Below are 54828 nucleotides of genomic sequence, written 5' to 3'. Positions count from 1 at the left end.
CTTGGCCAGCCGCACGACCTCCTTGGCGGTCCCGGACGGCACGGTCAGCGAGATGAAGTACCCGCCGGTCGGCTTGGTCCAGGACGCGAGGCCCGATTCGCCCAGTTCCTTGGTCAGGATCTCGTCGACGGCCGCGAACTTCGGCCCGATGAGCTCGGCGTGCTTGCGCATGTGCGCGCGGACGCCGTCCTCGTCGCGCAGGAACTGCGCGTGGCGGAGCTGGTTGACCTTGTCCGGTCCGATGGTCCGCTTGCCGATGAGGCCGGTCCACCAGGCCAGGTTGGCCTCGGAAGCGCCGAAGAAGCCGACGCCGCCACCGGCGTAGGTCACCTTCGAGGTGGAGCCGAAGACGAACGCGCGGTCGGCGTTGCCGTGCTCGGCGCAGAGCGCCAGCAGGTCGGCCAGCGGCGCCTCGGCGTCGGTGAGGTGGTGCACGGCGTAGGCGTTGTCCCAGAAGATCCGGAAGTCCGGGGCGGCCGTGGTCATCGTGGCCAGGCGGCGCACGGTGTCGTCGCTGTAGGTGACGCCGGTCGGGTTGCTGTACTTCGGCACGCACCAGATGCCCTTGATCGCGGCGTCCTCGGCGACGAGACGCTCGACGACGGCCATGTCCGGGCCGGTCTCGGTGAGCGGCACCTGGATCAGCTCGATACCGAAACGCTCGGCCAGCGCGAAGTGGCGGTCGTAGCCGGGCACCGGGCACAGGAACTTGACGCTCGGCTCGTCGGCCCAGCGGCGCTCGGCTCCGGGCAGCTTGCCGAGGAAGGCCTGCACGATCGAGTCGTGCATGAGCTCCAGGCTGGAGTTGCCCGCGGCCAGCAGCTGCCCGGCCGGGACCTGTAGAGGCCCGGCGAAGATGCGACGGAGCTCGGGCAGGCCCTTGAGGCCGCCGTAGTTGCGGACGTCCGTGCCGTCCTCGGCCTTGCGCACGTCTCCGGGGAGCCCGAGCAGTCCGTCGGCGAGGTCCAGCTGGCGGGGGGACGGCTTGCCGCGGGTGATGTCCAGGGAGAGGCCACGGTCGACGAGGGCCGCGTAGTCGCGGCGGGCGCTCTCGACATCGACAGGTGCAGTGGTCATGCCTAACGCTAAACCCGGCGGCCGATCGGCGTGAGACGAGGGTGGCCCTAGGCCCGCGCACGCAAGATCGGATAACGATTCCGGCGCGTTTTTCACCATTCGTAACGAGGCCAAATCCCCTATTGGGAAGGCCGCCGTTCCCGCATTCTCGATAGCACGAGGAAAAGGGGAGAAAATGGGAGCGAAGAACTGGGCGGCGATCACGCTGATGGCGGCGGGCACCTTGGCGGCGTGCGCGGTACCCAATCAGGGAACGGCGACTCCGGCCGTCGCGGTGGCCGCTCCGCCGAACACGATCGTGATCCAGCCACCGGCCGCCGCGGCCCCGCCGCAGACGGTTTATGTCGCACCACCGGCGACGCGGACGGTCTATCCCGCCCCCGCGGTCCCGGTGGCGCAAACGGTGATCGCCTACTACGACGCGCTCAACCGGCGTGATTTCCTCACCGCGTGGAATCTCGGCGGTCAGCGGCTGGCGAAAGGCGGCACTTATGCCTCCTACGTCAAGGGATTCGCGACGACGTCGTGGGACACGCTCATCGTGACGGATGTCCGGGGCAACACGGTGTACGTCGATCTTTCGGCCCGTCAGACCGATGGTTCGGCGCGGAATTTCTCCGGTTCCTACACCGTTTCCGGTGGCGCGATCACCGGGGCGAACATGAAGCGTCTCTCGTGATCAAAGGGCGGTCAGCTGGGAGATCTTCCACCGGCCGTCGACGCGTTGGGCGGTGACCGAAAGCTGGGAGACCGCCGACTGCGGGGCGCCTCCCCCGGCGGCGATCGTCTGCTGGTCGAGGAACAAGAGCACTTCGGCCTGGTCTCCGCGCAAGGATCGGACGCCGAGTGAACGGACCGTCGTCGTGCGCACCAGCTTCTGCTCTTCGGCCCGTTTCCGTGCCGACGCGAACTGGTCGCGGTACTGCCCTGTCGCCTCACCGGTCAGCACGTCGGCCGCGGCCCGCTCGGTCCGCGCGAGGTTGCTGTAGTCGTAGGAGAAGACGGCCTTCACCCCGGCGCCGACCTGGTCCGCGACCTCGGCCGTGGCGGCCTGGTCCACCAGCGCCGCGTTGCCGTCCGAGCCCAGCGAGGACGCCTGGAGGCCGAACCACACCGCGCAGCCGGTGGCCAGCGCGATGATCGCGATCAGGAGCCGCGGACCGCGCCCGGTCACGAGCCCGCCGCCTGCACCGCGCTGACCTTCCAGCCGTCCTCGACGCGCTGGTAGTCGACGATCAACCTGCTGACCTTGGGCGCGGCCGATCCGCCGCCGGTGCTGACCCGCACGTCGAGCACGGCCAGCAGCCTCGCCGTCCCGGCGGCCGCGTCGAGTTCGGTGACGGCGGTCTGCTTGAGCTTGGCGGTGGCGACGGTCTTGCCCGTGTTCGCGCGATCGATCTGGATCTGCCGGTCCCCGGTGAGGTCCTTGCCGAGCCGTCCCGTGGTGACACCGAGCCAGCGGTCGACGTCCTGGGCCCCGCTGCGGTAGTCGATCGTGTTGAGCACTTCGAGCTGGCCGGACGCGGCGGTGAGGACGGCTACGCGTTCGCGGCCGCGGGCCAGGCCGTCGTCCCGGGCGGCGCTCCACCAGGACCAGCCGAACCAGGCGGCCGCGAGGACCGCCAGCGCGGCGACGACGGTCAAGGCACGGGTGAGCACTACTTGCCGCCCAGCAACGCGCCCAGGCCACCCGGCGCGGATCCGGTGAGCAGGTTCAGCACGCCCGGCAGCTGAGCGGATTCCGCCGCCTGAGGAGTCTGCTTCGGCCGCTCCGGGACCGCGGGCGGCTTCCCGGCGTACGGGGCGTTCTGCGAGCCTCGGACGCCGGTGGGGCTTCCCGGCGGCTCGGCGCAGTAGGCCTGCGTGTTCACCGGCGCTTCGGTGGTGTCGTTGGCGGGACGCTGCTTCGTGCCCTCGTAGCCCTTCGTGCACGAGACCGGGTCGAAGAAGTTGAACACGACGCCGAGGTGACCCGTGCCGTCCGGCGACGTCGACCGCGAGAACGCCGAGATGATCGGATACGCGACCAGGAGTTCCTCGATCGCGTCGGTGCGGGCGGAGGTGATCTGGGCGGTGGTGAGCGCGTTCGCGAACAGGACCCCGAGGTCGGTCCCCGAAACCGCGAGCACGTCGCTGATCTGGCGGCTCAGCTTGGGCGCCTCGTCGATGACGCGCCGCAGATCCGGGTCGGACGTCTTCAGCTGCGCGGCGATCGTCTTCAGCCCGCTGGAGAACTGGGTGATGTTGTCCGCCTGCCGCCGCTGCGTGTCCAGCACCGTCCGCGAGTTCGCCAGCAGGCCCTGGGTGTCGGGCAGGTACTGGGTCGCGGTCGCGGTGAGCGATCCGGTGCTGTCCAGCAGTTGCCGCAGGTCCGGGCCGGCGTTGGCGAACGCCTCGTAGGTCTCGTCGACGACGGTCTTCAGCGACTCCGGCTTCACACTCGACACCAGTTTGTCCAAATTGGACAGCACGGTGTCCGGCCCGAGCGGGATCGAGGTCTTGTCCCGTTCGATGACCGAGCCCGCGGCCAGGTACGGCCCGTTTTCGTGCATGGGCAGCAGATCGACGTACTGCTCCCCCACCGCCGACCGGTTCGCGACCGCGGCCTTGGTGTCCGCGGGGATCTTCGGCGCCCCGGAATCGATGTCGAGGCCGAGGTCGACGCCGTGCTCGGTGAGCGTCATCGACGAGACCTTGCCGACCGCGACGCCGCGGTAGGAGACCTCGGCGTTGACGAAGATCCCGCCGGAGTCCACGAGCTGCGCGGTGACGAGGTAGCCGCGGGTGCCGAACAGCCTGTCCAGCCCGGCGTACTTGCCGCCCGCGTAGACGACCGAAACCACCGCGATGACGAGGAACACCGCCATCTGGATCTTGGTCTTGCGCGTGATCACCGGCCACCTCCCAGGATCGGCCCGAGGATCCCGCCGAGCACGCCGCCCAGGACGTCCCCTTGGGGCGTTTGCGGAGTCTGTGGCAGATCGCCGGCGGGCAGCGGCAGCACCGGCGGCGCGGCGCCGCCGGAGAACGGGATCGCGCCGGGCGTGCCGGTGCCCTGGGTCCCCGGCAGTCCGATGATCGGCTGCGACGAGTTGTTCATGTTCTCCAGGAAGGTGTCCAGGTTCAGGTCGATCTTGGCTTCGACGTTCGCGTAGTCACCCTTGATCACGTTGCCCGCGTAGTCCGGGAACGGGTACGTGAGCAGGATCCGCAGCGCCGTCGGCAGGTCCTGGCCCGCCTCGGTCAGCTTCTTCAGCGTCGGCTGCAGCGCTCGGAGGTTCGCCACCAGCGAGTCCTTGCTGGCGTTGATCGTTTCGGTCGCGACCCCGGACAGCGTGTTCAGCGACTGGAGCATGCCGACGAGCTGATCCCGTTGTTCGGTCACGACCTTGAGCCCCGGCGAGAGGTTGTCGAGCGCGTTCGTGAGGTTTTGCGTCTGGCCGACCAGGGTTTTGGACAACTTGTCGATACCGTCGATGGCGCGCAGGATCTCGCCCTTGTGCCCGTCGAGTTCGGTGGCCAGCTTGTCCACTTGGGACAGCAGCCCACGGACCTCGGCCTCGTTGCCGGTGAGCGCTTCGTTCAGTTCGTGGCTGATCTTCTGGATCTGCTCGACCCCGCCGCCGTTGAGCAGCAGGGAAAGCGCGCCGAGGACCTCTTCGACCTCGGGGTTGCGGTTCGTGCGGTCCAGCGGGATCTTCGCGCCCTCTGCGAGCGTTCCCTCGGGCTTTTCGGGGGCGTGCAGGTCGACGAACTTCTCCCCCAGCAGGCTCGACTGTCGCAGTTCGGCCCGCGCGTTGGCGGGCAGCGCGATGTCGCCGTTGACGATCATGTTCACCCACGCCGACCGGGTGTCCGGCGCGAGGTCGATCTTCTCGACCCGGCCGACCGAGACGTCGTTGACCTTCACGGTCGCCTGCGGCACGAGGTCGAGGACGTCGGAGAACTGCGCGGACAGCCGGTACGGATGGTCACCGAGGTCCGCTCCGCCGGGCAAGGGAGTGTTGTACAGGCCCGAGAAACCTCCGTCACTGCAGCCGGCCAGCACCAGGACGCCCGCCATCACTCCCGCGATCCTCTGTCGCTGCCTCATTTCGGGAGCCCCTTGGCCATGACGTCGATCAGCGGGAGCGGCAACGGCGGCAGTTCGCCGCTCTGCAGCGAAGCCAGCACCTGCGGGATCGACGGGAGTTTCAGCGTGCCGTCGAGGACCGGCGCGAGCTGCTTGCAGATGTTGCCCAGCGCGTCCGGGATCGGTTTCGGCGTGCTCGCGCTGATCAGGCGGCACACGGTCAGGATCGGCGGATGCGTGAGCTCGTTCAGGTTGTCCCGCACCGCGATCGTGCCGGACGCCGCGTCGTAGGAGTTGATGAAGTTGGTCGCCCCGGTCGGCGCGATGTCGATCACCTCGGCGAGGGAGGCCCGCTGATCCACGAGCACCTTCGTCAGCCCGGCCAGCTTGTCCACATTGGACGAAAGCAGGTCCTTGTTCTCCGCGACGAACTTCTCGACGTCGCCCATCGCCGTCGCCAGGGAGTTCAGCGCCGCGCCGACGTCGGCCGAGTCCGCGGCGAGGAACCCGCTCACATCCGCGGCCCGGCGGTAGAACTCGTTGAGCTGCTTGTCGCTGTCGGCCAGCGCCCCGGTGAAGGAGTTCAGGTTCTGCACCGTGGTGAACAGGTCGCCCTTGGAGCTGTCCAGGGTCTTGGCCAGTTCGGACAGCCTCGTCACCGTGGTGTTGAGGTTCTTCCCGTTGCCGTCGAGGTTCGCCGCCGCGGTGTCGAGCACGTCGGACAGCGCGCCGTTCTTGTTGGCACCGTTGGGTCCCAGGCTGGTCGAGAGCTTGTCGAGGCTCGTGTAGAGGTCGTCGAGTTCGGCCGGTGTGGCCGTTGTCTCCTTGGCGATCACCGTGTCCGCGGCCATTTCGGGGCCGCTCTCGTAGGCCGGGGTCAGCTGCACGTAACGGTCGCTCACCAGGCTCGGCGCGACGACGACGGCGCCCGCGTCGGCCGGGATCGGGGTGTCTTCGTCGACCCGCATGTCGACCCGGACAGCCTCACCCTGCGGCGTGACCCCGGTGATCTCGCCGACCTTCACCCCGAGCACCCGGACCGACGAACCCGCGTAGAGACCGACGGTCTTGCCGAAGTAGGCGCTGATCCGCGTCCCGCCGGGATCCTTGAACACCAGCCACAGCCCGGCCGTCACGATCAGTACGAGGACACAGGCGAAGGCGACCCACGTGTACAGCGTCCGCCCGGTGCGCGTGTGGATGGTCATCGCCCGCCCACCCCCTGGTTCGGCGCCGCGATCGGCGGGGTGCAGCCCTCCGGGTTGACCTGGAACGCGCCCGCGATGATCGTCGGCGGCAGCAGCCCGCACAGGTAGCCCTCGAACCAGCGCCCGTTCCCGGTCGCGTTGGCGCCGACGCGGGCGAACGGCGCCATCAGCGCGAGGCTGCGGCTGAGGTTGTCCTGGTTACGCTGCAGGATGTCGGTGACCTTGCCGAGTTTCTCCAGCGTCGGTTTCATCTGCTGCCGGTTGTCGGCGACGAGCCCGGACAGCTGCGCGGAGACCTGTTGCGTGCCCTTGAGCAACGTGCTGATCGCGTCCTTCCGGTTCTGCAGTTCGGCGAGCAGGAGATTGCCGTCGTCGAGGATCCGTTTCAGCTGGGCGTTGCGATCGGACAGCGTCTTGGACACCTTGCTCGTGTTGGACAGCAACGTCTTCAGGTCACCGTCGCGAGAAGACACCGTCTTGGACAAGGAGGAAAGCCCGCCCAACGCGTCCTTCAGGTACTGGGGACTGTCCTTGAGCGCGTCGGAGAGGACGGTGAAACTCGTCGCGAGCTGCGCGGTGTCGATGTCGCCGACCGTGCCCGAAAGCTGCTGGAACGCGTCCTGCAGTTCGAACGGCGTCCGCGTGCGGTCGAGCCCGATGGTGCTGTTCGGGTCCTGGTTCGCCTTGCCTTTCGGGGTCAGCGCCAGGAACTTCTCGCCGAGCAGCGTCTTGATCTCGATCGACGCGGCGGTGGCGTCGCCGACCCTCGCGTCCTTGACCCGGAACTTCACCAGCACCTTCTTGCCCGCCAGCTCCACCGAGCTGACCTGGCCGACCTTGACGCCGGCGATCTGGACCTCGTTGTCCGGCGCGAGCCCGGCCGATTCACCGAAGTACGCGGAGTACGTCGTCCCGCTGCCGAAGAGCGGGATCCGGTCGGAGAAGTACGTGGTCGCCGTGATCAGCACGATCAGGATGAGCGTCACCCCGCCGACCACGGCCTGGTTGCGTTCCTTGAGCGGCTTCACGGCCCGCACCTCTCCGGTCGCTGCGTGCCGGGCAGCGGCGTGATCGGCAGTTCGATGTTGAGCGACTTGATGCCGATGCTGCCGGAGATCCCGCACAGGTAGTAGTTGAACCAGCTGCCGTAGCTCAGCGTCCTGGTGAACTTCTGCAGGTTGCCCGGCAGCACCTGCAGGAGGTGATCGAGCAGCTGCTCCGAATCGCCGAGGTTCTGCGACAGCGCGCCGAGCTGCGCGACGTCGTCCTTGATGGCCGGCCGCGCGTCGGCGAGCAGGCCGGTCGTGGCGACGGTGAGGTCGCCCAGTGCCTTGACCGCGTCGCCGATCGGCTGCCGCTGCTCGGCGAGCCCGGTGACCAGCCGCTGGGTCTGGTCGATCAGCTCGCCCAGCTGCGGCGAGCGCTTCTCGACCGTGCCGAGCACGGTGTTGAGGTTCGCGATGACGTCACCGATGATCTTGTCCTTGCCCGCGATGGCCGACGTGACCGACGCGGTGTGCGCGAGCAGGCTGGTGATCGTGCCGCCCTCGCCCTGGAAGACCTGGATGATCTCGTAGGAGAGCTTGTTGACGTCCTCGGGGTTCAGCGCGCGGAAGAGCGGTTTGAAGCCGTTGAAGAGGACTGTCAGGTTCAGGGCCGGTTTGGTGCGCTCGGGCGGGATGGTGCCACCGCGCGGCAACGACTTCTCGTCCCCGATGTCGGTGCCGAGCGAGAGGTACCGCTGGCCGACCAGGTTGCGGTACTTGATGGTCGCGGTCACCGACGCGGGCAGCCGGTGGGTGGTCTGGATGTCGAAGTGGACCTGGGCGAAGTTCTTCTCGCCCTCTTCGACCTCGATGCTGCCGACCTGCCCGACCTTCACGCCGACGATGCGGACGTCGTCACCCTCCTTGAGCCCGGACGCGTCGGTGAACTTGGCCGTGTAGCCGGAGGTCTCGCCGAAGTTGGTGTTCGCGATGGTGGCGCCGAGGATCGCGGTGAGCAGCACGGTGACCACCGCGAAGACGAGGATCTTGACCAGATCCGGGACGAAGGACCTCATCGGACCGCCCTCCAGACCGCGGGAAAAGGTGGCGGTGAGTGGTCGGTACCGGTGGTCGTGAGTGGCGATTCGTGTTCTAACCCGAATCGCCACTCACGACCAGCTTGATCCGGGCGTGTCCGCAGGTCGTTCTCCTGGCTCATCGGAGCTCCACCTCCGCCCCGCGGTACAGCGGCCCCACCAGCAGGCTGCCCCAGTTCGGCACCTGGTCCGGCGTCGTCCCCAGCGCGGGCGACACGAGCAGGTCGATCAGCCGCTGTTCGTCCGGTGTGTTCACCACCGAACCGCCGGCGCTCCCGCCCGCGGGCAAGGTCCCGTTCGAGGGCAGCCTTCCGTCCGGGTCGCGCGGCGGCGCGGGCTTCGAGGACCCGTCGTCGATCGCGCCGTCCGGCGGATACTGCGGCCAGCGACCCGGCGGCGGCACCTCCGGGTAGCACCGCGGGCCGCGTTTGTCGTCGTACTTCGGTTCGTCGACTCCGGGCAGGTACTTGCCGCGGCTCGGCGTGAACTCGATGGTCACCCGGCTGACCTCGGGATGCGCGGTGCCCTTGCCGAACGCGAGTTCCGCGCGCGGCACCGATCCGGCGAGTTGTTTGAGCAGGCACGGGTACTCCGGCGCGTATTTCGCGAGGACGTCCAGCGTGGGCTGGAGGCTGGTGGTGAGGCGGATCAGGTTGTCCTGGTTCACTTTCAGGAAGCTCGTCAAGTCGAGCGAAGCCGCGGTCACCGTCGAATAGACGTCGGCGAGCCCGCGCTGGCTCTCGACCAGGGTCTTGCTCGTGGTGGTCAGATCCGACAGCGCGGCCAGCAGATCCGGCGCGGCCTTGTCGTAGATCTTGGCGGCGTCGGCCAGTCCGGTGATGTCGGCCTTGAGGTCGGGCAGGGACGGGTTCACTTTCCCGAGATAGTCCGAAAGTCCCGCCATCGTCGCACCGAGTTGCTTGCCCTGGCCGTCCAAAGCGGACGCGACGGCGTTCAGCGTGCTGGCCATCTTCTCCGGCTGGACGGCCTGCAGCAACGGCATCACGTTGCCGAGCACGGTTTCCAGCTCGATCGCGCTGCTGCTGCGGTCCTGCGGGATGACGTCGCCCTCGCCGATGTGCCGCTCGGGCTTCTCGGGAACCTGCAAAGCCACGTACCGCTCGCCGAACAGCGTCTTCGGCAGCAGCCGCGCGGACACGTTCGACGGGATGACCTTGGTCTTGTCCGGCTGCAGCGCCAGGTCCATCGTCGCGTGGTCGCCGTGGGCCTGGATCGACCGCACCTCCCCGACGACCATCCCGCGCACCTTGACGTCCGCGCCCTCGCGCATCTGGTTGCCGATGCGGTCGGTCTCCAGTTTCACCAGGGTCACCGTGGTGAAGGCCTTCTGGTAGAAGGCGATGGTGGTGACGAAGAACAGCACGACCACCACGAGGAAGACCAGCCCCAGCACCTGGTGCCGGAGCCGTCGAAGCAGAATCCCCCTGTTCACCCGGAAATCCTCACCGTCGTCGTGGCGCCCCAGATCGCGAGGCTCAGGAAGAAGTCGAGTACCGAGATCAGCACGATCGACGTCCGCACCGCGCGGCCGACGGCGATCCCCACCCCGGCGGGCCCGCCGCTGGCGGTATAGCCGTAATAGCAATGGGAAAGGATGACGAGCACGCTGAAGATGATCACCTTGAGGAACGACCAGAGCACGTCCTCGGGCGGCAGGAACAGCGTGAAGTAGTGGTCGTAGGTGCCCGCCGACTGGCCGTAGAGCCAGATGGTGATCTGCCGCGAGGCGAGGTAGGACGAGAGCAGGCCGACGGCGTAGAGCGGGATGACAGCGCTGACGCCGGCGATCACCCGCGTCGTCACGAGGTACGGCAGGCTCGGCACGCCCATCACTTCGAGCGCGTCGATCTCCTCGGAGATCTTCATCGCGCCGAGTTGCGCGGTGAACCCGCAGCCGACGGTGGCCGAGAGCGCGAGCCCCGCCGAGAGCGGCGCGACCTCGCGAGTGTTGAAGTAGGCGGAGATGAACCCCGTCAGCGCGGCCGTGCCGAGCTGGTTCAGCGCCGAGTAGCCCTGCATGCCGACGATGAGCCCGGTGAACAGCGTCATCCCGATCATCACGCCGAGCGTCCCGCCGATCACCGCGAGCGCGCCGGTGCCGAAGCTGACTTCGGTCAGCAGGCGGAAGACCTCACGGCCGTAGCGCCGGATCGTGCGCGGGGTCCAGGCGAGCGCCCGGAAGTAGAAGGAAAGCTGGCCGCCGAAGCCTTCCAGCATCGCGCCAGGGCGCGCGATGATCTCCAGGGTCCGGTCCGAAACAGCGGGTTCGGCTGCCATGTCACATCGCCTTCGGCGGCACGATCCGCAGGTAGATCGCCGTCAGCACGACGTTGATCAGGAACAGCAGCAGGAACGTGATGACCACGGCCTGGTTCACCGCGTCGCCGACGCCCTTCGGCCCGCCCGCCGGGTTCAGCCCGCGGAAGGCCGCGACCACGCCGGCGACGAAACCGTAGAGGAGCGCCTTGATCTCGCTGACCCACAGATCCGGCACCTGTGCGAGCGCGTTGAAGCTGGCGAGGTACGCGCCCGGGGTGCCGCCCTGCATGACGACGTTGAAGAAGTAGCCGCCGAGCACCCCGACGACGCTGACCAAACCGTTCAGCAGGACCGAAACCACGATCGCCGCCAGCACGCGGGGCACGATCAGGCGCTGGATCGGGTTGACCCCGAGAACCTCCATCGCGTCGATCTCTTCGCGGATCTTGCGGGCGCCGATGTCGGCGCAGACCGCGCTGCCGCCCGCACCCGCCACCAGCAGCGCGGTGATCAGCGGGCTCGCCTGCTGCACGATCGCGAGCGCGCTCGCCGCGCCGGTGAACGACTGCGCGCCGATCTGCTGGGTCAGCGATCCCAGTTGCAGGGCGATGACCGCGCCGAACGGGATCGCCACCAAAGCCGTCGGCAGGATGGTGACACTGGCGAAGAACCAGCACTGCTGGATCCATTCGCGGAACTGGAACGGGCGTTTGAAGATCGCCCGCAGGACTTCCCACGACAGGGTCGCGAGCTTGCCGACCTGGGTGAGCGCACCCATACCCGGGACGGACACCGTCGCTCCCACAGAACCTCCCAGTCGCCTGCCCCGAGTCTTACTCCACCCGCTGACGCACCGTTGCGTTAGCGGTGTTCACTCTGCTCTCGGCACCTCCGCGTCAGAACTTGAGGGCGTGCGTCGCCGTCGCGCCGCCGTCGGCGACGAACTCCGAGCCCGTGCTGTACGAACTTTCGTCGCTGGCCAGGAACAGCACGAGTTTCGCGATGTCCTCCGGCTGCCCGACGCGGCCCAGGGCGACCTTCTTGCCCACCCACGACATGTCGATCTTCTGCCCGCCCGCCGCCGCGGCGACCATCGGCGTGTCGATCGCGCCGGGATGGACCGAATTGACCCGGATGTTCTTCGCGCCGAGTTCGAGCGCCGCGACCTTGGTCATGCCGCGGATCGCGAACTTGCTCGCGGTGTAGGCGACGAGGTACGGCATCCCGGCGAGTCCTTCCACAGAGGACACGTTGACGATGGAGCCGCCTCCGGCCCCGGTCATCGGTTCAACGACCGAACGCATCCCGAGAAACGCCCCGATCTGATTGACCCGCATGACGCGTTCGTAGTCGGCGAGCGTGGTCTTCCCGAGCTCCGAGAAGTGCAGGATGCCCGCGTTGTTGACCAGCACCGTCGGCGGGCCGAACTTTGTCTGGGTCCGCTGGATCGCGGCGTCCCACTCGGCTTCGTCGCCGACGTCGAGATGCTGGTAGACGGCCGATTCACCGAGTTCGGCGGCGAGTTTCTCGCCGTCGAGGTCGTTGATGTCGGCGATCACCACGCGCGCGCCCTCGGCGACGAACAGCCGCGCGGCCGCCTCGCCCTGCCCGCGGGCACCGCCGGTGATCAGGGCCACCTTGCCGTCGAGCCTGCCCATCGTCATCTCCTCACGGCAGCGACATGATTTCGGATGCGGAGAACATGCGTTCCGGGTCGCGGTCGGCGAAGTAGCCGCCCACGTCCGCGACGAGTTCTTCGGCGGTCCAGGTCCCGTTGACGGTGTCGAACCGCTGTTCCACCGACGGTGGCCGCATGAGCGCGACCATCCCGCCGTAGACGAGGAAGACCTGGCCGTTGACGCGATCGGACTCGGGCGAGCAGAGGAAGGACACGAACGGCGCGACGTGGTCGACCGAAAGCGGGTCGATCCCTTCCGGCGCGTCGGCACCGAAGACGCCTTCGGTCATCGCGGTGCGGGCGCGCGGGCAGATCGCGTTGGCGCGGACGCCGTAGCGGGAAAGACCGCGCGCGGTGGAGACGGTGAGCGCCGCGATGCCCGCCTTGGCCGCACCGTAGTTCGGCTGGCCGGGGGCGCCGAGCAGGAACGACTCCGACGCGGTGTTGACCACGCGGCCGTACACCGGCGCGCCGTCCACTTTGGACTTGTCACGCCAGTACGCCCCGGCGTTGCGGGAAAGCAGGAAGTGCCCGCGAAGATGGACCCGGAGCACCGTGTCCCATTCCTCGTCGGACATCGAGAAGAGCATCCTGTCCCGAAGGACGCCCGCGTTGTTGACAAGGACGTGGAGTCCGCCGAAGTGGTCGACTGCGGCGGTGAGCAGCGCGTCCGCGGTGGAGGACTCGGACACGTCGCCGGTCACCGCGACGGCCTTGCCGCCTTCGGCCTCGATCTCGTCGGCCACCACCTGCGCGGCGGTCGACACGTCGTTGACCACCACCGACGCCCCCGCCGCGGCCAGCGCCAGCGCCTCGGCCCGGCCGAGTCCCGCGCCGGCTCCGGTCACGATGGCCGTCTTGCCGTCCAAACTCACTCCGGGCCTCCCGCCTTTCCCCACACAGCCTCTTCGCACACACTAGAATCTGTTCTCGCTGCATGCAAGGCCTAAATAAACGGTGCTAACTACGTATGAGCAGCGCGTTCTTTGGGCAGCTCGCCACGGCCTGAGTAACACGTTCTACTTGATTCTGCGGAACTTCCGCCGACCCGAGGACCAGCTCCTCGTCGTCGTCGAGATCGAAGACCTCGGGCGCGAAGCCGACACAGATCGCGTTCGCCTCGCAGAGCGAGCGATCGACGTCGATCTCCATATTCCCTCCTCGCCGCCACACCTGGTACAACTAGAACAGGTTCTACCCTACCGCCGCGAGCGGCCATGGCACCAGTAACGAGCACCGACGGCAGAGGTGACGGATGCGGATCGACTACACGCCGGAGCAGCGGGCCCTGGCCGGGGAACTTCGGGAGTACTTCGCCGGGCTGATGACCCCCCAGCGCCGGGAAGCCCTGGCCGGCGACGGTGGCGAGTACGGCGACGGCCTGGTGTACAAGGAGATCGTCCGGGACCTGGGCAGTTCGGGCTGGCTCGCGCTCGGCTGGCCCCGCGAGTACGGCGGGCAGGACCGGCCGATGCTCGACCAGCTGATCTTCACCGACGAGGCGGCCGCGGCAGGGGTGCCCGTCCCGTTCCTCACGGTGAACACCGTCGGGCCGACGCTCATGCGCTACGGCACCGAAGAACAGAAGGCGTTCTACCTGCCGAAGATCGCCGCCGGGGAGCTGCACTTCGCGATCGGCTACTCCGAGCCGGGCGCGGGGACCGACCTGGCGTCGCTGCGCACCCGCGCGGTCCGCGACGGCGACGACTACGTCATCAACGGCCAGAAGATGTGGACGAGCCTGATCGAGTACGCCGACTACATCTGGCTGGCCGCGCGCACCGATCCCGACGCCCGCAAGCACAAGGGCCTGAGCATGCTGATCGTGCCGACGTCGGCACCGGGTTTCTCCTGGACGAAGGTGCACACGGTCGCCGGGCCGGGTACGAGCGCGACCTACTACGACGACGTGCGCGTGCCGGTGACGTCGCGGGTCGCCGGGGAGAACGAGGGCTGGCCGCTCATCACGAACCAGCTCAACCACGAACGGGTCGCGCTGACCTCGGCCGCGCCGATCCAGACGTCGTTGCGCGACGTGCGGACCTGGGCGCAGACCACGAAGCTGCCCGACGGCTCCCCCGTCATCGATCAGCCGTGGGTCCGCCTGCACCTGGCGCGGATCCACACGCACGCCGAGTACCTGAAGCTGCGGAACTGGCGGATCGCCTGGGCGGCCGCGAGCAGCGACCTCGGCCCGGCGGAGGCTTCGGCGACCAAGGTGTTCGGCACCGAGTTCGCGACCGAGGCGTACCGGCTGATGATGGAGATCCTCGGCGCGGGCGCCGTGGTCCGTGAGGGCTCCCCCGGTGCCCAGTTGCGCGGCCGGATCGAACGGCTGCACCGTTCGTCCCTGATCCTCACCTTCGGCGGCGGCACCAACGAGATCCAGCGGGACATGATCGCCGCGACCGCCCTCGGCCTGCCCGTCACGCGCTAGGAGACACCCGATGGACTTCACGCTCACCGAAGCGCAGCAGGATCTCGCGTCGCTCACGCGCCGGATCCTGACGGACAAGGTCACACCCGACGTGCTGGGACCGCACGGTTCCGGCGGGTTCGACGCTCCACTGTGGACAGCGCTCGCCCAGGCGGGGGTGATCGACGCGGCCCTGCCGCAGTCGGTCGGCGGCGGCGGGTTCGGGCTGCTGGAGCAGTGTTCCGTCCTGGCCGAGATCGGCCGCGCGGTCGCCCCGGTCCCCTATCTGACGTCGGTCGTCCTGGGCGCGGCGGCGGTCGCCGAATTCGGCGACGGACAGCTGGCCGAACGCTGGGCCGTCCCGGTCCTGCGCGGAGACCACGTCCTCGCGGTGGCGCTGCCGGATTACGGCGTGCCGTGCGGTTTCACCGCCGAGGCCGACGGCGACGGCTGGCGGCTGACCGGCGCGCAGACCGCGGTGGCGTCGGGCGCGTTCGCGCACGGTTTCCTCGTCGAGGCCGCCATCGACGGCGGTCGTCAGGTGTTCCTGCTCGACCGGCACGCGGTGAGCGTCTCGGCGCAGCGGACTGTCGACCACGCCGACGCGGCGCTCGTCGAGCTGTCCGGTACGAAGGCCGAGGTCTCCTTGGGCGACATCGGCGAATGGCTGCGGCTGCGGGGCACGATCGGCGTCTGCGCACAGCAGCTCGGCGTCGTCGAGCGGGCGTTGGAACTGACCGCGGCGTACGCGCGGGAACGCAAGCAGTTCGGCCATCTCATCGGGAGTTTCCAGGCGGTGCGGCAGCGGCTCGCCGACGCCTACGTCGACGTCGAGGCCGTCCGGCTGACGCTGTGGCAGGCCGTCTGGCGGCTGGGCGAAGGCCTGCCGGCGGCCGAAGAGGTCGCGACGGCGAAGTTCTGGGCGGCCGAGGCGGGGCACCGCGTCGCGCACACCGCCGTGCACGTCCACGGCGGGGTCGGCATCGACGTCGACCACACGCTGCACCGCTATTTCGTCGCGGCGAAGCGGCTCGAGTTCACCTTGGGCGGCGCGACCGCGCAGCTGAGCGGGCTCGGTGATCTCCTGGCCGCGGCCCCGGCATGACCCCCACGGTCACGGAACTCCTGCTCGCCAGGGCGGAGGATCACTCGACCGGGTTGCTGTCCCAAGACCGGCGCTGGTCGTGGGCCGAGCACGTCGGGGCCTGCGCCGGGTACGCGGCCGCGCTCACCGGGATCCTGCGTCCCGGCGGGCATTTCGGGCTACTGGCCGACAACATCCCCGAGTTCTCGTTCCTGCTCGGCGGCGCCGCGCTGTCGGGGCACGTCCTGGTCGGGCTGAACCCGACGCGCCGGGGCGCGGCGCTGGCCCGCGACGTCGCGCTGGCCGACTGCGAGCTGGTGTTCGCCGAGGAGAAGTACCTCCCGCTGCTGTCCGAGGTCGACGTCCCGGTGCGGCCGCTGAGCGAACTCGAACCCTCGCGGGAGACGGTCATTCCCGTGGCCGCGAAGCCTGAAGACCTGCTCATGCTGATCTTCACCTCCGGCACCAGCGGCGACCCGAAGGCCGTCCGGTGCACGCACGGCAAGATCGCCTACCCCGGCGAGATGCTGACCGGCCGATTCGGTTTGTCCACACAGGACACGGTGTACGTGTCGATGCCGATGTTCCACTCCAACGCCATCATGGCGGGCTGGTCGGTCGGGCTCGCGGCGGGCGCGGGGATCGCGCTGCGGCGGCGGTTCTCCGCCTCCGGTTTCCTGCCGGACATCCGGAAGTTCGGCGCGACCTACGCCAACTACGTCGGCAAGCCGCTGTCCTATGTGCTCACCACACCCGAACAGGACGACGACGCCGAGAACCCACTGAAGCTGGTCTACGGCAACGAAGGAGCCGAAGCAGACCTCGCCGTCTTCGGCAAGCGGTTCGGCTGCCACGTGGTCGACGCTTTCGGTTCGACCGAGGGCGGCGTGAACTTCGGCCGGGACGCCACCACCCCGGCCGGTTCGCTCGGCCGCCTGCTCGACGGCGTCGCCGTCCTCGATCCGGAGGCCGGGAAACCCTGTCCCCCGGCGGAATTCGACGCGGGCGGGAAGCTGCTCAACGCCGCCGAAGCGGTCGGCGAACTGGTCAACACCGGCGGGCCGGGCTTCTTCGCCGGGTACTACGGCGATCCGGCCGCCGAGGCCGAGCGGATGCGCGACGGGATGTACCACACCGGTGACCTGGCGTACCTCGACGCGGACGGCTACTGCTACTTCGCGGGGCGGCTCGGCGACTGGCTCCGCGTCGACGGCGAGAACCTCGGCACCGCCCCGATCGAACGCGCGCTGCTGCGGCATCCCGCCGTCCGCGAAGCCGCCGTGTACGGGGTGCCGGATCCGCGCGTGGGCGACCAGGTGATGGCCGCGCTGGTCTGCCGGGCGCCGGTCGACGCGGACGAATTCACCGCTTTCGTTCTGGCTCAAGGCGATCTCGGGCCGAAGCAGCGGCCCCGGTTCGTGCGGGTGGTCGAGGAACTGCCGCGGACGGCGACGCACAAGGTCCTCAAACGAGAACTCGCGGCGGAGGGTGTCGTGGAGGCTTGGGAACCCCGCTACCCCCGGGACTGATCCCAGGGTCGGCACCGGTGATCTTCCCGATGCCCCGGCACCGGCTCGCTCCCTACGTTCGTTGCCATGACACGAACTCCACACAGGATCGGCGTACTGGCCACGGCTTTGGTCTTGCCCGCCGTGCTCATCGCTCCCCCGGCGTCGGCGGCGCCCGTCCGCTTGAGCCTGCCCGCGCCGACAGGCCCGTACGCGGTCGGCGCCACCGACCTCCACCTGATCGACCGCTCCCGCCAGGACCCGTGGGTTCCCGGTGTCACCCGGGAACTCATGGTCACCGTGCGGTATCCGGCCCTGCCGAGCGGGAAACCGAAGGCGCCGTACATGGCGCCAGGCGTCGCGAAGACGGTGGCCGAGGGCGACGCCGTCAAACTGGGGATGCCAGCGGATCAGCTCGACTACCGCTTTCCCACCCATTCCCGGATCGGCGCGCCCGCGCTCGGCGGCAAGCGACCGGTCGTGCTGTATTCGCCCGGCGGCACCTTGTCCCGTTCCCACGGCACCACGCTGCAGGAACAGCTCGCGAGCGAGGGCTACGTCGTCGTGGCCATCGACCACACCTACGAGGCGGAGGCCGTCGAGTTCCCCGACGGCCGTGTCGCGAAGAAGGCCCTGCCGCCGTCGAGCATCGAGGTGTCGAAGCGCGTGATCGAGACCCGCGTCCAGGACACGCGATTCGTCCTCGACACGCTCGGCCTGTCCCGGGTCGGCATGTTCGGCCACTCCGCCGGCGGGTTCACCGCGGGCGAGACGATGGTGATCGATCGGCGCATCGTCGCCGGGGCGGATCTCGACGGCAGCATGGCCCACTCGCAGTCGCAGCGGATCTTCGGCCGCGTCGCCGACGAAGGCCTCGACCGGCCGTTCCTGCTGATGAGCGCGGGCGACCACAGTGCCGCGTCGGACGCGTCCTGGCAGGAGTTCCAGCGCAACCAGCGCGGCTGGACCGGCGAAACGCGGCTGCCGGACGGCGAACATTTCAGCTTCACCGACTACCAGACGCTGTTGCCGCAACTGGGCAACGCCCCGGCCGCGTTCATCGGCACCATCGATCCGGCGCGGAGCGTCGCCACGCAGCGCGCTCGGCTCTCGGCGTTCTTCCGCGAGAACCTGCGTCAGCGAAGCAGCGACGCGACCAGTGTGTCCTTGAGCCACGCCTCGTAGTCGTCGTGACTCCACCCGGCCTCGGCGACGAGGCTGGTGTGGACGTCGGCGCTCATCAGGGCGATGGCGATGTCCGCGGCCTTGGGCACCACGGAGCGGCCCCCGTCCCGGACCCGGTCGATGACCATCTCGACGCCCAGCCGGTTGCGGCGCGCGCCCTCCGCCTGTGTCGCGGCGATGTCCGGATCGACGGCGGCACCGGAACCCAGCATCGTGACGATGTCGCCACAGCGTTCCCGGACCTGTCGGGCGACCGTGGCCAGCAGGCCGAGCAACGCGACCTGGTCTTCGGTTCGCGACGCCTCGGCGACGAGGCCGGGAATCCCGGCTTCGTCGTCGAGGAGGTCGACGAGCCCGCCCAGGACACCTGCCTTCGAGCCGAAGTGGGCGTAGATGGTCTGCGGGGACACCCCCGCTTCCTGGGCGATGAGTCGGATCGGGGTCCGCGCGTATCCGCGATCGGCGAACAGCCCGCGCGCCGCGGTCAGGATCGTGCGCAGCGTCAGCGCCTCGCGGCGGTCGCGCAACCGGACGATGCCGGGAAGATCCGCGGGCATGTATGCTCCTCAAAAGTTGGAACATTGTTCTAAGTAATGGATCGATGTTACAAGAGGAGGGCGATGACCACCGAGGAGACCATCACCGCGCTGGAACGCGCCTGGAACGCCGGTGACGGTGAGGCGTGGGCCGCGAACTTCGCCGAGGACGTGGACTTCGTCGACGTCGTCGGCCGGATCCAGCGCGGCCGGGCGACCATCGCGCGGGAGAGCCAGAAGATCTTCGACACCATCTACCGCGGCAGCACGCTGAGGATCCGCCAGGTGTCGAGCCGTCCGCTCGGCGGCGGGTTCGACCTCGTGCACACCGAGACAGTGATGTCCATCCCGGCGGGTCCCCTCGCCGGGGAGCAACGCGCGGTGCAGACGATGCTCGTCCAAGACGAGCGGGTCGTCGCGTTCCACAACACCATCCGGGGCGACATCGCGGCGTTCACCGGCCACGACGCGGATTTCGCCGCCCGCTCGCCCCAGGGATGGGATTCCTGATCGGCGCCGTTCCCGGCAGACTGGCGGCGTGACGCGCCTGAGGAAGCACTGGCTCTGGCCGCTCGTGATCAGCGTGCTCGCCCTCGGCGCCTTCGCCGGGCTCGGCCTGCTGACCCGAGCGGTGCTCGGCTCGCGAGGCAACCGGGCGCTGGCAGGCACTGCCGAGTTCGGGGTGTGGTCGGTGCTGATCGGGGCGTCGGCGGTGCTGTTCGCCTTCCTGTTCGGGCACTCGGTCCAGCTGACGGCCTGGCGCCGTCACGCCGGTGTCGCGGTGTGGAAACCGGCGCTGGCGTACGGGATCTTCGCGGCGATCCTGTTCGCGTTCCAGTGGAAGACCGGTTCGCCGATCGGGGATCTCAAGCCCACGACGGCGATCGGGATCTCGCGGACCCTGCTCGCCCTCGGCCTGATCGCGGCGGCGCCCGCGGTGCTCGGCTTGTGGCTCAACCACACCCGTCTGCGCCGGATCTCGCGAGTGCTCGACGGCGAGGAACGGGAACAGGCGTCCGACGTCCTGGGCGAACTCCTCGAATGCAAGCGTGCCAACGGGATCTGCCTCACGGTGCTGGCGCTCATCGTGTCCACGGCGGTCATCGACGCCGGCGCCCAGCGCCGGGCGTTCCTCGCGACAGGCACCCCGAAGGAGGCCTTCCCGCCGGAGAGCGTGCTGCTCTACGGCGCGCTGTTCACCGGGATCTCGCTCCTGCTCTACGTTCCGGTGTTCCTCGCGTGGAAGACCCGGTGCCTGCGGCTGGTCGACGAGATCTACCCGCTGCCGCCCGACGCGCGGCCCACCGAGGACTGGCTCGCCGGACGCGCCCGGCTGACACAGGTTCTCGGCACTGACACGACGGTGGGCAAGACCGTCACGGCGGCGTTCGGGATCCTCGCACCGCTTGCCGTGAGCGTGCTCGCCGTGGTGCTCCCCGGTCTCAAATAAGGCCGGTCTCAAGTAGGGGCGTTGATCGGCCGCAGCCGTCGCGGCCCGGTGTCGGGGCGGGACGGGGGCGGGCCCAGCACGATCCGGGCGTTGGCGACGAAAGCGCCGTCCGGCGACGCCAGGATCGGGTCGAGCGTCATCGAACGGACCTCGGGGTTGTCCTCGGCGAGCGCCGCGACGCGCAGCACCATGTCCTGGAGCGCGGCCAGATCCGCCGGTTCGTCGCCGCGGTACCCGGTGAGCAGCGGCGACGTCCGCGGTTCACGCAGCAGGGTGGCGGCGTCGACGTCGGTGAGCGGGACGGCCCGGTAGGCCCGGTCCCCCAGCAGCGTGCTGACCAGCCCGGAGAGCCCGAACGACACGAGCGAGCCGAACGACGGGTCGTCCTGCAGTCCGATCACGCACGACAGGCCCTTGGGCGCCATCCGCTGGACGTAGACCTCGTCGTCGCCGGAGATCTCCCGCAGATCGAGGTACGCCCGGCGCACCCCGTCCGCGGAGGACAGGTCGAGCCGCACCCCGGCGAGGTCCGGCCTGCCGCGCAGCCGCTCGTCGACGGCCTTGAGGGTGACCGGGAATCCCAGGTCCTCGGCCGCTTTCACCGCTTCGCCCGCGGACGTCACGACCCGGAACGGGACGACGTCGATGCCGTAGCAACCCAGGAGCCGGACCACGTCGTCGTCGGAGAGCGATGTCGTCTTGCCGTCCTCGGCCGCCAGCAGTTCGCTGACGATGACCTGCGCTTGTTCGGCGTGCAGCCCTGCGGGCCGCACCAGGTTGCCCTGCGGCCGCTGTCGCCAGGCGGCGTAGCGCACGACCCGCGCGAGCGCGTTCACCGCGCGTTCGGGGCTCGGGTACGACGGGACCGAACCCCGCGTCGGAACGCCGTCCTCGGACAGCACGGCCAGCTCGTCCGGCACGCCCTCGACGGCGAGGAAGGTCGACACGATCGGCTTGTTCTTGTCCATATCGACGACGGCCTCGCGCAGCGCGCGGGCGTAGGCGGTGCCCGGGATCGCGAGCGGGGGCACGAAGACCACGACGAGCGCGTCGGTCTCCGGGGAGTTGAGGGCTTCGCGCACGGCGGCGGCGAACTCCTCCGGGCCTGCCTGCGGCCCGACGTCGACCGGGTCGGACGTCAGCCGGAGACCGTGCGCCCGCGCGGTGTCGGCGGCGAGCAGCCCGATGGCGCTGGAGTTGCCTACGATGGCGATCCTCGGCCCGGCGGGCAAAGGCTGATGAGCGAAGACCAGCGCGGTGTCGAAGAGTTGCGCGAGCGTGTCGACACGGACGACGCCCGCCTGCTCGAACAGGGCCTGGACGCTGGACTCGTCGACCTCCGCCGAGGTCGCGGCGAGTTGCGGGCGGACCGCGTGCCTGCCGGATTTCACCGCCACCACCGGTTTCGTCCGCGCCAGCCGCCGGGCGAGCCGCGCGAACTTGCGCGGATTGCCGAAGGACTCCAGGTACAGCAGGACGAGGTCGGTCGCCGGATCGGTCTCCCAGTACTGAAGCAGGTCGTTGCCGGAGACGTCGGCCCGGTTGCCCGCCGAGACGAACGTCGAAAGCCCGAGGCCGCGCGCTTCGGCGTCGGCGAGGATCGCCGTGCCCAGCGCGCCGGACTGGCAGAAGAACCCGGTGCGGCCGCGGGCGGGCAGGCGGGGTGCGAGGGTGGCGTTGAGCCGGACGGCGGCGTCGGTGTTGAGCACGCCCAGCGCGTTCGGGCCGACGACACGCATGCCGTGCGCCCTGGCCTCCCCGACCAGCCTCAGTTCGGCGTGCAGCCCGTGCGGCCCGGCCTCGGCGAACCCGCCCGAGACGATCAGCAGGGTTTTGACCCCTTTGGCCAGCGCACCGTCCAAAACGGACTCGACGGCCTCGGCGGGCACGGCGACCAGTGCGAGGTCGACGTCCTCGGGAATGTCCACGACGGACGGATAGGCGCGGACACCGCGGACGGACTTGTGCTCCGGGTTGACCGGGTAGACGGTGCCGGCGAAATCCGCGCTCAGCAGGTTCGTGAGCGCGACGTAGCCGATCTTCGTCGGATCGGTGGACGCGCCGATCACCGCGACCGACTTCGGATGCAGCAGGTTGTGCACGCTGCGCGCCTCGGCGGCCTGTTCCCGTGACCGGGCGACCGCGAGGGACTCCTCGGTCGGGTCGATGTCGAATTCCAGGTGCAGCACGCCTTCTTCGATCTCGCGGCTGACCTGGTAACCCGCGTCGCGGAACACGCGGACCATCGCCGCGTTCTCGGCGAGTACTTCGGCGACGAAGCGGCGCAGCCCGGATTCCGAAGCTGCGGCGGCCAGGTGCTCCAGCAGGATCGACCCGAGCCCACGGCCCTGGTGGGCGTCGTCGACGACGAACGCGACCTCGGCCGACGGCCCTTGGTCGAGCCGCTCGTAGCGGCCGACCGCGACGATGTCGTCGCCCAGCAGCGCGACGAAGGCGACCCTGTCGTGGTGGTCGACGACGGAGAACCGTTCGAGGTCCCGCTGCGGGATCCGCGGATAGGCGCCGAAGTACCGGAAATACCGGGTGCGTTCGGACAACCGGCCGTGGAAGGCGACGAGTCCGTCGGCGTCGCTGGGGATCACCGGGCGCAGGTGCACCGTGCCGCCGTCGGAGAGCAGGACGTCGGCCTCCCACTCGCGCGGGAAGTCGTAGGGGTCTCGCCTGGTGTCCGCGGTGTTTCCAGTGGCCATGTCAGTCCCTCGGATCGTCCGGATCGAGGCCGTGCAGCGGGAAGATCGCGCGGCGGGTGTCGCGGATGGCGATGTCGACCGGCTCGTCCGCCCCGTCCCCCCACGGGACGAAGGCGGTGTCGCGGTCGTCGGACATGCCGGGCGGGATCTCGGCTTTCGGCGCGGCCCTGGAGATCGACGCGACCCAGTTCGGCGGCAGGGCCGTCGCCGGGTCGACGTCGCGGTCGAGCACGGTGGCGAGCAGATGCGTCCAGGACCGCGGCACCACTCGGATCAGCTGGTAGCCCCCGCCGCCCACGGCGAGCCAGCGGCCGCCGGCGTGCGCTTCGGACAGTTCGCGCAGCCGCCGGTAGATGGCGCGATGGCCGTCCACCGAGAGCGAGAGATCCGCCAGCGGGTCTTCCTCGTGCGAATCGACGCCGCATTGGGTGACGAGGATCTGCGGCCGGAACTGCTCCAGCAGCGACGGCACCACTGCCTCGAACGCCCGCAGCCAGCCACCGTCGCGGGTGCCGGGCGGCAGCGGGAGGTTGACCGCGGTGCCCTCGGCGCCGCCCTTGCCGATCTCCGCCGAGTAGCCCGTGCCCGGCCACAGGGTGAAGGGGTGCTGGTGCAGGGAAACGGTCAGCACGCGAGGGTCGTCGTAGAACGCCGTCTGCACGCCGTCGCCGTGGTGGACGTCGGTGTCGACGTAGGCGACGCGGTCGAAGCCGTGGTCCAGCAGCCACGAGATCGCCACCGAGCAGTCGTTGTAGACGCAGAAGCCCGACGCCTTGCCCGGCATCGCGTGGTGCAGCCCGCCGGCGATGTTCACCGCCCGGGTCGCCTCGCCGTCGGCGATCTTGCGCGCGGCCAGCAGCGTCGAACCGACGACCAGCGCCGAAGCCTCGTGCATGCCGGTGAACACCGGGTTGTCCTCGGTACCGAGCCCGTGCGCGAGATCGGCACCGGTCATCGGCGCCTGCCGGACGGCCTCGACGTACTCGTCCAGATGCACCCGGCGCAGCTCGTCTTCGCCCGCCGGGCCGGGGACGAGCAGCTCGACCCCGTCGAGCACGCCGAGTTCGGTGGCGAGCCGGATGGTCAGTTCGAGCCGCACCGGGTTGAACGGATGCTCGCCGCCGAGGTCGTAACCCAGCAGCGAGGAGTCCCATACGACGGCCGGTGCTCGCATGGCACGGACTCTAGTGCCCGGAAGCGGCTCGTGCCCCCGTCCCGGACGGCCCGCGGGTCAGCCGGGCAGGTCTCCCGTGGCCACCGGGCGCTCCGGATCGCGGGACCAGTGCGACCACGAACCCGCGTACAGCGCCACGGGCGCCGGGTGACCGGCGACCTCGAGCGCGAGCACGACGGACGAGGCGGTGACGCCCGATCCACAGTAGACACCGACCGGCGTCTCCGGCGTCACGCCGAATCCTTCGAACCGCTCGGCAAGCTCGGAGGCGTCGCGCCAGCGGCCGTCCTCCGCGAGATGCCCGGAGAAGGGCGCGTTGACCGCGCCGGGGATGTGCCCGGCGCGCGGGTCGATCGGCTCGGTCTCCCCCGAGTACCTCGGCTTCGCCCGGGCGTCGAAGAGCAGCCCGTCCCTGGCGAGCGTGGCGGCCTCGGCCGCGTCCAGCACCGGCATGCCGCCGGGCTCGACGACGACGTCTCCTTCCTCGGGCGAGGGGATCTCGCCGGTGAGCGGGCGCTCTTCCTCGACCCAGGCGGCGAACCCGCCGTCCAGCACGGCGACCTCGGTGTGGCCCGCCCAGCGCAGCAGCCACCACGCCCGGGCCGCGACCGACCCGTCGGAGTCGTCGTAGACCACGACCGGGTGACCTGCGCGCACGCCCGCCGCCCGCAGATACCGCTGCAGCGTCCCCGGTTCGGGCAGTGGGTGACGGCCGCCGTCACCCGGCTCCCCGGCGAGCGCCGTGTCGAGATCGACGTACACCGCGCCCGGGAGATGCGCCTCACGATAGGAATCGGCGCCGGGCGGCCCGGCGAGCCGCCAGCGGACATCGAGGACTACGGAGCGTGCCGGATCCGGGCCGGAGAGCTGCGCGGCGAGTTCGCTGGTGGTGATCATGGGGCGCATGGGCCCATCTTCCCGTGACTCACGGCTCCCCGCCCAGCTTGGGGGGACTTTTCCCGCCACGGCGCTTGTTGTCCCCACGCCTGCGTCGCTGTCAGTGCCAGCGACTACGATGAGCAACGCGGACGAAGGGGACAGCGTGAACGATCTCATCGACACCACCGAGATGTACTTGCGTACGATCTACGAGCTCGAAGAAGAGGGTGTCGTCCCGCTGCGGGCCCGGATCGCGGAGCGACTGCAGCAGAGCGGCCCGACCGTGAGCCAGACCGTCGCCAGGATGGAACGCGACGGGCTGGTCGTGGTCGCGGACGACAGGCACCTGCAACTGACCGAACACGGCCGCGAGCTCGCCATCGCGGTCATGCGCAAGCACCGGCTGGCCGAGCGCCTCCTGGTCGATGTCATCGGCCTGGAATGGGAGCACGTCCACAACGAGGCTTGCCGCTGGGAACACGTGATGAGCGAGGCCGTCGAGCGCAAGCTGGTCAAGCTGCTCGACCACCCCACCACCTCGCCCTACGGCAACCCGATCCCGGGGCTGGACAAGCTCGGCGACGGCGATCCCGCCCCGCCGGCCGAAGCCGACCTCGTGCGGCTCGACGAGTTCGCCCGCATGGGTGGCGGCGAAGTCGAGATCCGCCGTATCGCCGAGCACGTGCAGCTGGACGAGGCGCTGATGACGGAGCTCAAGTCGGTCGGCATCGTGCCCGGCAGCCGGGTCAAGGTCGGCAAGACGGCGCCCGGCGGGACCATCGAGGTCACCGGCGGGAACAACACCGCGCAGGTGGCCACCTCGGCGCTGCACGCCGTGCTGGCGCAGGCCAGGTGAGCGCCGCGTCCGACGCCGCGGCGACGTTCCGGACCGTCCACGGCAGGGCTCCGGCCGGGGTCTGGTCCGCGCCGGGCCGGGTGAACCTGATCGGTGAGCACACCGACTACAACGACGGTTTCGTGCTGCCGTTCGCCCTCCCGCACCGGCTCGCCGCGGCGGCGAGCCCGCGCGAGGACGGTGTCCTCACCGTGGCCACGCTCGGCTCGGACGGCCGGGTCCAGGAATCGGGCCCGCTCACCATCGGCGACCTGAAACCCGGCTCTGTCGAGGGGTGGGCCGCGTACCCGGCGGGGGTCGCCTGGGTGCTGCGTGATCAGGGCCCCGGTGCCGGCGCGGACGTGGCTATCGCGGGGGACGTGCCCTCGGGGGCGGGGCTGTCCTCCTCCCACGCGCTCGAATGCGCTGTCGCGCTCGCCCTCCTCGGCCTGGCGGGCATCACTCCGGGGTCCGGCGCGGGTTCGCCGGGCCTGCACGAAGTGGCCCGCTGGGTGCAGCGTTCGGAAAACGACTTCGTGGGGGCGCCGACCGGTCTGCTCGACCAGACCGCGTCCCTGTGCTGCACGGAATCGAACGTGCTGTTCCTCGATGTCCGCTCCGGCGAGATGGAGCAGGTGCCGTTCCCGCTGGAGGAATCCGGCGTACGGATCCTGATCGTGGACACACGCACGAAACACTCGCACGCCGAGGGCGGCTACGGCGAACGCCGGAGGGGCTGTGAGCGCGCCGCGGAGCTGCTCGAAGTGAAGGCGCTGCGGGACATCGGCGTCGACGGGCTGGACGCCGCGCTCGCCAAGCTGCCGGAAGACCTCGTTCCACTGGTGCGTCACGTGGTGACGGAGAACCAGCGGGTCCTCGACACCGTGGACCTGCTGCGCGCCGGCCGGATCACCGAGATCGGCCCTCAGCTGGACGCCTCGCACGTCAGCATGCGCGACGACTACCGGATCTCCACCCGTGAACTCGACCTCGCCGTCGATTCCGCCCGCGAAGCCGGGGCTCTCGGCGCGCGGATGACCGGCGGCGGCTTCGGCGGTTCGGCGATCGCGCTGGTCCGCGAGTCCGATGTGGACACTGTCGGACGAGCGGTGAAGGCCGCGTACGAGGCGGCGGATCTGCGCCACCCGAGGCTGTTCACCGCGGTGCCATCGCGCGGCGCCGGCCGCGACGAGCTGTAGCGCCCGCCGGCGGAAGACCCCCGGGCGAGCCGGATGCCCGGAGGCGAGGACACTGGGCCGCGACCGCATCCGCAGCAGAAAGGCGCGAACGTGACCGACGAACCGACCAAGACCCTGAAGCTGATGGTGACGGGCGGAGCCGGTTATGTGGGCAGCGTCTGCGCGGCCCGCCTCATCGAGGCCGGGCACGACGTCACGGTGGTCGACGACCTCTCCACCGGGCACGCCGACGCGGTGCACCCGGACGCCACCTTCATCGAGGGTGACGCCGCCGAGGTCGCCCGGCGTGTTCTCGGCGACGGTTTCGACGGTGTGCTCCACTTCGCCGCCAAGTCTCTGGTCGGCGAGTCGATGACGGATCCGGCGAAGTACTGGGAAGGCAACGTCCTGACCTCGCTTCGCCTGCTCGAAGCGATGCGCGACCACGGCACGAAGCGACTGGTGTTCTCCTCCACCGCGGCCACCTACGGCGAACCCGAGTCCTCCCCTATCCCGGAGACGGCGCCGACGCAGCCGACCAACACCTACGGCGCGACGAAGCTGGCCATCGACCACGCGATCACATCGTTCTCGCGCGCCCACGGCATCGCCGCCGTCAGCCTGCGCTACTTCAATGTCGCCGGCGCCTACGGCTCCTTCGGCGAGCGGCACACCACCGAAACCCATCTGATCCCTCTCGTGCTCCAGGTCGCCACCGGGGACCGCGAGCGGATCCAGATCTTCGGTGACGACTATCCGACCGCGGACGGCACCGCCATCCGCGACTACATCCATGTGGTCGACCTCGCCGACGCGCACCAGCTGGCCCTGCGCCACGCGACCGACGGCGAGCACCGCATCTACAACCTCGGCAGCGGCACCGGTTTCTCGGTGCTCGAGGTGATCGAGGCGTGCCGCCGCACCACCGGTCACGAGATCCCCGCCGCGGTCGCGCCGCGCCGGGCGGGCGACCCGTCGGTGCTGGTGGCCTCCAGCGAGCGCGCCGGTGGCGAACTCGGTTGGAAGCCCGAGCGCACCGACCTCGACGGCATCGTGGCCGACGCCTGGGCGTTCACGCAGTCCCGCCAGACGGTCTGAGGCTGAGCGCGGGCGGCTCGTCCGCCCGCTGCTTCAGCACGATCCCGGCCACTTCGGCCGGGGCCAGCATCCCGTCCAAGGCGGCTGTCAGCAGCCCGGTCATCCTGTGCTCCGGGTCGACTTCGCGGGCCCTGGCCAGCGCCATACCGGCGACGGCCAGGTCACCGCGGGCGTAGGCGGCGTGCGCCTTCAGGCACAGTGCCTCGGCCGATTCCGGTTCGGGTAGCTCACGGGCGAGGCGGAGCCAGAGACCTTCCGCGGCCCTGGCCAGCGGCGAGCCGACCGGAGCGGCGGTGAGCAGGCAGGCGTCCCGGACCTCGACGAGGGAAAGCGCCCACGCCAGCCGGACGGCCTGGTCGTCGGTGATCACCTCATCGCCCCGATCGACGCGGGCGAGTGCGGCGTTGATCTCGGCGAGCCCTGCCTCGACGCGGTCGTCGTTTCCCCAGGGCGGGTCGGCCAGCCTGGTCAGGAGGTCGGCACGGCGCGCGAGCGTTTCCGCCGGGCCGGCGTCGAACAGACGCTCCACGTCCGCCCTGCTCTCGCGGGCGATGTGGCCTTCGCTGGTCGCGACCGCGGCGATCACCGACTCACGAGGGTCGGGCAGGAGACCGCCGCAGTCCCTGTCGCGGTAGCACCGCCACCGCGCGCCCTCGGTGATGGACGGTGTCCAAAGCGGGTGCAGCACGGGAATGCCGTACTCGGCGAGCGCGGCTTCCAGCCGCCGGACGAAGCGGCGGCGCGGCGGCCGCCCGGCCGGATTCGGGGAACCGCCGCCGACGACGGCCACCGTGGCACCGGTGTGCGCGGTCAAGGTGAGCCGGGCCGCGAGGTCGAGCGCCTGATCCAGCTCCACGCCGGGCGGCGGGAGGTCCACGCGCAGGGTGAGGCCCTGCCGTTTGCGGTCCGGCCCTCGCTGCCCGAACACGATGACGGAGTTCTCGGGGTGGAACCCGAGGATGTACGGGATCGCGGCGAGCAGGTCCGCCGGATCCTTCAGATCGACCTTGGTCCTGCCGGTCGGGGTGGAGGTGGTCATGCCCCCACCTTGCGACGGGAATGGGGCCGCTGGGTGGGGGCATGGCAGATCTGTGGACAGCCGGGACCGTTGTGCACAACCGCCACCGGGACCCGGGCGCGGGGACGCCGATTGTCGGTGGGGTGGTCTACTGTGCCCGGCCCCGCGGGGTCAGTCGCAGTGCTCGAACGGGCTCTCGTAGACGTTCGACCCGACCGAGCCGCCCCACTTGACGCAGGTGGACGCGGCCGTCTTCTTCACGGGCCCGGCGTAGTAGGTGAAGCTGCCGGAGTCGGTCGTGCGAGCCGCGCCCTGGACTTCGAGGAAGGCCGAAACCGGCGACGCGGTGCCGAGCGAAACCGCCTTCAACGTGGTCGCGCAGTTGGACTTGGTCGAAGAGTTGTAGAGCAGGTACGCCGTGCCGGAGCCCCCGGCGAGCGCCTGCGAGTCGACCACCGAGAAGCCGCTGCCGCACACCTCGGTGGCCTCGTACGGGTTGCCGCCACACGAGTTCTTGCTGGTGAAGTTGGTGTGGGCGTAGTAAGGCACCGCGACGCCGTTCAGCTTCGCCTTCTGGGCCACACCGTTGAGCCGCTCTTCGAAGTGCAGGTGCGGACCGCTCACGCCGCCGGTCGCCCCGGCCGTGCCGAGCTGCTTGCCGAGACTGACGGCCTGGCCGACCGACACCGACTGCGCCGAAAGGTGCGCGTACCGGGTGGTCCAGCCGCCGCCGTGGTCGACCTCGACCCAGCGCCCGTAGCTCGTGCTGCCTTCGTTGGCGACCCGGCTGACGGTGCCGCCCGCCGCGGCCACCACCGGCATCCCGGTGATCCCCGACTTCTGGAAGTCGACCGAGTTCGCCGGGCTGTGCCCGCTGAACGTGGCGGCCGTGACCGTGACACCGCATTTGAACGGGACCTGGAAGTTCGGGGCGGCCGACGCCTGCGTCGTACCGGCGAGAGTCAGGCCGAGCGCGGGGACAACGGCCGCCGCGGCGAGCACTGCGAAGCGGCGCAACCTGGACATGGGGACCTCCATCGGGTGGGGAAGCCGGACCCGTCGAAGCAAAGACGGCGGAAATACATTTTCCATACAAGCGCGAGGTCCGGTCGGCGTTTTCCGACCGGAAACGCCGAATGCCACGTCCCGGGCGGGGGACGTGGCATCCGGGGTGGTCCGGACTCAGCCGAAGGCGGCGCGCAGCGCGGGCTTGCCTCCCGCCACCGGAAGCACCAGCGAAGTCCGGTTCAGCTCGACCGAGAGACCGGCGCCGGGCTTCGGGCGGAGCGTGTAGTCGTGGTCGCTGGAGGCCACCAGGAACTCGATCTTGTGCCCGGCCGCGAGCAGGTAGTCCTTCGCGACCAGTTCCACCTCGACCTTGTAGTTCTCACCGGGGGTGATCGCCTCGGTCTTTGCGGGGTCGCGCCGGTTCTGCGGGTCGGTCCAGCCGCGGGTGATCACCTTCGCCGTCCCGTCCGGGGCGCGGTCGAGAAGCACCGCCGTCACGTTCGCGGCCGGCTTGTCGAAGGACACCGAAAGATCGGTCTTCGCGGTGCCGGAGAGGCGGACGGGCTGCTTCGCCGCGGTGGTCGAGTACAGCAGCCTGTTGCCCGACGAGGCCGCGTTGGCGAGCTGCGCGACGGTCTTGCTCGCGTCGTCGGCCAGCTTTTCGACGGTGGCCTTGCCCGGAACGGGGTTGCGCGTGTCGAGCGTGCCCTTCGAGGAGCCACCGGGCCACGGGTAGAGCTTCACGTCCTGGGCGCCGGGCAGCGGCCACTCGGGCTCGTCCACCCACGACTTGTCCTCGCGCTGGATGGTGGCCTTCGGCTCGCGCTCGATGCCGTTGTCGATGCCGTAGAGGTAGTGCGACATCCACTTGTTCAGCGTGGCGAGCCAGACGTCGCGGCGGAGGCTCATCGGGTCGGCGTGCCCGGCCTGGTGCAGCCAGATCTTGTGCTCGACACCGTGCGCCTTGAGCATTTCGTACCACCGGGTGCCCTGGTCGGTCTTGACGTTCCAGTCACCGAGGCCGTGCACCACGAGCACCGAGGCCCGCACCTTGCTCACGTCGTTGCGGTAGTTCCGCACGTCCCAGAACCGGCTGTAGTCCCCGGTCACCCGGTCCTGGTCGACGGCGATCTTGTCGATCAGCGGACGGCAGACGGCGCGATCCTGGCGCGTGTAGACGTAGTCCGCGAGCACGTCCGCGTCCTCGCCCTGGTAACCGCCCGCCGCGACGACGGCGCCGTCGTTGCGGTAGTAGTCGTACCAGCTGGAGATCGCCGCGATCGGGACGATCGTCTCCAGCCCCTTGACGCCGGTGCTGGCCACCGCGTTGGGCAGCGTCCCGTTGTAGGAGACGCCCATCATGCCGGTCTTGCCGGTGCTCCAGTCCGCGACCGCGGCCTTGCCCGCCGCGTCCCGTGCCGCCGCGCGGCCGTTCACCCAGTCCACAATGGACCTGGCGCCGATGGTCTCGTTGACGTCGCCGGTGCTCGGGCAGCCGGTGGACTGGCCGCTGCCGAGCGACTCCCCGTACACCACGGCGAAACCGCGGGCGATGAAGTAGTTCTGGTAGCCCCAGTTGATCGGCGCCGCGCTCGGGCCGACGGTCTTCGTCGCGATCCGCGGCCCCGCGGGGGCGCGCTTGGCGCCCGGCACGTACAGCTCGACGTCGACGTTGTGGTTCGCGACGTCGTTGCCGCCCGCGTAGTACGGGCTGGCCTGGTAGACGACAGGGACCTTCATGCCCTGCTGGGTGGCGCGGGGACGCACCACCTCCGCGTGCACGAGGTCGTCCTTACCGTCATGGTCGCTGTCGACCGGCGCGGTGACCCACACGTTCTCCCGGATGACGTCCGCCGGGTCGAACACCGGTTGCGCCTGGCCGTCCTTGAAAACCGGCGCCGGTGGCGCGTCGGCTTGAGCGGGCAAAGCCGTCGCCGGAAGGACCAGGACAGCGGTGAACAAAGCGGCGAGCCTGGCGACTCTCACAGGACCCCCAAAGGCGGGCGGGCAAGACCCAGCTGAGGTTTCCGGCCCCCCGAACGGGTGTCAAGAGACTAACGTCGGAGGCATGCCCAGCACCGTGGAAGCACCGATCGTCGCCGTCACCGTCTATTCGCACCATGCCCGGATCACGAGGCGGGCATCGGCACGTCTCGACGGCGAAACGCGCTTCGCCTTCGCGGGCCTGCCGTGGAATCTGGACACCGATTCGGTCCGGGTCACCGGTTCCGGCCCGGCGGTCATCGCCGGGGTCGACGTCGCCGTCGAGCGCCATCCCGCGCCCGCCGACGCTTCCCTGCGCACGCTGACCGAACAGCGCCGGGCCGATCAGGCGGTGGTCGACGAGGTCGCGGACGCCGTCTCGGCGGAGACCGCGAAGGTCGATCTCCTGACAGGGTTGGCGACGCGCAGCGGCAAGAGCTTCGCGAAGGCGCTCGCCGCGGGCACGGCGGAACCGCCCCGGGTCGCGGAAGTCACCGAAGCTCTCGGCACCCAACTGGCCGAGGCGCTGGGGAAACGCCGCGAACTCGGCATCCGCCTCGCCCGGCTCCGTGACGACCTCAAGGCACTGGACCGGCAGATCGAAGCGAAGCAGGGCGTGTCCGAAGTGGACAGCGCGACAGTCACGGTCGAGCTGGAAAGCCAGGAAGACGGCGCGGAAATCGGTCTCGAGCTGTCCTATGTGGTCGCGAACGCCAGCTGGGAACCGGGGTACGACGTGCGCGTGCGCGGGGAAGACGTCGCGGTGACCTGGTACGGGCGGATCACCCAGCACACCGGCGAGGACTGGCCCGAATGCGAACTGGCCCTGTCCACCGCGCGGCCGGCGAACACCGTGGAGGTGCCGGAACTCGAACCGTGGTTCCTCGACCGCGTGCGACCGGTCCAGCCGTTGATGGCGCGCGCCCCTTACGGCAGCGCGTCGCCCGCGGGCGGCGGGATCCCTGAGGCGGTGGGCATGGCGGCGCCCGCCGCGCCCGCGATGGTGGCGCGGACCGCGTCCGTCGAGCAGGGCACCACCGCGGTCACCTACCGACCGGGCCGCCCGGTGGCGGTGCCGTCGGGAGCGCAGGGCCACCGCACGACGCTCGCGCACCTGGACCTCACGGCGAAACTGGGCTACATCACCGCTCCGGCGGCGTCACCGGAGGCGTTCCTGCGGGCGACCGTAGTCAACACCTCGGAGCACACGCTGCGGCCGGGGAAGGCGTCGGTGTTCCACGAGACGGAGTTCGTCGGCACCACGCGGCTCGACGTCTGGGCGCCGGGTGAGGAACTCGAACTCGCCCTCGGCGTGGACGACCGGATCCGGGTCGACCGCGAACTCGCGCACCGCACGGCGAGCAAGGCGACGCTGTCCGGCGTCCGCAAGCGGGAGGCCGCCTACAACACCACGATCGTCAACCACAGCCCGCGCGAGGCCGTCGTGACCGTGCTGGACCAGGCGCCGGTCTCCCGGGACGACGCGATCACGGTCCGGGACGTCCGCGCCGTGCCGGATCCGGTGGAGCGGACCGAGCTGGGTAAGTTCACCTGGCGGCTGGCGCTCGCTCCGGGCGCGAAGGGCGTCGTGACGCTCGGGTACCGGGTGGACGTCGCGAAGGGTGTCGAGCTGTCGGGGTGGCGCGAGTAGCCGTTGGGGAACGCTATGAAAGGTCCTTTCCTTGCAAATTTTGCAAGGAAAGGACCTTTCATAGCACTTGCCGGAGGCGGATCAGCCCTGCGAGATGTACGCCTCCAGCTGTTCCTGACTCTTCTCCAGCTGTTCCATCCGCGTCTTCACGACGTCACCGATGCTCACGATCCCCGCGAGCCTGCCGTCCACCAGGACCGGGACGTGCCGGATCCGGCGTTCGGTCATGAGGACCGACAGCTGATCGACCGAGTCCTCGGGGGTGCAGCTGGCGACCAGCTTCGTCATGATCCCGGCCACCGATCCGTCGAGTAGCTGGGGCCCGCGCTCGTTGAGCCGGCGCACCACGTCCCGTTCGGAGACGATCCCGACGATCTCGCCCTCGGCGTCGACGACCACCAGGGCACCGACGTTGTGCTCCGCGAGTCTCTCGAGCAGATCGGTGACGTTCGTCTCCGGCGAGACGGTCGCGACGGCCGCCCCCTTGTTCCGCAACAGATCGGAAATCCGCATACGCGCTCCTCCCGGATGGGTGACCTGAGTCACTCCAGGTTATGGCCTCACCGGCCCGCGCGAAAGTCCGGAGAGTCCGATTCGATACCCAGCCTGGTGGCGAGCGCGTCGTACGCCTCGATGATCCCTAGGCCGTAGGGGTCGTCGCCGAGCGCGCCGAGGGTGCCCCGCCCGAGCTCCCACTGGGCCTTCGCGGCCTCGTGATCACCGAGTTTGCGGTAATCCTCGGCGAGGTTCAGGTGCAGCGACGGGTAGAACCCGCGCACGGCCAGGGTCGCGTGGTACTCCTTGGCACGTTCGTCGGTGAGTGAATCGGCCGCCGCGAGCGCGCGGATATCCCAGGCGAGTTCGTCGGCCGGGTCGTCGCGGACGTCGGCCATGTAGTGCGCGAGCGCGCACCGGTGCAGCGGGTCGCCGTCCTCGCCGATCCATTCCCACAGCGCCGCGAACTTCTCCCGCGCTCCCGCCCGGTCACCGGAGATGTGCAGCTGGAGGCCGATGTTGATCTCGGCCATCACCTCGTCGCTCATTTGACGTCCGCGGCCGGCGCCGCCCAGGTGTTGCACGCCGACGTCGTCTTCCCGGAGAATCCGGCCTTCGCCCATTTCAGCTGGTTACGACGGCTGCCGTGGGTGTCGCTGTCGTCCGCGCGGCCGTAGTCCGCCAGCGCCGCGCCGGCCAGTGACCTGCTGATCGACCCGCGCCCGGCGGCCGCGGCCAGGGCGAGGGCGCCGAAGCAGTTCGCCTGCAGTTCGATGCGGCGGACGAGTTCCTTGTCGGCAGGCGAGTCCTCGTCCGGAGACGACATCTTCTCCGCGGCCGCCGACAGGATCCCACTGGAGCGCTGGACGTGGTGCCCGTACTCGTGGGCCATCGTCGCGAGGTGACGGGACCGTTCGAGGCCCGCGTCGCTCAGCATCCACTGGGTCGGCGCGTAGATCGTGGTGTCGCCTCCGCAGTAGTAGGCGACGGCCTCGTCCTCGCTCGGCGCTTTCCCGCAGGCGCTGGTCTCGGGCAGGGTCACCTGCACGGTCACCGTCGACATGGGCTCGTTCGCCTGGTCCAGGGCGGGTTTCCAGGCTTCGGCGAGACAGGAGGCGAAGGTCTTGTAGTAGGTCTCCAGCTTCGCGGGGTCACGACTGATCGACGGCAGGCGGCAGGTGACCTGGCCGAGGGCGATCCCCTCGGCCAGCAGCGGGTTCGTCTCCAGTTCCCGCACCTCCTTGGGCGCCGGTTTCGCTGTGCCGGCCGGCGCCTTCGCCCCTTCCGAGGTGAACGTGCCGGACGCCGGGAGGGCCTGGCCGTCGATCTTCCGCGGCCCTCCCGCGATGGCCATCCCGGTGGCGGTCAAGGCGACGACGATGAGCAGGCCGACCACGGCGGCGCCGGTGTTGCGGGGGCTTTCGGGACGAGGTGGAGCAGGCGCGAACGGTCCGGGTACCTCGTCGGTGCCGGTCATGGTGTCCCCCAAATGTGCGAGCTCCCAGCATACGGAGGAGGCCGCCCCAGTCGAAGACGCGCGCCGTAAACGGACACCTGGTGGCGCCGGGACGCGCGTCCCGGCGAGACTGTCGGCATGAGTGACGAGGACCCGTACCTGTGGCTGGAAGACGTGACCGGCGAAAAGGCGCTGGACTGGGTGCGAGCCCGCAATGCCGAGGCTCTGGAGGCACTGTCCACCGGCGAGCGGTTCGCCGGGATCCGTGACGAGGTCCGCGAGGTCCTCGACGCCGACAACCGGATCCCGTACGTCCGGCGCCGGGGCGAATACCTGTACAACTTCTGGCAGGACTCGGCCCATCCCCGCGGGCTGTGGCGCCGCACCACCCTCGAGCAGTACCGGCTCGACACGCCGGAATGGGAACTCCTGCTCGACGTGGACGCGCTGGCCGAGACCGACGGCGAGAACTGGGTGTGGCAAGGCGCGGCCGTCCTCCGTCCGGGCTATCACCGGGCGCTGGTCGAACTGTCGCGGGGCGGCGCCGACGCGACCGTGGTCCGCGAGTACGACCTCGACGAGCGCCGCTTCGTCGAAGACGGGTTCTTCGTGCCCGAAGCCAAGACCCGGATCGGCTGGATCGACCGCGACCGCGTCTACATCGGCACCGACTTCGGCACCGGGACATTGACCAGTTCGGGCTATCCGAGGCTGGCGAAGGAATGGCGTCGCGGCACCCCGCTCGAAGAGGCGACGGTGGTCTTCGAGGGCAAGCCGGACGACGTCTCGGTGTCCGCCCACCATGACCCGACAGAGGGCTGGGAGCGCGACTTCGTCTACCGGTCGATCGACTTCTACCGCACGGAGAGGTACCTCCGGACGCCAGGCGGACTGGAGCGGATCGAAGTCCCCGAAGACGCGCAGACGTCCTCGCACCGCGAGTGGCTGCTGATCCGGCTTCGCTCGGACTGGACCTTCGAAGGCACGACGTACCCCTCCGGCACCTTGCTCGCCTCCGGGTTCGACGCGTTCATGGCGGGTGAGCGCACCTTCACGACCCTCTTCACGCCGGACGCGCACACGTCGCTGGAGTACTGGGCGTGGACGCACAACCACCTGCTGCTCTCGACGCTGTCCGACGTCCGGACGGAGCTGCGCGTGCTCACGCCGTCGGACGGCTGGACCTCCCAGCCGCTCGCCGGTGCCCCGGAACTGGGCACGGCACAGATCACCGGCACCGATCCCGACGTCAGCGACGAGTACCTGCTCGATTCCAGCGGGTACACCCAGCCGTCGACGCTGACCTACGGGCACATCGGCGGCGACGTCGAAGTCCTCAAGCGCGCTCCCTCGTTCTTCGACAGCGAAGGGATGACGGTCTCGCAGTACTTCGCGACGTCCGATGACGGCACGAAGATCCCTTACTTCGTCGTACGTCCCTCCGACGCCGAGGGCGGACCGACGCTGCTGACCGGCTACGGCGGCTTCGAGGTCTCGCTGACCCCCAGCTACAGCGGCGTGATCGGCCGAGGCTGGCTGTCGCGCGGGGGCACGTACGTCGTCGCGAACATCCGTGGCGGCGGCGAATACGGACCGGACTGGCACGCCTCGGTGACCAAAGCGAAGCGATACAAGGTCTATGAGGACTTCGCGGCCGTCGCCGCCGACCTCGTCGAGCGCGGCATCAGCGAGCCTTCCCGCCTCGGGATCCAGGGCGGCAGCAACGGCGGGCTGCTGATGGGTGTCATGCTCACGCGCTACCCGCACCTGTTCGGCGCGATCGTCAGCCAGGTGCCGCTGCTGGACATGAAGCGGTATCACAAGCTCCTCGCGGGCGCGTCGTGGATGGCCGAGTACGGCGACCCCGACGACCCGGCGGAATGGGACTTCATCGGGAGGTACTCGCCGTATCAGAACGTCCGGAGCGGAGCCGGGTATCCGCCGGTCCTGTTCGTCACCTCCACCAGGGACGACCGGGTGCATCCCGCGCACGCGCGCAAAATGGTCGCGCGGATGCTGGAGCAGGGTCACGACGTGCGCTACCACGAGAACATCGAGGGCGGGCACGGCGCGGCGGCCGACAACGAGCAACTGGCGTTCAAGTGGGCGCTGATGCTGGAATTCCTGTGGGAGAAGCTCGCCTGACGACACGTGTCATGAAAGGGTCGTTCAGGACATTTTTCGTCCTGAACGACCCTTTCATGACACTCGGGGCTCACTCAGCCACCCGAGCCAGCACCACCCCGCCCACGATCAGCGCCATAGCGGCGAAGCGGCCGAAGCTGAGCGGGTCCTTGTGGATCACGATGCCGAAGACGATCGCGCCCACCGCGCCGATGCCGGTGAAGACGGCGTACGCGGTCCCCACCGGGAGCGAGTCCATCGCCTTCGACAGCAGGTACACCGCCGCGACGCCGAGCACGAAGCACAGCACGGTCGGCCAGAGCCGGGTGAAGTTCTCCGTCGGTTTGATGCTCTGCGACCAGGCGACCTCGACGACTCCGGCCGCCAGCAGGATTCCCCAGCCCATCAGGCTTCCGTTCCGGCCGCGGCCACCTTCTCGGCCGTCAGAAGCGCCTGTTCCCGCGACGCGATCCTGTCGGGATCGCGCGGGCTCAGCCGCGGGTCGACGAGGGCGTTCGTGAGTTCGGCATGCAGGAACGTGACGTCTCGAACGTCGTAGTGCCCGGCGAAGAAGTCACGCAGGTAGCGCTCGTGGTGGTCGACAGGCTGCCGGGGCGTACCCGGCAGATAGGTGCCACCACGCGCTCCCGCGACCACGAAAGCCTTGCCCGCCAAGGACATCTTCGGGAACGTCACCTGGTCGATCCACAGTTTGAGCGTCGCGGGGATCGAGAAGTTGTACATCGGCGCCCCGATCAGCACGACGTCGGCGGCGAGCAGTTCGGCCAGCAACGGCTCGATGACCGCCCAGGCCTCGCGCTGCTCCGGCGTCTTCACCACCGAGGCGTAGCCGGCCGGATCAGTGATCCCCGCGGTGAGGAGGGCGTCGCAGATCTCGGTCCAGGCCTGGCCGATCGGCGGCACCGGAGCGGCCGCCACGTCGCGATAGGTGTAGCCCGCACCGGGGTGTGCGGCACGCCAGACCTCGGCGAAGCGAGCGCTCAGCTCGCGGGAGAACGAGGTGCTGCGGGCGCTGGAGTCGAGGTGGAGAAGGTGGCTCATCGGGCCTCCCGGACCAGGAAATGGACACGATGTCCACTTGCTTCGCGGGGTACAAGTGGACGACGCGTCCGGATATTCCCTAGGCTGCGCACATGCCGACAGAAGATCTGCTCGCGACCGGTCCGGGACGAGAACGCTCGGACGCCGCCCGTAACCGCGCGAAGATCCTGAAGGCCGCCGAGGAGCTCTTCGCCGCACGTCCGGCCGCGGACGTCACCATGGAGGACATCGCCAAGGCCGCCGGAGTCGGCCGCGCCACGCTGTACCGCCGCTACCCGGACCGCTCGGCGATCGCCGTCGCCCTGCTGGACGAGCACGAGCGGGAACTGCAGGAGCGACTGCTCACCGGCCCTCCCCCACTGGGCCCGGGCGCGCCACCCGCCGAGCGGCTGGCGGCGTTCTACGCGGCGATGACCGGCCTGCTGGCCCGGCACGCGCATCTCGTCCTCGGCACCGAGGTCGGGCATTCACGGTTCACCACCGGCCCGTACCGGCTGTGGCGCACCCACGTCCGCTTCCTCGCCGAGCAGGCGGGCGCGAAGGATCCGGACGCGCTCGCCGACATCCTGCTGGCGCCGCTCGCCCCGGAAGTTTTCCTCTACCAGACCGGCGAACTCGGCCTGAGCCCCGAACGGATCACCGACGCGTTGAGCGAGCAGGCGCGGCGAGCGCTGGCCTGATCAACCGGCGAGGCCGTCGACGACGACCTTCATCACGGCCCGCCAGTGCTCACGCTGCGCGGTGCGCTCTTCGGGCCCGGCGAGCCGCTCCTGATGGAAGACCACGGTCGTCTTGCCCGGCCCTGCCGGACGGAGCCCGACCTGGACCGTGCTCTCGTGGGCCCAGTCCTTCGGCCGCCAGGTGAGGCGGATCTTCTCGCCCTCGCGGTAGCCGCGGACCTCGCCGACGACACCGTCGGCCGTCTCGTACGGAGCACCCTTCTCCGGCTCCAACCGCACGTCACCGAGCCAGGCCGCCAAGCCCGGACCCGAGAGATACTCCCAAACCTGTTCCTGCGGATACGCCACCGTCTTGGACACGCCGACCTCCCACCCCGCGTCCTTCGTCTTCCCGGGCAGCCTCAGCCTCGAACTCATGCTGACCGGCGGCCCGGGGCCGTACGAGCGCTACGAGATCGCGCATACGCCGTCCGGCCTCGCCGAGTGGTTCACCGGCTCCCGGCTGGCGCTGACCGCCCCGCTGACCGACGTCCGGATCCGGCCCGCCGAACTCGCCGCGATCAAGGAACTCCGGGACACGTTCTACCGCGTCGCGCCCGCTCTCGCCCGGGGCGAAGCGCCGTCGGACGACGACCTCGCCCTGCTGAACAGCGCGACCGCGGCGACCCCGAGGCCGCTCGCCGACCCGAAGACACGGAAACTCGCCTGGGCTCCGCCCGTCACCGGGAAACAACTCCTCGGCGCCGTCGCCCGCGACGCCATCGGCCTCGTCGCGGGCGAACGGTCCGGCCGCGTCCGCGAATGTTCCGCGGACGACTGCTACCTGCTGTTCTTCGACACCTCACGGTCGGGCAACCGCCGCTGGTACTCGATGGAGCGCTGTGGCAACCGCGCCAAGATCCGCGCCTACCGCGCGCACCGAAACCGCCTGATCGCTAGGATTCCCGGCGATGCAAGGTGAGGCGAAACTGGAACAGCGCGTCGTGGAGACGGCGGAGAAGCTGCTGTCCAAACGGAAATCGGTGACCGCGCTCGACGTCCTTGCCGGGATCGGCTGGCTGCCGGACCCGGTCCTCAACGCCTGGCACCAGGGCCGGATCCCCGTTCTGTCCGAGGCGCTGCCGGTGAACGCGGAGAAGCTGACCTTCACGCTCGGCGCGCTTCAGCGATGGGCGAAGGGGAAAGCCCTCGAAAGCACGGAGATCGAGCACGTCGGGGCCACCCGCGACCGGACTCGGTTGAAGGCCACCTCGGGTGAGCTGACCGGCCTCGACCCCCTGTTCCGGACGCAGTGGATCATGCCGGGGCTGTCCGAGGCCAAACGAGCGCAAGTCGTCGCCCGGCAGAAGAAGGCGCCGGATCTCATCGTCTCCGTGGCGCTGAAGGACTGGATTTGCGCCGACTGCGGCGGCACCGGCGACCTGCTGTTCCTGGAAAACGAAAAGCCGCACTGCCTCGACTGCGCCGACCTCGGGCATCTGGTCTTCCTGCCCTCGGGCGACACCGCCCTGACCCGCCGCGCGAAGAAGGCGAGCCGGCTTTCCGCCGTGGTCACCCGCTTCAACCGGTCACGGAAACGCAGTGAGCGGCAAGGGCTTCTGGTCGAAGACGCGGCGTTGCGCAGCGCCGAGGAACAATGCCTCGCCGACGAGGACGTCCGGGAACGACGCCGCGGCCGTGATCGCGTGCGGCGCGCACAGGAAGACGTCGAGTTCACCGCCCGGTTCTTCACCGCGATCACCGAGATGTTCCCCGGGTGCCCGCCGGACCGAGCACGCGCCATCGCCGAACACGCGGGCCTGCGCGGCAGCGGCCGGGTGGGCCGCTCCGCCGCCGGGCAGGAACTGGCCGAACGGGCGGTGTTCCTCGCCGTCGTCGCCTCGATCCGGCACCTGGACACCGATTACGACGACTTGCTCATGGCAGGCGTGGAGCGGCAGGCCGCGCGCGACCGCATCCACTCCGCCATCGAAACCGTGCTCGACCGCTGGCGTTCCTGATTACTGTCACGTTCCGGGCGCGAACCTCACAGCAAACCGTGAGAACGAGCCCACTCGCCGAACTCGGCGCCGGTGCAGGGTAAGCGCATGCCCGTGTCGCGGACCAGGTCGATGAGGTTCCCAGCGGCCACCTCGGTCAGCTTCCCATCCTGGCACGCTCGGGCCAGGAGCCAGACTGTTCCGTGAACCTCCAGGCCATACCGCCTGGCCACTCGGATCGCTGCCTGGTCATCGGTTATCGCGGTACAGCCCTCCAGTTCCGCGACGGCGAAAACGCTGGCCTCGCCCCGATCCCGCTCGCCCGCTCCGATCCTTTCCGCCCACTTCACGAAACATTCGAGTTCGCGGATCGTGTCGAGTCGACGCACTTTGATCCATTCGAGCTCCAAGGCATCCTGAAGAGCCGGATGAGCCGCCGCTCCAAGACGCAGTTCCTCGATGACCACATAAGTCGTTCGGCATTCATCGGAAACGAGCAGATCCCGAAGTACATCCAGCCGGTCCGCGCGCGCGAAGTGATTCAGGCACATCGCGTCGAGAACCAAGGGACGGTGAACGGTCACGAGCCGGCGCCCGTCTCGACTCCCGGCAGGTCCTCGATCTCGATCTCTCCGTGCATGAGCTCAACGGCTCTCGCGGGCGTGACGAAGTCCTGCCGCAGGGCCTCCATCACCGCGTGGGCGTAACCGGGAGGAACCCGTACCCCTTCGAGATCGGGCTGTGGAACCCATCCGACAGCGTCTCTGAGCTCCGCTCTCGTCGGCGCGTCGGAGAACCATCTCCCCAGACGATCCCCATCGAGCAGACCGGCGTGCCCCGCCTGCCGCACCGTTAGTGACCACGAAGTACGGAAGACCGCCGACAGCTTGATCAGTTCGCTACGCAGGCCGCTCTTCGCCACCTGTTCCAGCACACTGGACGGAAGCAGGAATTCCGCCGCGAACGCGTCGATGGCGCGCTCCCTGGCCTCACGAGAAGTCGATACGCCGAGGTCCGTCGAGTACTCGTCCCCCAGCACCAGATGCCCCAACTCGTGGGCGGCCGTCGCGCGGCGCCTGCCCGGATCGGCCAATCTGCTGACGACGGACACGCCGAAGTCCCCGTCGATCAGCGAGGCCCCGTCCCCGGGGAGGTCGGCCACCAAAACGTACTGCCCCGCCCGTTCACACTCCGCCACCAGCGTCCGGATCGGTTCTTGCCCCAGCCCATGCCGGCTTCTCAGCCACAAGGCAGCCTCACGCGCTCCCTGCGGATCTGTGACAGCGCGGTCGTACACAGCCGCTTTACCCGGCCTGAGGAGGTCAAGCGCGGCCACTTGCCGGACATCGTCCAGCCAGGCCGTCAGCTTGGCCTCCAACCGGTACGAGTCTCTGGAGAGGACGCTGTCCGTGTCATCGGCCAGGCTGGTCCGCCGCGACAGGACCGGCGGCTGCTCGCGGAGGAAGTGCCCCATGGGCACCTGCAGAACGGCAGCCAGCTTCGCCAGCTCAAGCGCGTCGATCTGCCGACCACCGGACTCGATCTTGGCGATCTTCGTGCGCTCCAAACCGACAGCGCTCGCCAAACCGGCCTGCGACAGGCCGGCCGCCAGCCGGCTCTCTCGGACGCGCTCGCCCACTTCAGCCCATTCCACCGGACCAGTGTGGTGCGATTTTCGCACATTCGTCAAGTCGGGCGTCCATCACCTGCGGACACGCTCGACGTTCATGGCCGCTGTCACGTTCCGGGCGCCGGTCTCGTCCGGGGAGTATGTCCTCCGCCTATCTGACCGTGGCCATCGTGACGATCGTGATCAACGCCGGGATCGCCGCCGCCGACCTCGCGCGTGTCCCGTTCGTCCTCAAGAATTCCGCCGAAGTCGACGTGCCCCCGTCCTGGATCCCGCCGCTGGCCTCCCTGAAGGCGGCGGGCGCGGCCGGGCTGCTGCTCGGTCTGCTCGGGGTGCCGTTCGTCGGGACCGCGGCGGCCGTCGGTCTCGTGCTGTTCTACGTCGGCGCCGTCGCCACCCATGTGCGCGCCCGTGTCTTCTACAACATCGCCTTCCCCGCCGGTTTCCTCGGGCTGGCGGTGGCGACCTTCGTCCTCGATCTCGCTCAGGCCAGGTAGGGACCGAAGTGCTCGGCGACGACGTCCGCGACCGCTTCGGCGTCGCGTGAGCCGTCGATCTCCAGCACCCGGATGCCGAGCCCTTTCGCGGTCCGGACGGCGTCCTCGGCGACAAGCCGATCTCGCTCGATCCGGTTGTGCTGCGCCCGCTCGGGATCGCTGACCCGGTGCACCACCGCGGCGGCGCGAGGCAGGACTCGGAGCTGATGCTCACGGAAGTCATCGGTGGGCACCATGACGATCATCCGCCGCGGCGAATCCAGGAGCGGCGCGACGAGTTCCGGGCGCAGTCCCCAGCCCTCGGCGAGGATCGGGCGCCCGGAGACAAGCGCACGCAGATCGTCCAGTGCCCACTCGAACCGTGTCGGGAACCCGGCGATCGTGTCGGCCGCCATCCGTTCGGGCGTGGTGTCCACCCAGACGGAGTCCGGGTCGGGATCCGCGACGGGCAAACCCTTGCGGCCCCGGTGGGCCACGCGGCGATCCTGGTGGGCGCGCGCGTCGTGGAAGTCGTAGTGGTAGACGGTGATGCCGAGGCGGTACGCCAGCAGCCGGGAGACGGTGGACTTCCCCGCCCACTGGCCACCGCAGATCCACAGCGCTCGCCCGAGCGTGCCGAACGGATCGGCGATTCCGCCGTCAAGGGTCATCGAGGCCTCCAGTCCCGACAGCGAGTAAAGACCCTTTCGTGAGCAGGACCAGCCTCGACGGCGCTTGACCGCGAAGGCACCTGATTCGCTGGGTGATCCGGACACGCTCGCGGACCGCGCCGTCCTGCTCGATCCGGAACAGAAGCCCGCCCTCGTCGGCGATCACGAACCCGCCGTCGACGGACGCGACCGAGGGCACGAATCGCCGGTCGTGGTCGATCCTCCAGCGCGCTGTCCCGTCCGACGCGTCGACCACCGCGCAGCCACCCCGCCGCTCGGCCAGCCACAGCAGGCCACCGCGTCGTTCCACCGCGCGGGGGAAGAGATCTTGCTCGGCGTGGACCAGTGTCTCGGCTTTCCTTTCGGACAGCCGGACGCGGACGACCGAGCGATCGCCGCACCGCACCAGGAAGCCGCCCTCGTCGTCCGGGACGAAGGCGGGCCCGCTGTCGGGTCCGACGAGTGGCCCCGGCAAGGACCAGGTGGCCGACTCACGGCCGTCGTCCCGGTCGATCAAGCACACGGAGTCGCCGCCCGGCTCGCCGATCAGGAACCCGTCAGCGGTGGCGGCCGGAAGCGCCGTGCCGCGGCGATCCTTCGCTCGCCAACGCACATCACCGGTGCGGAGGTCCACAGCGGACAGTGGCGTGCAGCCGCGCCAGCCGCCCACGAGGACGACGTCTTCGTGCACCGCGACATGCCCTGCGAACGAGCCCGGCTCGACCTGCCAGACGTCCTCCCCGGTTTCGACGTCCAGGCAGCGCAATCGGCTGACGTTCTGGGGGATCACCAGGCAGTACTGCCCTTCGATCACGACGTCTCGCGGCCACGTCCCGACCGGGACGTCCCAGCGCACCGAACCATCGGCGGGCTCGAGACCGACCACTCTCGTGCTCCGCTCGTGCACGACCAGATGCCGCGCGGTGACCGCCATCGCGGACGGTGAACCGGCTTGACACAGCGACCGTTCCCAGCGGACGTCGAACACGAGATCAGTTCAGCAGCCGACCGGCCACCACACAACAAAGTTCGCCGAAGCAGGCTTCCGGATACCGACGCGGAGCACTTACGCGCATCGCGCGGTATTGCCGGCCTGAACGCTCCATTTACATAAACTATGAATATAAAGCTGCTATGCTTCGAGCATGAGTCGTCGCGACACCGCTCCTGGCGCGTCCGCCGCCATCGGGGCGGCCCTCTACGGCTTGGCCACCAGGGCCGCGAGACGCCTGCCCCGGGACATGAGCCTGACGTCCGCCGCCACCCTGGCCACCCTGGACCGGACCGGCCCGCGGCGCATCACCGATCTGGCCGCGGTCGAGGGCGTCACCCAGCCCGCGATGACCACCCTGGTCCGGGTGATGGAGGAGTCCGGCCTGGTCGAGCGGCGGGGCGACACGTCCGACAAGCGGGTCACGCTGGTGTGCCTGACCGAGGCCGGCGCCTCCTATGTCCGGACGCGGCGCCAGGCGGGTGTCCGCGCGTTCGATCGGCTGATCGGCGAGCTCTCCGGCGACGAGGTCGAGGCGCTGGTGGCGGCCCTTCCGGCGCTGAAGCATCTGGCAGAGCTCGAAGGCCAGGATCGCGAAGGGCCGAAGCAGTGACCAGGCAGCGGGTCGTGGTGAAGGCGTTCCCGGTGCCGCGTCCCGAGACGCGGCTGCTGGTCCCCGCCCTGATGTTCATCGCCCTGGTCGTGGCGGCGGTCGCCAGCCTCGGGGCGCCACTCATCACCAGCGTGGCGACCTCGTTCCACGTCTCGCTCGGCAGCGCGCAGTGGACGCTGACCGTCGCGCTGCTCAGCGGCGCCGTCGCCACACCGGTCCTGGGCCGGCTCGGAGCCGGCCCGCACCGGCGGGCCACGATCCTCGCCACGCTGGCGGTCGTCGTCGCCGGCAGCGCGCTCACCGTGCTGCCGCTGCCGTTCGCGTGGCTACTGGCCGGCAGGGCGGCCCAAGGCGTCGGGCTCGGGCTGACAGCGCTGATGATGGGCGTGGCCCGGGACCACCTCCCCGAGGAACGCGGCGCGGCCGTGATCGCCCTGATCTCGGTGGTCTCGATCATCGGGGCCGGCGTCGGCTACCCGCTGGCCGCGCTGCTCGCCGAACTCGGCGGAGTACGAGCCGCCTACGGCCTCGGCCTGGTCGTCACCGCCGCCGCCCTCCTGACCGCGTGGCGCTCCATGCCCGAAGCCCCCGAAGGCCGCTCCGCCCGCGTGGGTGTGGCAGGCGCGGTCGTCCTGGCCGCTGCGCTGGTCCTGGTGCTGTTCCTCGCCGGCGAACGGAATCTGTGGAGTCGACACCTCGCTGTGGCGGCGGTCCTCGCCGTCGTCGCGGTGGTGCTGCTCTGCGTCTGGGCCGTCATCGAATCGCGCAGCACGACGCCCCTGGTCGATGTGCGGGCGGTGCGGAACCCGGCGGTCGCCGGGGCGAACCTCGCCATGTTCGTCGGCGGGATCGGCATGTACCTCCTGCTCACGCTCGTCACCCGCTACGCGCAGACGCCGCACGGCGCCGGCTACGGCTTCGGCTTGACCACCTTCGTCGCCGGACTGGTCCTCATCCCGTTCTCGGTGCTGGGGTTCGTCGCCGGCAAGCTCACGCCGTGGGTCCGGACGCGGATCGCCGACCCCCTGCTCCTGGCCGGCAGCGCCGTCGTGGTCGGAGGCGGGTTCGCCCTGTTCGCGGCGGCCCGGTCGGACCCGGCCGAACTGTTCGCGGCGATGGGCGTGCTCGGCTTCGGCGTCGGCGGCTTCTCGGCCGCGATGCCCGGCGTCATCCTGGCCGTCACCCCCAAGACCGAGACGTCGAGCGCCATGAGCTTCAACTACGTCATCCGCAGCGTCGGGTACTCCCTGGGCAGCGCCATCGGCGGCCTGATCCTCGCCGCGGGCACCGGCCCCGGCCACCTCTTCCCCGACGACAGCGCCTACACCACCGCGGCGCTGGTGGGCATCGGCGCCATGGCGATCACGACGCTGACAAGCCTCGCTCTCGCCCGCCGACGCTCGCCCAAGACCAACCCGTAAGTCAGATGTACTCATCCCAACACTGGAGGTTCGATGCCCAAGGGCTACTGGGTCAGCGTCTACCCCGCCATCACAGACCCTGAGGGGCTTGATGCCTACAACGAACTGGCTGGTCTGGCCGTCAAGGCCGCGGGCGGGCGGGTGGTCGCGCGCGGTGGCAGCAGGGTCGTCGCACACGAAGCCGGAATCGCCGAGCGCGTCGTCCTGATCGAGTTCGACAGCTTCGAACAGGCGGCCGCCGCCTACGAGAGTGCGGCCTATCAGAAGGCGTTGGCCGCGCTCCCCGACGGCTTCGAGCGCGACTTCCGCGTCGTCGAAGGAATCGGCTGACCGACGTCCAGCCGGACCTTCACTGAAGGACCCTGCCGGGAGCCCGCCTCGACGGCGGGCTCCCCTTCCAGGCCGCACATCATCCGGCTATGCGGACGATGCCCGATCCGTTTCAGCTGCAGCCGGAGGTCGCTCCGCACCCTTCGCAGGCGTAGCACGAACCGGCGGGCCGCATCTTGGTGCCGCACGTCATGCAGAGCGGCGCGTCGGAAGCGGTGCCGAGGTTCAGTTCCACCAGTTCCGCCGTCGAATGCGCCACCTTGGCGGGTGCCGCGGCCGACGAGTCCACAGTGGACCGAAGGGCGTCGATGTCGACGTTCTCCGGTTCCGCGGCGGGAGTCGCGCCGTAGGTCGCCTCGACCTGTGCCGAGCGCTCGTCGGCGGTGAAGATGCCTAGCTGCGAACGCTTCTCGTACGGCAGGTAGTCCAGCGCCAGCCTGCGGAACAGATAGTCCATGACACTGGTGGCGATCCGGATGTCCGGGTCGTCGGTCAGGCCGGCGGGCTCGAAGCGCAGGTTGGAGAACTTCGAAACGTAGAACTCCAGCGGGATCCCGTGCTGCAGGCCGACCGAGATCGACATGGAGAACGCGTCCATCACACCCGAGAGGGTCGAACCCTGCTTGCCGAGCTTCACGAAGATCTCGCCGAGCCCGTCGTCCGGATAGGAACCGGCGTGCAGGTAACCCTCGGCGCCGCCGACGGTGAACGACACCGTCTGGCTCGGGCGCTTCTTCGGGAGGCGCTTGCGGACCGGCCGGTACTCGACGACCTTTTCGGCCTCGGGCTCGGCCTTCTCCTTCTTTCCGCTGGACAGCGGCTGGCCGACCTTGCAGTTGTCGCGGTAGATCGCGAGCGCCTTGAGGCCGTGCTTCCAGCCCTGGAAGTAGATCTCCTCGACCTCTTCGACGGTCGCCGACTCCGGCATGTTGACCGTCTTGGAGATCGCACCGGACAGGAACGGCTGCACCGCGGCCATCATCCGGACGTGCCCCATCGGCGCGATGGACCGCTCCCCCACCGCGCAGTCGAACACCTCGTAATGCTCCTGGCGCAGGCTCGGGGCGTCGACGACGTGACCGTGCTGGGCGATGTACTCGACGATCGCTTCGACCTGCTCGGCCTGGTAGCCGAGCGCGGCCAGGGCGCGGGGGATGGTCTGGTTGACGATCTGCATCGAACCGCCGCCGACCAGCTTCTTGAACTTGACCAGCGAGAAGTCCGGCTCGATGCCGGTCGTGTCGCAGTCCATCATGAAGCCGATGGTGCCGGTGGGGGCGAGCACCGAGGCCTGCGCGTTGCGCCAGCCGCCGGCCTCGCCCAGTTCGATGCCGCGCTTCCACTCCTGGGTCGCGAGCGCGCGGACCTCGGCGTCGTTGGCGTGGTGGGTCCGCACCAGTTCGTTGGCGGCGGCGTGCTTGCGCATGACCCGCTGGTGCGCCTCGGCGTTGCGCGCGTAGCCCTCGTACGGCCCGACGACCGCGGCGAGTTCGGCCGAGCGCCGGTACGAAACGCCGGTCATCAGTGACGTGATCGCGGCGGCGAGCGCGCGGCCTCCGTCGGAATCGTAGGCGTGCCCGAGCGCCATCAGCAGCGCGCCGAGGTTCGCGTAGCCGATGCCCAGCTGGCGGAACTTGCGGGTGGTGTCGCCGATCGCCTCGGTCGGGAAGTCGGCGAAGCAGATCGAGATGTCCATCGCGGTGATGACCAGCTCGACGGCCTTCGCGAACAGCGGCGCGTCGAAACCGCCGTCTTCGGTGGCGAACTTGAGCAGGTTCAGCGAGGCCAGGTTACAACTGGAGTTGTCCAGGTGCATGTACTCGGAACACGGGTTGGACGCGGTGATCCGGCCCGATTCGGGGCAGGTGTGCCAATCGTTGATCGTGTCGTCGTACTGCAGACCGGGATCCGCGCATTCCCAGGCGGCCTGCGAGATGGTGCGGAACAGCTTCTTGGCGTCGATCCGGTCGAGGACCTCACCGGTCATCCGGGACCGCAGGCCGAAGTCGCCCTGGGACTCGACGGCCTTCATGAACTCGTCGGAGACGCGGACCGAGTTGTTCGCGTTCTGGTACTGGACGGAGGCGATGTCCGAACCGGACAGGTCCATGTCGAACCCGGCGTCACGGAGGACCTTGATCTTCTCCTCTTCGCGGGCCTTGGTCTGCACGAACTCTTCGACATCCGGGTGGTCGACGTCGAGCACGACCATCTTCGCCGCGCGCCGGGTGGCGCCGCCGGACTTGATGGTGCCCGCGGAGGCGTCGGCGCCGCGCATGAAGGACACCGGCCCGGACGCGGTGCCGCCGGAGGACAGCAGCTCACGCGAGGAACGGATGCGGGAGAGGTTCAGGCCGGCACCGGAGCCGCCCTTGAAGATCAGGCCCTCCTCACGGTACCAGTTGAGGATCGACTCCATGGTGTCGTCGACCGAAAGGATGAAACACGCCGAGACCTGCTGCTTCGACGTCGTGCCGACGTTGAACCACACCGGGGAGTTGAAGCTGAACACCTGGTGCAGCAGCATCCACGTCAGCTCGTGCTCGAAGACCTCGGCGTCGGCGGGGCTCGCGAAGTAGCGGTGTTCGCGGCCCGCGTTGACGTAGGAGTGGACGACGCGGTCGATCAGCTGCTTGAGGCTCTGCTCGCGCTGGGGTGAGCCGACGGCGCCGCGGAAGTACTTGCTGGTGACGATGTTCGTCGCGTTGACCGACCAGAAGTCGGGGAACTCGACGCCGCGCTGCTCGAAATTGACCGTGCCATCGCGCCAGTTCGTCATCACGACGTCCCGGTTCTCCCAGGTGACCTGGTCGTACGGGTGGACGCCCTCGGTGGTGAAGACGCGCCGCACGGTGAGCCCACCGGCCTGCTGCTTCTTCTTCCCACTCGTCCGCGTTGTGGCCGGGTTGCCTGTTCCCACGGTCTCGGTCATGGGTCTTTCCCTCACTCCCACGCGGGAGGCGGCATCAGCCGTCTTTCGCGTCTTGATCGCTCTCGTCCGGTGCGGCAGCCATGGCCTCACGAAGGTCCGAGATCTCCTTCTCGAAATCCTCGACCGAGGAGAAGGAGCGGTAGACACTGGCGAACCGGAGATAGGCGACGCCGTCGAGTTCGCGCAAGGGGCCCAGGATCGCCAGGCCGACCTCGTGACTCGGGATCTCCGCCAGCCCCGCCGACCGGATCGACTCCTCGACCCGCTGCGCGAGCTGCTGCAGCGCGTCGTCGTCGACCGGCCTGCCCTGACAGGCGCGGCGCACCCCCCGGACCACCTTGTCCCGGCTGAACTGCTCGGTGACTCCGGACCGTTTGACGACGGCGAGCACCATCGTCTCCGAAGTGGTGAAGCGACGGCCGCAAGCGGCGCACGAGCGCCTCCGCCGGATCGCTTGACCTTCGTCCACCTCTCGGGAGTCGACGACCCGAGAGTCCGCATGCCGGCAGAACGGGCACCTCATCCGCCGATCACCTTCCCCTCCGCGCCGGCCGGTCCCGAGTGGACGCCCGCTCCCGTCGCCACGCAACGACGGAAAAGATCGACCTGTGGATCGATCTGTGGACATCCGGTGGGTGAACACCGGCCAGCTGTGGACAACTGGTACCGAGTCTACCCCAAGCTATGGACCAACTACAGCCATGTAACTACTACATATAGCGGTGGAGACTAGATCGCAGGTCGGACGCACGCAAGCGCAACGGCCGGGTCGATCAGACACGAAAGGGGAGCTCACCCACGACGGGTGAGAGCGGCCTTCAGGATCACCTCCCGCCCTCCGCGACACCTGCCGCGATGGGGACAGTGAGCGGCAGTCCGGGCACGAGGGTGGCGCCTTCCAGGGAATTGAGTTCCTTGATCTTGTCGACGACCGCGCCGGTGTCACTACCTGGCGCGAATCGCGCCGCGAGATCCGCGAGCGTCTCCCCCGTGGAAACGGACACCGTCGTGGTCTGCCGGGGCACCGCGGCGCCCGGGACACCGGCCAGGATCAGACCCAATCCGGTGACGAACCCGGCGACGAGCAAGGCCATCCCGACGAGCGACGGCCACCGGAGCGGGAGCCGCCGGGGCGCCGGGCACGCCGGGGAGGAAGTGGCCACGCCGGGACGACGGCCCGCCACGACCCGCGCCCTCGTCGGCGGGCGCAAGGGTTCGGCGCGCCTGCCTCGCACCACCCGCACGGGCCTGGTGAGCCCTGCCGGAACGGACCCGGGGGAACTGGGCCGCGCCAGTCCCCGATCGGCCAGAATCGACATCGGAACCTCCTCGCAAGTCCTTGCCGCACTCGGCGCCGGGCCCGAACCCGGCGGCCAAGATCGAACACGCGTTCTATCGAACGCCCGTGCGAATGTGTACCACCTTCCACCGACAAAAATCGAGCGACACGGCGTGTCCATCGAACAGATGTTTGAAATCATCGTCCCGGCGGGCTAACGTCGTTGACCAGGGCGTCTGCTGCGCGGACGCCGCCGGTGCCGTGGGCGGGAAGATCGTCCGCCACCGGCGAAGACACGCGAAGTCGGTCCGGGGAACCGGACGTACTGGGAGGCGACGCAGAGATGAAGGAGCGAGACGGTGGCTAAGGAGAGCAAGGCGGGGAAAGCGCCTAGGGGCTCGGGTAAGGTGCGCGCCTTGCCCGAGGTCTACGAGGTGGACGAGACCCTGACTGTGCGGCAGCAGCAGGTTCTCGACGTGATCAAACTGTGGGTGAGCCGCTTCGGCTACCCGCCGAGTGTGCGTGAGATCGGCGAGGCGGTCGGGCTGACCTCGACCTCGTCGGTGTCGCACCAGTTGCAGGCCCTGCAGCGCAAGGGTTATCTGCGACGCGACCCGAACCGCCCGCGTGCGGTGGGGGTGCTCGCCACGACGGACGACAACCCGATGGGCATCGACGTCGAGCAGCCGCAGTCGGCCGCGAAGGCCGCGTACGTGCCGCTTGTCGGCCGGATCGCCGCCGGTGGACCGGTGCTGGCGGAGCAGGCGATCGAAGATGTCTTCCCGCTGCCGCGGGAGATCGTCGGTGAGGGTGAGCTCTTCCTGCTCAGCGTCACCGGTGACTCGATGATCAACGCCGCCATCACCGATGGCGACTGGGTCGTCGTGCGCCAGCAGCCCACGGCCGACCCCGGCGAGATCGTGGCGGCGATGATCGACGGCGAAGCGACGGTCAAGACGTTCAAGCGCAAGGACGGCCACATCTGGCTGATGCCGCACAACGATGCGTACGAGCCCATCCCGGGTGACGACGCCACGATCCTCGGCAAGGTCGTCGCCGTTCTGCGCCGGCTGTAGCCGAGAGCCGCCGTAGTCCAAGCCGGAGTGCGCCGGGATCCCGGGCCGTTCGAGGCCCGGGTCAGGCTCGGCGAGCTTCGGTCAGGCGCGGCGTTTGCGGAGCCTGCCGACCACCAGCAGGCCGCCGATCACGACGATCGCGGCGATACCGACCTGCACGTACGGGAAATCAGATCCCTGGCTCGTGCCACCGGCCGCGGACGTCCCGCCCGACGTGCTGCCCTCGGATTTGGCCGCGTCCACGGCAAGTGCCGCCGCGCCCTTCACCGCGCGGATCTGCTCTCCGACGCCCTCCCCACCGGACAGCAGGGTCCCGTCCGGATCGAAGGCGATCGCCTCGCCCTGCTTCTCGTTCGGCAGGGGCACCCGCACGGGTTCGCGCTGCAGCGCGCTCTTCAGGTCCCCGTCGGTGACGGCGTAGAGATAGGCGTCGGTGTAGGTCCGCAACGCGACCACCGAACCGTCGGCCATCGACGCCGCCCCGGTCACGGTCATCGTCCCGATCGACGCGACCGGCCCTCCCGGCGTCGAGGTCTCCTTGATCTGCAAGGATCCGACGTTTTCCAGCGGGGTCGGGCCAGGGCTGGTGAGCGGCCCGGTCGGCCGGTACACCTTCGAGTCGCCGAACATGTCCTTGGTGATCAGGTACGGCGTGCCCGAACGATCCATGATCAGCGCTTCGACGTCGTGCTGCCCGTCGGGATAGGTGAGCCGGTGGATCTTCGCCTCGCCCTGCGGGGTCAGCGAGATCAGCGCGACCGTGTCCCGCCGCTTGCGGTTGTCGCCGGTGTCGGAAAGCCAGAAGGTGCCATCCGCGGTGCGGGCGAGGTCTTCGGGATCGTATGGATCCGTCGAGGACGAGATGACCTTCTGGACCTTGCAGTCGCGGCCGAGCACGAAGACCTGCGTCTTGGTTCCGCCGTCGTTGAGCGCGTACAGATGCTCGCCGTCGGAAACCAGGCCGGAAAGCTCACTGAGCCGGGAGTCGCTGTTCTTGCACACCGGCTGCGGGGCCGGGACTTCCTGTGCCACGGCGGGAGCCGTCCCGCCGAAGAACGCCGACAGCACGACCACGGTCGCGATAAGCCCCCGCACATCCACCTCCGTACCGTGGAACCCCTGAAGCCCCACACTACGGAGACGTCCGGGACGGCGCGCAGTTCGGTGCGAACGCCGAGATGGCGCGGAATGTCGCGTAGCCCACTTTCAGCGGATAGCGGCTCGTGAGTGGTGAGGACGGTTCTAGTGGCGGGTAGGGCAACGGTGCCGGGTCGACGTGTCCGGCGAGGACGCTAGGTGTCACTCAGGGTGAGGGGTGTGTGGAAATAGGGACGCTCAACGTCCCTATTTCCACACACCCTCCCTGTCCGACCGTCGTGACCGGTCCGGTCACGACAGGACTGTGTGGATTTCCGGTCATCCAACGATGCTGTTGGTTTTCTCTGGTCAGGCGGCTGGGGTGAGGGAGAGGTGGCGGACTGGGCTGGTTCGTGTGGTGGCG

55 protein-coding genes (1 of these 55 only partly in view) are annotated in these 54828 nt (G+C 69.4%); 20 read left to right on the top strand and 35 right to left on the bottom strand.

Annotation, left to right across the window (positions count from 1 at the left end; all coding sequences use genetic code 11):
• Positions 1–1077, bottom strand: the 5' portion of a protein-coding gene (locus ACFOSH_RS20015; protein ID WP_378240505.1) for an aminotransferase class I/II-fold pyridoxal phosphate-dependent enzyme. Its footprint begins 168 nt before the window's first position; 1077 of the gene's 1245 nt are visible here — the first part of the coding sequence; its start codon is at positions 1075–1077; its stop codon lies beyond the left edge, outside the window.
• A 175-nt stretch (positions 1078–1252) separates the two neighbouring features.
• On the opposite strand from ACFOSH_RS20015, the gene ACFOSH_RS20010 reads away from it, so the two are divergent.
• Positions 1253–1756, top strand: coding sequence for a hypothetical protein (locus tag ACFOSH_RS20010; RefSeq protein ID WP_378240504.1), 504 nt, complete (start codon positions 1253–1255; stop codon positions 1754–1756).
• Here the strand turns inward: ACFOSH_RS20010 and ACFOSH_RS20005 are convergent, their stop codons facing one another.
• The 13 genes from ACFOSH_RS20005 to ACFOSH_RS19945 all read right to left on the bottom strand — a co-directional run bounded on the left by ACFOSH_RS20005 (position 1757) and on the right by ACFOSH_RS19945 (position 13550).
• On the bottom strand, positions 1757–2251 hold the full coding sequence (locus ACFOSH_RS20005) for a hypothetical protein (protein WP_378240503.1): 495 nt from the start codon (positions 2249–2251) through the stop codon (positions 1757–1759).
• Positions 2248–2736, bottom strand: coding sequence for a hypothetical protein (locus ACFOSH_RS20000; protein WP_378240502.1), 489 nt, complete (start codon positions 2734–2736; stop codon positions 2248–2250). The genes ACFOSH_RS20005 and ACFOSH_RS20000 overlap by 4 nt, the downstream gene beginning before the upstream one ends.
• Positions 2736–3971, bottom strand: coding sequence for an MCE family protein (locus ACFOSH_RS19995; RefSeq protein ID WP_378240500.1), 1236 nt, complete (start codon positions 3969–3971; stop codon positions 2736–2738). The genes ACFOSH_RS20000 and ACFOSH_RS19995 overlap by 1 nt, the downstream gene beginning before the upstream one ends.
• On the bottom strand, positions 3968–5170 hold the full coding sequence (locus tag ACFOSH_RS19990) for an MCE family protein (RefSeq protein ID WP_378240499.1): 1203 nt from the start codon (positions 5168–5170) through the stop codon (positions 3968–3970). The genes ACFOSH_RS19995 and ACFOSH_RS19990 overlap by 4 nt, the downstream gene beginning before the upstream one ends.
• Positions 5167–6357 carry an MCE family protein gene (locus ACFOSH_RS19985; RefSeq protein ID WP_378240498.1) on the bottom strand — a complete coding sequence of 397 codons (1191 nt, stop codon included), beginning with the start codon at positions 6355–6357 and terminating at the stop codon, positions 5167–5169. The genes ACFOSH_RS19990 and ACFOSH_RS19985 overlap by 4 nt, the downstream gene beginning before the upstream one ends.
• A complete protein-coding gene (locus ACFOSH_RS19980; protein ID WP_378240497.1) occupies positions 6354–7385 on the bottom strand; it encodes an MCE family protein in 1032 nt (343 codons plus the stop codon). Before ACFOSH_RS19980 ends, ACFOSH_RS19985 begins: the two co-directional genes overlap by 4 nt.
• The gene (locus tag ACFOSH_RS19975; RefSeq protein WP_378240496.1) at positions 7382–8419 is read right to left on the bottom strand and encodes an MCE family protein; all 1038 of its coding nucleotides are present in this window, start codon (positions 8417–8419) and stop codon (positions 7382–7384) included. Before ACFOSH_RS19975 ends, ACFOSH_RS19980 begins: the two co-directional genes overlap by 4 nt.
• Before the next feature lie 139 nt (positions 8420–8558).
• A complete protein-coding gene (locus ACFOSH_RS19970; protein WP_378240495.1) occupies positions 8559–9893 on the bottom strand; it encodes an MCE family protein in 1335 nt (444 codons plus the stop codon).
• Complete coding sequence (locus ACFOSH_RS19965) at positions 9890–10738, bottom strand: MlaE family ABC transporter permease (RefSeq protein ID WP_378240494.1); 849 nt, start codon at positions 10736–10738, stop codon at positions 9890–9892. The genes ACFOSH_RS19970 and ACFOSH_RS19965 overlap by 4 nt, the downstream gene beginning before the upstream one ends.
• A 1-nt stretch (position 10739) precedes the next feature.
• A complete protein-coding gene (locus tag ACFOSH_RS19960; RefSeq protein WP_378240544.1) occupies positions 10740–11498 on the bottom strand; it encodes an MlaE family ABC transporter permease in 759 nt (252 codons plus the stop codon).
• Positions 11499–11616: 118 nt separating this feature from the next.
• On the bottom strand, positions 11617–12378 hold the full coding sequence (locus ACFOSH_RS19955; protein WP_378240492.1) for a glucose 1-dehydrogenase: 762 nt from the start codon (positions 12376–12378) through the stop codon (positions 11617–11619).
• 10 nt (positions 12379–12388) lie between these two features.
• Positions 12389–13273 (bottom strand): 3-oxoacyl-ACP reductase, encoded by an 885-nt coding sequence (locus ACFOSH_RS19950; RefSeq protein WP_378240491.1) that lies wholly within the window; start codon positions 13271–13273, stop codon positions 12389–12391.
• A gap of 85 nt (positions 13274–13358) precedes the next feature.
• Positions 13359–13550 carry a ferredoxin gene (locus tag ACFOSH_RS19945; RefSeq protein ID WP_378240489.1) on the bottom strand — a complete coding sequence of 64 codons (192 nt, stop codon included), beginning with the start codon at positions 13548–13550 and terminating at the stop codon, positions 13359–13361.
• A gap of 103 nt (positions 13551–13653) precedes the next feature.
• Between ACFOSH_RS19945 and ACFOSH_RS19940 the strand changes: the two genes are divergently transcribed.
• From ACFOSH_RS19940 to ACFOSH_RS19925, 4 genes are all read left to right on the top strand, one after another.
• Positions 13654–14835 carry an acyl-CoA dehydrogenase family protein gene (locus ACFOSH_RS19940; RefSeq protein ID WP_378240488.1) on the top strand — a complete coding sequence of 394 codons (1182 nt, stop codon included), beginning with the start codon at positions 13654–13656 and terminating at the stop codon, positions 14833–14835.
• 10 nt (positions 14836–14845) lie between these two features.
• Entirely contained in the window at positions 14846–15919 is a 1074-nt protein-coding gene (locus tag ACFOSH_RS19935) for an acyl-CoA dehydrogenase family protein (protein ID WP_378240487.1), read from the top strand.
• Positions 15916–17427, top strand: a complete 1512-nt coding sequence (locus ACFOSH_RS19930) for a long-chain-fatty-acid--CoA ligase (protein WP_378240486.1) — start codon at positions 15916–15918, stop codon at positions 17425–17427. Before ACFOSH_RS19935 ends, ACFOSH_RS19930 begins: the two co-directional genes overlap by 4 nt.
• 66 nt (positions 17428–17493) lie before the next feature.
• Entirely contained in the window at positions 17494–18591 is a 1098-nt protein-coding gene (locus ACFOSH_RS19925) for an alpha/beta hydrolase family protein (RefSeq protein WP_378240485.1), read from the top strand.
• Here the strand turns inward: ACFOSH_RS19925 and ACFOSH_RS19920 are convergent.
• Positions 18543–19148 carry a TetR/AcrR family transcriptional regulator gene (locus tag ACFOSH_RS19920; protein ID WP_378240484.1) on the bottom strand — a complete coding sequence of 202 codons (606 nt, stop codon included), beginning with the start codon at positions 19146–19148 and terminating at the stop codon, positions 18543–18545. The two genes, ACFOSH_RS19925 and ACFOSH_RS19920, sit on opposite strands and share 49 nt — an antisense overlap.
• 63 nt (positions 19149–19211) lie before the next feature.
• On the opposite strand from ACFOSH_RS19920, the gene ACFOSH_RS19915 reads away from it, so the two are divergent.
• Entirely contained in the window at positions 19212–19637 is a 426-nt protein-coding gene (locus ACFOSH_RS19915) for an SgcJ/EcaC family oxidoreductase (RefSeq protein WP_378240482.1), read from the top strand.
• A gap of 28 nt (positions 19638–19665) precedes the next feature.
• The gene (locus ACFOSH_RS19910; protein WP_378240481.1) at positions 19666–20577 is read left to right on the top strand and encodes a hypothetical protein; all 912 of its coding nucleotides are present in this window, start codon (positions 19666–19668) and stop codon (positions 20575–20577) included.
• 8 nt (positions 20578–20585) lie between these two features.
• Here ACFOSH_RS19910 and ACFOSH_RS19905 read toward each other — a convergent pair whose 3' ends face one another.
• From ACFOSH_RS19905 to ACFOSH_RS19895, 3 genes are read right to left on the bottom strand one after another with little or no spacing between them, the layout of a single operon-like run.
• On the bottom strand, positions 20586–23288 hold the full coding sequence (locus ACFOSH_RS19905) for a bifunctional acetate--CoA ligase family protein/GNAT family N-acetyltransferase (RefSeq protein WP_378240480.1): 2703 nt from the start codon (positions 23286–23288) through the stop codon (positions 20586–20588).
• Between the two features lies 1 nt (position 23289).
• A complete protein-coding gene (locus ACFOSH_RS19900; protein ID WP_378240479.1) occupies positions 23290–24462 on the bottom strand; it encodes an acetoin utilization protein AcuC in 1173 nt (390 codons plus the stop codon).
• A gap of 57 nt (positions 24463–24519) precedes the next feature.
• Entirely contained in the window at positions 24520–25368 is an 849-nt protein-coding gene (locus ACFOSH_RS19895) for a sulfurtransferase (protein ID WP_378240478.1), read from the bottom strand.
• A 109-nt stretch (positions 25369–25477) separates the two neighbouring features.
• On the opposite strand from ACFOSH_RS19895, the gene ACFOSH_RS19890 reads away from it, so the two are divergent.
• The 3 genes from ACFOSH_RS19890 (at position 25478) to galE (ending at position 28452) form a co-directional block, all read left to right on the top strand.
• A complete protein-coding gene (locus tag ACFOSH_RS19890) occupies positions 25478–26197 on the top strand; it encodes a metal-dependent transcriptional regulator (protein ID WP_378240477.1) in 720 nt (239 codons plus the stop codon).
• Positions 26194–27375 carry a galactokinase gene (gene galK, locus ACFOSH_RS19885; protein WP_378240476.1) on the top strand — a complete coding sequence of 394 codons (1182 nt, stop codon included), beginning with the start codon at positions 26194–26196 and terminating at the stop codon, positions 27373–27375. The genes ACFOSH_RS19890 and galK overlap by 4 nt, the downstream gene beginning before the upstream one ends.
• 123 nt (positions 27376–27498) lie before the next feature.
• Positions 27499–28452: a UDP-glucose 4-epimerase GalE gene (gene galE / locus ACFOSH_RS19880; protein WP_378240543.1), complete on the top strand. Its 954-nt coding sequence runs from the start codon at positions 27499–27501 to the stop codon at positions 28450–28452.
• Here the strand turns inward: galE and ACFOSH_RS19875 are convergent.
• From ACFOSH_RS19875 to ACFOSH_RS19865, 3 genes are all read right to left on the bottom strand, one after another.
• Complete coding sequence (locus tag ACFOSH_RS19875) at positions 28427–29491, bottom strand: DUF4192 domain-containing protein (RefSeq protein ID WP_378240475.1); 1065 nt, start codon at positions 29489–29491, stop codon at positions 28427–28429. The two genes, galE and ACFOSH_RS19875, sit on opposite strands and share 26 nt — an antisense overlap.
• A gap of 150 nt (positions 29492–29641) precedes the next feature.
• Positions 29642–30496: a M23 family metallopeptidase gene (locus ACFOSH_RS19870; protein ID WP_378240474.1), complete on the bottom strand. Its 855-nt coding sequence runs from the start codon at positions 30494–30496 to the stop codon at positions 29642–29644.
• A gap of 156 nt (positions 30497–30652) precedes the next feature.
• Positions 30653–32464 carry a Xaa-Pro dipeptidyl-peptidase gene (locus ACFOSH_RS19865; protein ID WP_378240473.1) on the bottom strand — a complete coding sequence of 604 codons (1812 nt, stop codon included), beginning with the start codon at positions 32462–32464 and terminating at the stop codon, positions 30653–30655.
• A gap of 82 nt (positions 32465–32546) precedes the next feature.
• Between ACFOSH_RS19865 and ACFOSH_RS19860 the strand changes: the two genes are divergently transcribed.
• Positions 32547–34112 (top strand): DUF4139 domain-containing protein, encoded by a 1566-nt coding sequence (locus ACFOSH_RS19860; RefSeq protein ID WP_378240472.1) that lies wholly within the window; start codon positions 32547–32549, stop codon positions 34110–34112.
• A gap of 81 nt (positions 34113–34193) precedes the next feature.
• On the opposite strand, the gene ACFOSH_RS19855 is transcribed toward ACFOSH_RS19860, so the two are convergent.
• The 3 genes from ACFOSH_RS19855 to ACFOSH_RS19845 are packed head-to-tail and all read right to left on the bottom strand — an operon-like array spanning position 34194 to position 36084.
• Positions 34194–34625 carry a CBS domain-containing protein gene (locus ACFOSH_RS19855; protein ID WP_378240471.1) on the bottom strand — a complete coding sequence of 144 codons (432 nt, stop codon included), beginning with the start codon at positions 34623–34625 and terminating at the stop codon, positions 34194–34196.
• Positions 34626–34672: 47 nt separating this feature from the next.
• Positions 34673–35155 carry a hypothetical protein gene (locus tag ACFOSH_RS19850; RefSeq protein WP_378240470.1) on the bottom strand — a complete coding sequence of 161 codons (483 nt, stop codon included), beginning with the start codon at positions 35153–35155 and terminating at the stop codon, positions 34673–34675.
• Positions 35152–36084: a neutral zinc metallopeptidase gene (locus ACFOSH_RS19845; RefSeq protein ID WP_378240469.1), complete on the bottom strand. Its 933-nt coding sequence runs from the start codon at positions 36082–36084 to the stop codon at positions 35152–35154. The genes ACFOSH_RS19850 and ACFOSH_RS19845 overlap by 4 nt, the downstream gene beginning before the upstream one ends.
• Positions 36085–36201: 117 nt before the next feature.
• On the opposite strand from ACFOSH_RS19845, the gene ACFOSH_RS19840 reads away from it, so the two are divergent.
• Positions 36202–38208 carry a prolyl oligopeptidase family serine peptidase gene (locus ACFOSH_RS19840; RefSeq protein ID WP_378240467.1) on the top strand — a complete coding sequence of 669 codons (2007 nt, stop codon included), beginning with the start codon at positions 36202–36204 and terminating at the stop codon, positions 38206–38208.
• Positions 38209–38278: 70 nt separating this feature from the next.
• On the opposite strand, the gene ACFOSH_RS19835 is transcribed toward ACFOSH_RS19840, so the two are convergent.
• Together ACFOSH_RS19835 and ACFOSH_RS19830 are read right to left on the bottom strand one after the other, a co-directional pair.
• Positions 38279–38593, bottom strand: coding sequence for a DMT family transporter (locus ACFOSH_RS19835; protein WP_378240466.1), 315 nt, complete (start codon positions 38591–38593; stop codon positions 38279–38281).
• Entirely contained in the window at positions 38593–39249 is a 657-nt protein-coding gene (locus ACFOSH_RS19830; RefSeq protein ID WP_378240465.1) for an FMN-dependent NADH-azoreductase, read from the bottom strand. Before ACFOSH_RS19830 ends, ACFOSH_RS19835 begins: the two co-directional genes overlap by 1 nt.
• A 92-nt stretch (positions 39250–39341) precedes the next feature.
• On the opposite strand from ACFOSH_RS19830, the gene ACFOSH_RS19825 reads away from it, so the two are divergent.
• Positions 39342–39929, top strand: a complete 588-nt coding sequence (locus ACFOSH_RS19825; RefSeq protein WP_378240464.1) for a TetR/AcrR family transcriptional regulator — start codon at positions 39342–39344, stop codon at positions 39927–39929.
• Here the strand turns inward: ACFOSH_RS19825 and ACFOSH_RS19820 are convergent, their stop codons facing one another.
• Positions 39930–40328, bottom strand: coding sequence for an SRPBCC family protein (locus ACFOSH_RS19820; protein WP_378240542.1), 399 nt, complete (start codon positions 40326–40328; stop codon positions 39930–39932).
• Between ACFOSH_RS19820 and ACFOSH_RS19815 the strand changes: the two genes are divergently transcribed.
• Positions 40282–40890, top strand: coding sequence for a CGNR zinc finger domain-containing protein (locus ACFOSH_RS19815; protein ID WP_378240463.1), 609 nt, complete (start codon positions 40282–40284; stop codon positions 40888–40890). The genes ACFOSH_RS19820 and ACFOSH_RS19815 overlap by 47 nt on opposite strands.
• Positions 40880–41929: a DUF2293 domain-containing protein gene (locus tag ACFOSH_RS19810; protein ID WP_378240462.1), complete on the top strand. Its 1050-nt coding sequence runs from the start codon at positions 40880–40882 to the stop codon at positions 41927–41929. The genes ACFOSH_RS19815 and ACFOSH_RS19810 overlap by 11 nt, the downstream gene beginning before the upstream one ends.
• 26 nt (positions 41930–41955) lie before the next feature.
• Here ACFOSH_RS19810 and ACFOSH_RS19805 read toward each other — a convergent pair whose 3' ends face one another.
• Both ACFOSH_RS19805 and ACFOSH_RS19800 read right to left on the bottom strand, forming a co-directional pair.
• On the bottom strand, positions 41956–42474 hold the full coding sequence (locus ACFOSH_RS19805) for a hypothetical protein (RefSeq protein ID WP_378240460.1): 519 nt from the start codon (positions 42472–42474) through the stop codon (positions 41956–41958).
• Between the two features lie 14 nt (positions 42475–42488).
• A complete protein-coding gene (locus ACFOSH_RS19800) occupies positions 42489–43562 on the bottom strand; it encodes a helix-turn-helix domain-containing protein (protein ID WP_378240459.1) in 1074 nt (357 codons plus the stop codon).
• A 116-nt stretch (positions 43563–43678) separates the two neighbouring features.
• Between ACFOSH_RS19800 and ACFOSH_RS19795 the strand changes: the two genes are divergently transcribed.
• The gene (locus ACFOSH_RS19795) at positions 43679–44035 is read left to right on the top strand and encodes a DoxX family protein (RefSeq protein WP_378240458.1); all 357 of its coding nucleotides are present in this window, start codon (positions 43679–43681) and stop codon (positions 44033–44035) included.
• On the opposite strand, the gene ACFOSH_RS19790 is transcribed toward ACFOSH_RS19795, so the two are convergent.
• Positions 44023–44685 (bottom strand): hypothetical protein, encoded by a 663-nt coding sequence (locus ACFOSH_RS19790; protein ID WP_378240457.1) that lies wholly within the window; start codon positions 44683–44685, stop codon positions 44023–44025. The genes ACFOSH_RS19795 and ACFOSH_RS19790 overlap by 13 nt on opposite strands.
• Positions 44675–45673 carry an outer membrane protein assembly factor BamB family protein gene (locus tag ACFOSH_RS19785; RefSeq protein WP_378240456.1) on the bottom strand — a complete coding sequence of 333 codons (999 nt, stop codon included), beginning with the start codon at positions 45671–45673 and terminating at the stop codon, positions 44675–44677. The genes ACFOSH_RS19790 and ACFOSH_RS19785 overlap by 11 nt, the downstream gene beginning before the upstream one ends.
• 157 nt (positions 45674–45830) lie before the next feature.
• Here ACFOSH_RS19785 and ACFOSH_RS19780 point away from each other — a divergent pair, with 157 nt between their 5' ends.
• Genes ACFOSH_RS19780 through ACFOSH_RS19770 form a run of 3 tightly spaced genes read left to right on the top strand, consistent with a single transcriptional unit; the run spans position 45831 to position 48040 of the window.
• Entirely contained in the window at positions 45831–46289 is a 459-nt protein-coding gene (locus ACFOSH_RS19780; protein WP_378240455.1) for a MarR family winged helix-turn-helix transcriptional regulator, read from the top strand.
• Positions 46286–47710 (top strand): MFS transporter, encoded by a 1425-nt coding sequence (locus ACFOSH_RS19775; protein ID WP_378240454.1) that lies wholly within the window; start codon positions 46286–46288, stop codon positions 47708–47710. Before ACFOSH_RS19780 ends, ACFOSH_RS19775 begins: the two co-directional genes overlap by 4 nt.
• Positions 47711–47743: 33 nt before the next feature.
• On the top strand, positions 47744–48040 hold the full coding sequence (locus ACFOSH_RS19770) for a DUF1330 domain-containing protein (protein WP_378240453.1): 297 nt from the start codon (positions 47744–47746) through the stop codon (positions 48038–48040).
• Between the two features lie 112 nt (positions 48041–48152).
• On the opposite strand, the gene ACFOSH_RS19765 is transcribed toward ACFOSH_RS19770, so the two are convergent.
• The 3 genes from ACFOSH_RS19765 to ACFOSH_RS19755 form a co-directional block, all read right to left on the bottom strand.
• A complete protein-coding gene (locus tag ACFOSH_RS19765) occupies positions 48153–50972 on the bottom strand; it encodes a vitamin B12-dependent ribonucleotide reductase (RefSeq protein ID WP_378240452.1) in 2820 nt (939 codons plus the stop codon).
• 34 nt (positions 50973–51006) lie between these two features.
• Entirely contained in the window at positions 51007–51495 is a 489-nt protein-coding gene (gene nrdR / locus ACFOSH_RS19760) for a transcriptional regulator NrdR (RefSeq protein WP_037304189.1), read from the bottom strand.
• 301 nt (positions 51496–51796) lie between these two features.
• Positions 51797–52291 carry a LysM peptidoglycan-binding domain-containing protein gene (locus tag ACFOSH_RS19755; protein WP_378240451.1) on the bottom strand — a complete coding sequence of 165 codons (495 nt, stop codon included), beginning with the start codon at positions 52289–52291 and terminating at the stop codon, positions 51797–51799.
• A gap of 319 nt (positions 52292–52610) precedes the next feature.
• Between ACFOSH_RS19755 and lexA the strand changes: the two genes are divergently transcribed.
• Positions 52611–53327: a transcriptional repressor LexA gene (gene lexA, locus ACFOSH_RS19750; protein ID WP_378240450.1), complete on the top strand. Its 717-nt coding sequence runs from the start codon at positions 52611–52613 to the stop codon at positions 53325–53327.
• A gap of 81 nt (positions 53328–53408) precedes the next feature.
• Here the strand turns inward: lexA and ACFOSH_RS19745 are convergent, their stop codons facing one another.
• The gene (locus tag ACFOSH_RS19745; protein WP_378240449.1) at positions 53409–54422 is read right to left on the bottom strand and encodes a hypothetical protein; all 1014 of its coding nucleotides are present in this window, start codon (positions 54420–54422) and stop codon (positions 53409–53411) included.
• Positions 54423–54828 lie beyond the last annotated feature (406 nt).

Origin of the sequence: Amycolatopsis speibonae (assembly GCF_042647925.1) — a bacterium.
Lineage (GTDB): Bacteria > Actinomycetota > Actinomycetes > Mycobacteriales > Pseudonocardiaceae > Amycolatopsis > Amycolatopsis speibonae.
This window is presented reverse-complemented; position numbering and strand designations above follow the sequence as displayed.

What these genes read in the sequence shown, in the direction of transcription:
- ACFOSH_RS20010 (WP_378240504.1), top strand. Translation starts at nt 1,253, where the DNA reads ATGGGAGCGAAGAACTGGGCGGCGATCACGCTGATGGCGGCGGGCACC.
- ACFOSH_RS19990 (WP_378240499.1), bottom strand. Translation starts at nt 5,170, where the DNA reads ATGAGGCAGCGACAGAGGATCGCGGGAGTGATGGCGGGCGTCCTGGTG.
- ACFOSH_RS19985 (WP_378240498.1), bottom strand. Translation starts at nt 6,357, where the DNA reads ATGACCATCCACACGCGCACCGGGCGGACGCTGTACACGTGGGTCGCC.
- ACFOSH_RS19975 (WP_378240496.1), bottom strand. Translation starts at nt 8,419, where the DNA reads ATGAGGTCCTTCGTCCCGGATCTGGTCAAGATCCTCGTCTTCGCGGTG.
- ACFOSH_RS19965 (WP_378240494.1), bottom strand. Translation starts at nt 10,738, where the DNA reads ATGGCAGCCGAACCCGCTGTTTCGGACCGGACCCTGGAGATCATCGCG.
- ACFOSH_RS19960 (WP_378240544.1), bottom strand. Translation starts at nt 11,498, where the DNA reads ATGGGTGCGCTCACCCAGGTCGGCAAGCTCGCGACCCTGTCGTGGGAA.
- ACFOSH_RS19955 (WP_378240492.1), bottom strand. Translation starts at nt 12,378, where the DNA reads ATGGGCAGGCTCGACGGCAAGGTGGCCCTGATCACCGGCGGTGCCCGC.
- ACFOSH_RS19945 (WP_378240489.1), bottom strand. Translation starts at nt 13,550, where the DNA reads ATGGAGATCGACGTCGATCGCTCGCTCTGCGAGGCGAACGCGATCTGT.
- ACFOSH_RS19940 (WP_378240488.1), top strand. Translation starts at nt 13,654, where the DNA reads ATGCGGATCGACTACACGCCGGAGCAGCGGGCCCTGGCCGGGGAACTT.
- ACFOSH_RS19935 (WP_378240487.1), top strand. Translation starts at nt 14,846, where the DNA reads ATGGACTTCACGCTCACCGAAGCGCAGCAGGATCTCGCGTCGCTCACG.
- ACFOSH_RS19930 (WP_378240486.1), top strand. Translation starts at nt 15,916, where the DNA reads ATGACCCCCACGGTCACGGAACTCCTGCTCGCCAGGGCGGAGGATCAC.
- ACFOSH_RS19925 (WP_378240485.1), top strand. Translation starts at nt 17,494, where the DNA reads ATGACACGAACTCCACACAGGATCGGCGTACTGGCCACGGCTTTGGTC.
- ACFOSH_RS19920 (WP_378240484.1), bottom strand. Translation starts at nt 19,148, where the DNA reads ATGCCCGCGGATCTTCCCGGCATCGTCCGGTTGCGCGACCGCCGCGAG.
- ACFOSH_RS19915 (WP_378240482.1), top strand. Translation starts at nt 19,212, where the DNA reads ATGACCACCGAGGAGACCATCACCGCGCTGGAACGCGCCTGGAACGCC.
- ACFOSH_RS19905 (WP_378240480.1), bottom strand. Translation starts at nt 23,288, where the DNA reads ATGGCCACTGGAAACACCGCGGACACCAGGCGAGACCCCTACGACTTC.
- ACFOSH_RS19900 (WP_378240479.1), bottom strand. Translation starts at nt 24,462, where the DNA reads ATGCGAGCACCGGCCGTCGTATGGGACTCCTCGCTGCTGGGTTACGAC.
- ACFOSH_RS19895 (WP_378240478.1), bottom strand. Translation starts at nt 25,368, where the DNA reads ATGCGCCCCATGATCACCACCAGCGAACTCGCCGCGCAGCTCTCCGGC.
- ACFOSH_RS19890 (WP_378240477.1), top strand. Translation starts at nt 25,478, where the DNA reads ATGAGCAACGCGGACGAAGGGGACAGCGTGAACGATCTCATCGACACC.
- galE (WP_378240543.1), top strand. Translation starts at nt 27,499, where the DNA reads ATGGTGACGGGCGGAGCCGGTTATGTGGGCAGCGTCTGCGCGGCCCGC.
- ACFOSH_RS19875 (WP_378240475.1), bottom strand. Translation starts at nt 29,491, where the DNA reads ATGACCACCTCCACCCCGACCGGCAGGACCAAGGTCGATCTGAAGGAT.
- ACFOSH_RS19870 (WP_378240474.1), bottom strand. Translation starts at nt 30,496, where the DNA reads ATGTCCAGGTTGCGCCGCTTCGCAGTGCTCGCCGCGGCGGCCGTTGTC.
- ACFOSH_RS19860 (WP_378240472.1), top strand. Translation starts at nt 32,547, where the DNA reads ATGCCCAGCACCGTGGAAGCACCGATCGTCGCCGTCACCGTCTATTCG.
- ACFOSH_RS19855 (WP_378240471.1), bottom strand. Translation starts at nt 34,625, where the DNA reads ATGCGGATTTCCGATCTGTTGCGGAACAAGGGGGCGGCCGTCGCGACC.
- ACFOSH_RS19850 (WP_378240470.1), bottom strand. Translation starts at nt 35,155, where the DNA reads ATGAGCGACGAGGTGATGGCCGAGATCAACATCGGCCTCCAGCTGCAC.
- ACFOSH_RS19845 (WP_378240469.1), bottom strand. Translation starts at nt 36,084, where the DNA reads ATGACCGGCACCGACGAGGTACCCGGACCGTTCGCGCCTGCTCCACCT.
- ACFOSH_RS19840 (WP_378240467.1), top strand. Translation starts at nt 36,202, where the DNA reads ATGAGTGACGAGGACCCGTACCTGTGGCTGGAAGACGTGACCGGCGAA.
- ACFOSH_RS19835 (WP_378240466.1), bottom strand. Translation starts at nt 38,593, where the DNA reads ATGGGCTGGGGAATCCTGCTGGCGGCCGGAGTCGTCGAGGTCGCCTGG.
- ACFOSH_RS19830 (WP_378240465.1), bottom strand. Translation starts at nt 39,249, where the DNA reads ATGAGCCACCTTCTCCACCTCGACTCCAGCGCCCGCAGCACCTCGTTC.
- ACFOSH_RS19825 (WP_378240464.1), top strand. Translation starts at nt 39,342, where the DNA reads ATGCCGACAGAAGATCTGCTCGCGACCGGTCCGGGACGAGAACGCTCG.
- ACFOSH_RS19810 (WP_378240462.1), top strand. Translation starts at nt 40,880, where the DNA reads ATGCAAGGTGAGGCGAAACTGGAACAGCGCGTCGTGGAGACGGCGGAG.
- ACFOSH_RS19795 (WP_378240458.1), top strand. Translation starts at nt 43,679, where the DNA reads ATGTCCTCCGCCTATCTGACCGTGGCCATCGTGACGATCGTGATCAAC.
- ACFOSH_RS19790 (WP_378240457.1), bottom strand. Translation starts at nt 44,685, where the DNA reads ATGACCCTTGACGGCGGAATCGCCGATCCGTTCGGCACGCTCGGGCGA.
- ACFOSH_RS19780 (WP_378240455.1), top strand. Translation starts at nt 45,831, where the DNA reads ATGAGTCGTCGCGACACCGCTCCTGGCGCGTCCGCCGCCATCGGGGCG.
- ACFOSH_RS19770 (WP_378240453.1), top strand. Translation starts at nt 47,744, where the DNA reads ATGCCCAAGGGCTACTGGGTCAGCGTCTACCCCGCCATCACAGACCCT.
- ACFOSH_RS19765 (WP_378240452.1), bottom strand. Translation starts at nt 50,972, where the DNA reads ATGACCGAGACCGTGGGAACAGGCAACCCGGCCACAACGCGGACGAGT.
- nrdR (WP_037304189.1), bottom strand. Translation starts at nt 51,495, where the DNA reads ATGAGGTGCCCGTTCTGCCGGCATGCGGACTCTCGGGTCGTCGACTCC.
- ACFOSH_RS19755 (WP_378240451.1), bottom strand. Translation starts at nt 52,291, where the DNA reads ATGTCGATTCTGGCCGATCGGGGACTGGCGCGGCCCAGTTCCCCCGGG.